Source organism: Streptomyces profundus (assembly GCF_020740535.1).
Lineage (GTDB): Bacteria > Actinomycetota > Actinomycetes > Streptomycetales > Streptomycetaceae > Streptomyces > Streptomyces profundus.
This window is the reverse complement of record NZ_CP082362.1, coordinates 5577501-5635171: the sequence shown is the minus strand read 5'-3', so window position 1 is coordinate 5635171 and position 57671 is coordinate 5577501. Positions and strand designations below refer to the sequence as shown.

39 protein-coding genes, 1 tRNA gene and 2 rRNA genes (2 of these 42 cut by a window edge) are annotated in these 57671 nt (G+C 71.3%); 11 read left to right on the top strand and 31 right to left on the bottom strand.

The genetic code is table 11. From position 1 onward, the window contains the following. On the top strand, window positions 1-120 hold the 3' end of the coding sequence (gene lexA, locus K4G22_RS24835; RefSeq protein WP_228082560.1) for a transcriptional repressor LexA. Its footprint begins 630 nt before the window's first position; only the last 120 of its 750 coding nucleotides appear in the window; its start codon lies beyond the left edge, outside the window; the stop codon is at window positions 118-120. Window positions 121-163: 43 nt separating this feature from the next. Here the strand turns inward: lexA and K4G22_RS24830 are convergent, their stop codons facing one another. The 4 genes from K4G22_RS24830 to K4G22_RS24815 form a co-directional block, all read right to left on the bottom strand. Further along, on the bottom strand, window positions 164-2173 hold the full coding sequence (locus tag K4G22_RS24830) for an ATP-dependent DNA helicase (RefSeq protein WP_228082559.1): 2010 nt from the start codon (window positions 2171-2173) through the stop codon (window positions 164-166). 55 nt (window positions 2174-2228) lie between these two features. Next, entirely contained in the window at window positions 2229-3995 is a 1767-nt protein-coding gene (locus tag K4G22_RS24825; protein ID WP_425336809.1) for an IucA/IucC family protein, read from the bottom strand. Between the two features lie 72 nt (window positions 3996-4067). Then, on the bottom strand, window positions 4068-4841 hold the full coding sequence (locus K4G22_RS24820) for a GNAT family N-acetyltransferase (protein WP_425336808.1): 774 nt from the start codon (window positions 4839-4841) through the stop codon (window positions 4068-4070). After that, window positions 4733-6670 carry an IucA/IucC family protein gene (locus tag K4G22_RS24815; protein WP_228082556.1) on the bottom strand — a complete coding sequence of 646 codons (1938 nt, stop codon included), beginning with the start codon at window positions 6668-6670 and terminating at the stop codon, window positions 4733-4735. Before K4G22_RS24815 ends, K4G22_RS24820 begins: the two co-directional genes overlap by 109 nt. A gap of 355 nt (window positions 6671-7025) precedes the next feature. Here K4G22_RS24815 and K4G22_RS24810 point away from each other — a divergent pair, with 355 nt between their 5' ends. Then, a complete protein-coding gene (locus K4G22_RS24810) occupies window positions 7026-8243 on the top strand; it encodes a trypsin-like serine peptidase (RefSeq protein ID WP_228082555.1) in 1218 nt (405 codons plus the stop codon). Window positions 8244-8331: 88 nt separating this feature from the next. On the opposite strand, the gene panD is transcribed toward K4G22_RS24810, so the two are convergent. The 8 genes from panD to miaB form a co-directional block, all read right to left on the bottom strand. Then, the gene (gene panD, locus K4G22_RS24805; protein ID WP_228082554.1) at window positions 8332-8754 is read right to left on the bottom strand and encodes an aspartate 1-decarboxylase; all 423 of its coding nucleotides are present in this window, start codon (window positions 8752-8754) and stop codon (window positions 8332-8334) included. Window positions 8755-9079: 325 nt separating this feature from the next. Beyond that, window positions 9080-10567 carry a GTPase HflX gene (hflX, locus tag K4G22_RS24800; RefSeq protein ID WP_228082553.1) on the bottom strand — a complete coding sequence of 496 codons (1488 nt, stop codon included), beginning with the start codon at window positions 10565-10567 and terminating at the stop codon, window positions 9080-9082. A 221-nt stretch (window positions 10568-10788) separates the two neighbouring features. Further along, the gene (locus K4G22_RS24795) at window positions 10789-12906 is read right to left on the bottom strand and encodes a RelA/SpoT family protein (protein ID WP_228082552.1); all 2118 of its coding nucleotides are present in this window, start codon (window positions 12904-12906) and stop codon (window positions 10789-10791) included. A gap of 250 nt (window positions 12907-13156) precedes the next feature. Beyond that, window positions 13157-14059, bottom strand: coding sequence for a diaminopimelate epimerase (gene dapF / locus K4G22_RS24790; protein ID WP_228082551.1), 903 nt, complete (start codon window positions 14057-14059; stop codon window positions 13157-13159). Window positions 14060-14079: 20 nt separating this feature from the next. Then, window positions 14080-14610, bottom strand: coding sequence for a hypothetical protein (locus K4G22_RS24785; RefSeq protein WP_228082550.1), 531 nt, complete (start codon window positions 14608-14610; stop codon window positions 14080-14082). A 110-nt stretch (window positions 14611-14720) separates the two neighbouring features. Next, window positions 14721-15668: a tRNA (adenosine(37)-N6)-dimethylallyltransferase MiaA gene (gene miaA, locus K4G22_RS24780; protein WP_228082549.1), complete on the bottom strand. Its 948-nt coding sequence runs from the start codon at window positions 15666-15668 to the stop codon at window positions 14721-14723. Window positions 15669-15714: 46 nt separating this feature from the next. Beyond that, window positions 15715-16422, bottom strand: coding sequence for a class III extradiol dioxygenase subunit B-like domain-containing protein (locus K4G22_RS24775; RefSeq protein WP_228082548.1), 708 nt, complete (start codon window positions 16420-16422; stop codon window positions 15715-15717). Between the two features lie 24 nt (window positions 16423-16446). Then, window positions 16447-17967: a tRNA (N6-isopentenyl adenosine(37)-C2)-methylthiotransferase MiaB gene (gene miaB, locus K4G22_RS24770; RefSeq protein WP_228082547.1), complete on the bottom strand. Its 1521-nt coding sequence runs from the start codon at window positions 17965-17967 to the stop codon at window positions 16447-16449. A 76-nt stretch (window positions 17968-18043) separates the two neighbouring features. Between miaB and K4G22_RS24765 the strand changes: the two genes are divergently transcribed. Together K4G22_RS24765 and K4G22_RS24760 are read left to right on the top strand one after the other, a co-directional pair. Further along, window positions 18044-19063, top strand: a complete 1020-nt coding sequence (locus K4G22_RS24765) for a TAXI family TRAP transporter solute-binding subunit (protein ID WP_322785132.1) — start codon at window positions 18044-18046, stop codon at window positions 19061-19063. Window positions 19064-19226: 163 nt separating this feature from the next. Beyond that, window positions 19227-22271 carry an alpha-mannosidase gene (locus K4G22_RS24760; RefSeq protein WP_228082546.1) on the top strand — a complete coding sequence of 1015 codons (3045 nt, stop codon included), beginning with the start codon at window positions 19227-19229 and terminating at the stop codon, window positions 22269-22271. Here the strand turns inward: K4G22_RS24760 and K4G22_RS24755 are convergent. Both K4G22_RS24755 and K4G22_RS24750 read right to left on the bottom strand, forming a co-directional pair. After that, window positions 22237-23682: a sensor histidine kinase gene (locus K4G22_RS24755; protein WP_228082545.1), complete on the bottom strand. Its 1446-nt coding sequence runs from the start codon at window positions 23680-23682 to the stop codon at window positions 22237-22239. The genes K4G22_RS24760 and K4G22_RS24755 overlap by 35 nt on opposite strands. Window positions 23683-23737: 55 nt before the next feature. Further along, complete coding sequence (locus tag K4G22_RS24750; protein ID WP_228082544.1) at window positions 23738-24436, bottom strand: response regulator transcription factor; 699 nt, start codon at window positions 24434-24436, stop codon at window positions 23738-23740. A 270-nt stretch (window positions 24437-24706) separates the two neighbouring features. Here K4G22_RS24750 and K4G22_RS24745 point away from each other — a divergent pair, with 270 nt between their 5' ends. From K4G22_RS24745 to K4G22_RS24725, 5 genes are all read left to right on the top strand, one after another. Next, a complete protein-coding gene (locus tag K4G22_RS24745; RefSeq protein ID WP_322785131.1) occupies window positions 24707-25492 on the top strand; it encodes an amino acid ABC transporter ATP-binding protein in 786 nt (261 codons plus the stop codon). 69 nt (window positions 25493-25561) lie between these two features. Further along, window positions 25562-26413, top strand: a complete 852-nt coding sequence (locus K4G22_RS24740) for a glutamate ABC transporter substrate-binding protein (protein ID WP_228082543.1) — start codon at window positions 25562-25564, stop codon at window positions 26411-26413. An 87-nt stretch (window positions 26414-26500) separates the two neighbouring features. Further along, a complete protein-coding gene (locus K4G22_RS24735) occupies window positions 26501-27172 on the top strand; it encodes an amino acid ABC transporter permease (RefSeq protein ID WP_228082542.1) in 672 nt (223 codons plus the stop codon). Further along, window positions 27169-28161 carry an amino acid ABC transporter permease gene (locus K4G22_RS24730; protein ID WP_228082541.1) on the top strand — a complete coding sequence of 331 codons (993 nt, stop codon included), beginning with the start codon at window positions 27169-27171 and terminating at the stop codon, window positions 28159-28161. The genes K4G22_RS24735 and K4G22_RS24730 overlap by 4 nt, the downstream gene beginning before the upstream one ends. A 69-nt stretch (window positions 28162-28230) precedes the next feature. Beyond that, the gene (locus K4G22_RS24725) at window positions 28231-29790 is read left to right on the top strand and encodes an FAD-dependent monooxygenase (protein ID WP_228082540.1); all 1560 of its coding nucleotides are present in this window, start codon (window positions 28231-28233) and stop codon (window positions 29788-29790) included. A 194-nt stretch (window positions 29791-29984) separates the two neighbouring features. Here the strand turns inward: K4G22_RS24725 and recX are convergent, their stop codons facing one another. The 6 genes from recX to K4G22_RS24695 form a co-directional block, all read right to left on the bottom strand. After that, the gene (gene recX / locus K4G22_RS24720) at window positions 29985-30572 is read right to left on the bottom strand and encodes a recombination regulator RecX (protein WP_228082539.1); all 588 of its coding nucleotides are present in this window, start codon (window positions 30570-30572) and stop codon (window positions 29985-29987) included. Window positions 30573-30575: 3 nt separating this feature from the next. Continuing rightward, window positions 30576-31712, bottom strand: coding sequence for a recombinase RecA (gene recA, locus K4G22_RS24715; protein WP_228082538.1), 1137 nt, complete (start codon window positions 31710-31712; stop codon window positions 30576-30578). Between the two features lie 208 nt (window positions 31713-31920). Continuing rightward, window positions 31921-32115: a DUF3046 domain-containing protein gene (locus K4G22_RS24710; protein ID WP_228082537.1), complete on the bottom strand. Its 195-nt coding sequence runs from the start codon at window positions 32113-32115 to the stop codon at window positions 31921-31923. A gap of 40 nt (window positions 32116-32155) precedes the next feature. Further along, window positions 32156-32467 (bottom strand): AzlD domain-containing protein, encoded by a 312-nt coding sequence (locus K4G22_RS24705; protein ID WP_228082536.1) that lies wholly within the window; start codon window positions 32465-32467, stop codon window positions 32156-32158. Next, window positions 32464-33213, bottom strand: a complete 750-nt coding sequence (locus tag K4G22_RS24700; RefSeq protein ID WP_228082535.1) for an AzlC family ABC transporter permease — start codon at window positions 33211-33213, stop codon at window positions 32464-32466. The genes K4G22_RS24705 and K4G22_RS24700 overlap by 4 nt, the downstream gene beginning before the upstream one ends. Window positions 33214-33238: 25 nt before the next feature. Beyond that, window positions 33239-34126, bottom strand: coding sequence for a helix-turn-helix transcriptional regulator (locus K4G22_RS24695; RefSeq protein ID WP_228082534.1), 888 nt, complete (start codon window positions 34124-34126; stop codon window positions 33239-33241). Window positions 34127-34173: 47 nt separating this feature from the next. On the opposite strand from K4G22_RS24695, the gene K4G22_RS24690 reads away from it, so the two are divergent. After that, on the top strand, window positions 34174-38871 hold the full coding sequence (locus K4G22_RS24690; RefSeq protein ID WP_228082533.1) for an ATP-dependent helicase: 4698 nt from the start codon (window positions 34174-34176) through the stop codon (window positions 38869-38871). 106 nt (window positions 38872-38977) lie between these two features. Here K4G22_RS24690 and K4G22_RS24685 read toward each other — a convergent pair whose 3' ends face one another. From K4G22_RS24685 to K4G22_RS24650, 8 genes are all read right to left on the bottom strand, one after another. Further along, on the bottom strand, window positions 38978-39355 hold the full coding sequence (locus tag K4G22_RS24685; RefSeq protein ID WP_062218255.1) for a helix-turn-helix domain-containing protein: 378 nt from the start codon (window positions 39353-39355) through the stop codon (window positions 38978-38980). A 95-nt stretch (window positions 39356-39450) separates the two neighbouring features. Continuing rightward, window positions 39451-40011, bottom strand: coding sequence for a CinA family protein (locus K4G22_RS24680; protein ID WP_228082532.1), 561 nt, complete (start codon window positions 40009-40011; stop codon window positions 39451-39453). Continuing rightward, a complete protein-coding gene (gene pgsA / locus K4G22_RS24675; protein WP_228082531.1) occupies window positions 40001-40642 on the bottom strand; it encodes a CDP-diacylglycerol--glycerol-3-phosphate 3-phosphatidyltransferase in 642 nt (213 codons plus the stop codon). The genes K4G22_RS24680 and pgsA overlap by 11 nt, the downstream gene beginning before the upstream one ends. Next, the gene (gene rimO, locus K4G22_RS24670) at window positions 40639-42150 is read right to left on the bottom strand and encodes a 30S ribosomal protein S12 methylthiotransferase RimO (RefSeq protein ID WP_228082530.1); all 1512 of its coding nucleotides are present in this window, start codon (window positions 42148-42150) and stop codon (window positions 40639-40641) included. Before rimO ends, pgsA begins: the two co-directional genes overlap by 4 nt. A 52-nt stretch (window positions 42151-42202) precedes the next feature. Further along, a complete protein-coding gene (locus K4G22_RS24665; protein WP_228082529.1) occupies window positions 42203-43021 on the bottom strand; it encodes a helix-turn-helix domain-containing protein in 819 nt (272 codons plus the stop codon). 120 nt (window positions 43022-43141) lie between these two features. Continuing rightward, window positions 43142-45880 (bottom strand): DNA translocase FtsK, encoded by a 2739-nt coding sequence (locus K4G22_RS24660; protein WP_228082528.1) that lies wholly within the window; start codon window positions 45878-45880, stop codon window positions 43142-43144. Window positions 45881-45979: 99 nt separating this feature from the next. Beyond that, window positions 45980-46657 carry a response regulator gene (locus tag K4G22_RS24655; RefSeq protein ID WP_228082527.1) on the bottom strand — a complete coding sequence of 226 codons (678 nt, stop codon included), beginning with the start codon at window positions 46655-46657 and terminating at the stop codon, window positions 45980-45982. Window positions 46658-47040: 383 nt separating this feature from the next. Then, window positions 47041-52527: a HAMP domain-containing protein gene (locus K4G22_RS24650; RefSeq protein ID WP_425336807.1), complete on the bottom strand. Its 5487-nt coding sequence runs from the start codon at window positions 52525-52527 to the stop codon at window positions 47041-47043. Window positions 52528-52842: 315 nt separating this feature from the next. On the opposite strand from K4G22_RS24650, the gene K4G22_RS24645 reads away from it, so the two are divergent. Continuing rightward, on the top strand, window positions 52843-55452 hold the full coding sequence (locus K4G22_RS24645) for a SpoIIE family protein phosphatase (RefSeq protein WP_228082526.1): 2610 nt from the start codon (window positions 52843-52845) through the stop codon (window positions 55450-55452). Between the two features lie 92 nt (window positions 55453-55544). Here the strand turns inward: K4G22_RS24645 and K4G22_RS24640 are convergent. The 3 genes from K4G22_RS24640 to K4G22_RS24630 all read right to left on the bottom strand — a co-directional run. Continuing rightward, a tRNA-Thr gene (locus tag K4G22_RS24640) sits at window positions 55545-55617 on the bottom strand. Window positions 55618-55622: 5 nt separating this feature from the next. After that, a 5S ribosomal RNA gene (gene rrf, locus K4G22_RS24635) occupies window positions 55623-55739 on the bottom strand. A gap of 55 nt (window positions 55740-55794) precedes the next feature. Then, a 23S ribosomal RNA gene (locus K4G22_RS24630) occupies window positions 55795-57671 on the bottom strand; it runs 1236 nt beyond the window's last position.

Genomic DNA, 57671 nt, shown 5'->3' with positions numbered 1-57671 from the left:
CGTTTCAAGCGCGAGGACGGCCAGATCTGGCTGCTCCCGCACAACGCCGCCTACCAGCCGATCCCGGGCGACGAGGCCACCATCCTCGGCAAGGTGGTCGCCGTGATGCGGCGAGTCTGACGCCCAGGGCCCCCTCTCCCCACCCCGGGTGCCCGGGCCCCGCTCAGGAACCATCCGCCGACGCGGTGGCGTCCCGCGCTGCCGCGTCGATCGCCGCGAGTGAGCGGCGCGCCTGATTGCGATCAGTGGTGTACCAGAAGTCCGGCATCGAGGCCCGCAGGAAGCTTCCATAGCGGGCCCGCTCCAGCCGAGGATCAAGCACCGCGACCACGCCCTTGTCCCCCGTGGAGCGCACCAGCCGGCCCGCGCCCTGCGCCATCAGCAGCGCGGCATGGGTGGCGGCGACCGCCATGAATCCATTGCCCCCGGCCTCCTCCACGGCCTTCTGCCGGGCGCTGACCAGCGGATCGTCCGGACGTGGGAAGGGCACCCGGTCCATCACCACCAACTGGCAGCTGGGCCCCGGCACATCGACACCCTGCCAGAGCGACAGCGTGCCGAAGAGGCAGGTGCGCGGATCGTCGGCGAAGGACTTGATCAGCTCCCCCAGCGTCTCCTCGCCCTGGAGCAGGATCGGCAGGTCCAGCCGCTCCCGCAGCTCCTCGGCCGCCGCCCGGGCGCCCCGCATCGAGGAGAACAGGCCCAGCGTGCGCCCGCCAGCCGCCTCCACCAGTTCGGCCAGCTCGTCCAGCATGTCCGCCCGGCTGCCCTCCCGCCCCGGGGCCGACAGATGCTTGGCGACATAGAGAATGCCCTGCTTGCGGTAGTCGAAGGGCGATCCGACATCGAGCCCCTGCCACGCGGGCAGCTCGTCGCCGCGCTCGCCCTCCGGCGCCAGGCCCAGGGAGGCTCCGACGCCGTTGAAGTCACCGCCCAGCTTGAGCGTCGCGGAGGTGAGGACGACCGACCGGTCCGTGAAGAGCTTCTCCCTGAGCAGGCCGGAGACGGAGAGCGGCGCCACCCGCAGGGAGGCCCCGAACCGATCGTGCCGCTCGCACCAGATCACGTCGAACTCCGAGGCCTGCGTGATCCGTTCGGCGACCGCCTGGACGCTCTCGGCCGAGGCCAGCGCCTGCTTGCGCACCGCGTCCTCGTCCGCCAGCGAGGCGTCCCTGGTGTTGCCAAGCGCCGTGATCACGGCGCGGGAGGCATCCCGCAGCGCCGCCAGGGCATAGCCCAGATCCTCCGGGAGGGTCTCCAGACGGCCGGGCAACGCCAGCTCCATCAGCCGCTCGAAGCTCTCAGCCGCCGTCTGCAACTGATCCGCGACCTTCTCGTCGACCAGCTTGGCCGCCCGGCGGACCACGCGGTTGACCGCGCCGGGGGTCAGCTCGCCCGTGGCCACTCCGGTGACCCGTGAGACCAGCTCGTGCGCCTCGTCCACGATCAGCACCTCGTGGCCCGGGAGCACGGGGGCGCCCTCGATCGCGTCGATCGCCAGCAGCGCGTGGTTGGTGACGATCACCTCGGCCAGCTTGGCCCGCTCCCTGGCGGCCTCGGCGAAGCACTCCATCCCGTAGACGCACTTGCTGGCGCCCAGGCACTCCCGGGAGGAGACCGAGACCTGCGACCAGGCCCGGTCGGACACCCCGGGCGAGAGGTCGTCCCGATCGCCGGACTCCGTGTCGTCCGCCCACTCGCGGAGCCGCAGCAGATCCTTGCCGAGCCGGCTGCTGGGCCCGCCGGCCGCCTGCGCCGCCTCCAGCGGATCGAAGAGCCCCTGCTCGTCGTCCTGGGGAACGCCCTCGTGCAGCCGGTGGAGACAGAGGTAGTTGGAGCGGCCCTTCAGGGTGGCGAACTCGGGGCGGCGGCGCAGCAGCGGATGGAGCGCGGACACCGTGCGCGGCAGATCCCGCTCGACCAGCTGACGTTGCAGCGCCAGCGTCGCCGTGGCGACCACCACGCGATCCCCGCCGGCGATGGCCGGCACCAGATAGCCCAGGGACTTGCCGGTACCGGTGCCGGCCTGGATCAGCAGGTGCTCGCCGCCCTCGATCGCCTGCGCGATCGCCTCGGCCATGGCCACCTGCCCGGCTCGTTCGGCGCCCCCCACGGCGACGACGGCTGCGTGCAACAGATCGGAGAGGGAGGGCTTCCCTGAAGTGGCAGTCATAGGGCTGCACACCCTACGCCGCGCCACTGACAACGCGCCCGCCGCAGGTGTCCCATCAGCCAGGGTTGAGCGGGTTGGCGACGGTGCCGAGAACGGCGGCGTGCGGACGGACCGAGCGGTCGCGATAGCCGTCGAGCTGGAGCCGGTTGCGGTTCAGACAGAGCCGCTTGATCCTCGGGGTGAGGAGGTCGAACGTCTCGAAGCGCCGCTTCAACTCGGGGAAGCGCTGCTGGTAGGCGAGAATCTCCGCCCGGACGAGTGACCAGAAATCGACTTCGGGCACGCCGAGTCGCTCCTCGCAGAGCGGCGCCAGATAGCGGAAGACGCCCACGAACAGGCCCGAGTGGATGAACTGGGTGAGGAAGGCGGGCGGCTCGGTGAGCAGCACCTCACGCACCTCGACCGGCATCACGTCGAACTCGGGCAGCGGCTCGGCGCTGACGTTGACGTCGTCCACGAAGTCCTTGACGGCCAGCCGCACCGGGATGTCGCGCTCGTCGAAGACCACCAGCGCGTTCTCGCCATGGGGCGAGAAGACCGTCCCATAGCGGTAGAGGAAGTGCAGCAGGGGCGGGAGCAGCGCCGCGAAGAGCCGTCGCAGCCACTCCTCCGGGGCCAGCCCCGACCGTCGCACCAGCTCCGCGGTGAACGAGCGGCCCTCCTGATCGGTGCTGAGCAGCGAGGCCAGGGTGCGCGCCCGCTCGTGGGGCTCAAGATAGAACTCGATCGGTTCCCGCCAGATACAGCCGAGCAACTCCCGGTACTGGTACGGAATGGTGGCCAGTTGGTCGAAGAGCGGATGTTCCACGGCGACGGAGGCCGTCTCGCCCAGGAGGACCACCCGGGTCTCCTCGGCGAGGAACGGGTCAGCGTCGCGCAGCCCGTGCATCCACGCGGTCACCGCGGGGGCGGCCAGGGTGCGCTCCGTCGGCAACCCGCGCCAGACCAGGGTGTTGAGGATCGACAGCGGCAGTTTGACGCTGCGCGCCAGCGGCCGGCTCACATTGAGGAAGGTGCGGATGGACTGCTGGGGCAGCCGCAGATCCCCGTCGCTGGGCAGCGGGACGATCTTCTCGGCGGCGATCTGCGGCGCGTAGAGCGGGGCTATCGTCTCGTCCCACTGCCAGGGGTGCACCGGCAGCCACAGATAGGCGGCCGGGTCGAGGCCGCGCTCGACCAGCGTCGCGGCGAACTCCGCCCTGGTCCGCTCGGACAGCTCCTCGGCATAGAGCTGGTCCTCGTGGCGCAGGGCCGGCACCCCCCGGTAGCTGGCCAGCGAGCGGTGCACCGCCAGCCAGGGCAGCGGCCTCGGGGTGCGCGACTCGGGAGCCCAACGGGCCGCGTCCGCCGCGGAGAAGCCGAGCCGCCCCTTGTTGGCCACCAGCCAGGGATGTCCCGTCTGGCGCCCTTCGAGGCTGGCGTGGTCGAGATCCACCAGCCGTTCCACCGGCAGCGGATCGGCGGCCAGCAGGGCGTCCGCGCTGAGGGTGGCGGTCAGCTCGCGGATCAGATGCCCGGTGGTGTCGCCTGAGAGGCTCAGCACCGTGTCGTGCGCCGCGGCCACGAAGGCCAGCGGATCCGCGGTGGGGGTGATGGACGCCGGATCGATTCGCCAGTGCCCGTAGGCGCCCCGGTGGGCCCGGAAGCGGTAGGTCAACTCCTCGCTGACCGGCAGTGTGTAGGCGCCGCGCCGCCCGTGTTCGGCATACGGGGTGATGATCCCCTCGTAGGCGAACTCGGCGAGCAGCTTGGCGAAGAGCGCTCGGGCGGCCCGCTGCCACCGCTCCTGTCCGTCGTTGAACTCGGGGTCAGTGGAGGATATGGACAACGCTTGCTCCTTGGATGGGTCGGTCGACACAAGAGTCGACAAAGGGATATTGCGGCTGGTTCGGGGTCAGCGGCGGCGGACGAGCAGGGCCGCTCGCTTGTCGGGGAGCTCCAGCTCCCCCGTCTTCTCGTAGCCCGCGGCCCGGAAGGCGGCGATGGAGGCGCCGTTGCGCACATCGGGCTCGGCGACCACCCGGGCGCACCGGGGCGTCCGGGCCAGGATCAGCTCCGTGACGGCGCGCAGCAGGGCCGCGCCGACGCCGCGCCCGCGGTCCGCCGCCTCCCCGATCAACAGATGAACGCCCATGTCGTGGGGGCTGGCCGGATAGTGGGAGGCCAACGGATCGAGATCGGCGCGATAGACCTCCCAGTAGCTCATCGGCCGATCGCCCAGCAGCCCGAGGCAGGGGCGGCTGCGCCCATCCCCCAGCAGCTGCCGGCGCAGTTGCTCCTCGGTGCGCTCGACGGGGCCGGCCAGGCCCCAGAAGGCGTCCACCGCCGGATCGTTCATCCAGCCGGCGATCAGCCCCAGATCCCGCTCCGGCCGGACCGGATCCAACCGGAACCGGCCGGCGGGCGTGTCCACCGGGCCCCAGACGGAGATGTCGCCCACCGGGGCGACACACCCCGGCCGGGACGCGCCCCGCGCGGGCGCCGCGCCTGCCGTCACTGTTGCCTCCCTCAACGCCCGAACCGGCCGCGCCGACCGGGCCGATGCTCTCGACTGTCCGCTCAGGCCCTGGCCAGCGGGTTGGCGACGGTGACATAGACGGACTGCCCGTCCACCGGACCGGCCAGCTCGTCCAGACCGTGCAGGCGGGTGAGGAGGTTGGCCTTGCAGCGCAGCGTCTCCGCCTCCAGCAGGTGGCCGACCAAGGGGGAGATCGGGCCCGTCGCCCTGGCCGCCTCCTCCACGAGGAAGGCGCGGAATACCGCCAGCAGCGCGCTCTCGTCGGCGAGCCCCTGCGCGCCCATCGCCCCGATCAGACCGAAGACGTTGTTGATCCCCAGGTAGTAGGCGAACCGCTCGTCGGTGACCTGATCGTCGACGAAGGTGTCCGAATGCCGACCGATCCCGGGCAACCGCCGCTCCAGGGCCTCGCGGTGGGAGGCGCGGAAGTAGTAGCCCTGGTTGTCCCGATACCGACCGCCGGCCGGCCAGCCGTCCTCGTCGAGCAGCACCAGGGTGTTCTGTTGATGAGCCTCAAGGGCGACTCCGGCCTGGGCGTCCAACCACAGAATCGGTCGGACCACCGCCCGCAGATAGCGCGCCAACCACTCGGCGGCGATGGTCCCCCTGGGCCGCCCCGTGCGATCGGCGAGAAGGCTCAGGATCTCAGCGATGCGGGAGGAGAGCGCCCCCTGCCCTCGCCCGGGCCAGGGCCGCAGCGCGGTGAGGGCCGCCAGGCAGAGCACATCGTCCCGCGGTGCGAAGGGGCTCTGCCGCAGCAGCGTGTCCAGACCCGGCACCGGGCGGCCCGCGAGATCGTCCACCGCCAGCCACGCGGGATCGCGGACGATGTCGAAGCCGGCGCCCGAGGCGAAGGCGGCCCGCCAGCGCGCGCCGAGCCCGGCCTCCAGCAGCCGGTGCACCTCGACGCCCCGATGCAGCTCCTTGCGGAGGTTCTCCCGCCGGGAGTTGGTGATCCACAGGCCGAGCGAGAGCTTCAACATGGCGCCGGCGCCCGGACGGTGCACCGTGCGCACCGAGGAGGTGGGATACCAGGGCGGGCCGTGCTCACCGAGATCGTGGAGAAGGCCGGTGGCCAACAACTCCGCGACGGCGGGCCGGTGGACGAGATCCGCCGCCTGCCAGGGATGCAGCGGCAGCGGGACGGTGCCCTTGGGCAGCGAGGGAGGTGGCTCCGCCACCCGCCCGAGCAGCTCCTCGGCGGTCAGCGTGGCGCCGTCCTCCCGCCAGGCGGAGTCGGTGGCCAGGATCGCGCGGTCCACCGCGATCCAGCGCAGCGGGAAGGAGCCGCGCAACTCCGGGGAGCACCGCGCCGCCTCGCGGCCGGCGAGACCTTCGAGACTCTTGGGGTTGGGATGCAGCGGATGCCCGAACAACACGGACTGCTCGGCGTCGAGGAAGGCATGGCCGTGCGCGGCCGGGCCGGGCTCGGCCCTGCGGTGCGCGAGGAACAGCGCGGTGCGGCGCAGCGAGTCGGCGACCCGCCCGGCCAGCACGGCCGTCTCGCCGTCGCGCCGGCCGCCGGACGAGGCGTGTGCGGCCTCACGCCCCAGCAGAGCCGCCAGCGTGACGGCGTCGAGCGGGGGCGCGCCACGGGCGGCCGTCGTCAGCTCGACCGCGCCGAACCGGTGCATCCCCGTGGCCGACCAGTGCCGCACGGAGACACGGAGCGCGCTTCCCGAGGCCGGCAGCGGGAGGTTGAGCATCCGACCGGCTGGCCTGGGCACTCCCGTCTCCCGGACCCAGCAGCGCAGCAGTCCCTCGCTGGCCGCCGCGTCGGCCGCCGCCTCGGGATCGGGCTGCTCCAACGGCTCGGCGTACTCCGTGCGTTGACTCGCCCGGCTCTGGCCCGGCTGGGCCGTGGCCCCGTCGTGCCGGGACTGGCGCGGCACCGTGTGCTCGGCGACGCCGGCCCTGGCGCCCGGCGGCGTCGGCCCCTCCTGCTTCTGGCCTCGGTCGGGACGGGGGCGTGCGTTCATCCGGGTACGGCGCGGTCGGTCGGTGTCCACCGAGCGTGCGCGCCTTCCTCCTTCGTGCGGATTCATGCGGTTCCGTGCGCGTTTCCGCGCATTCCTACCGGATTCGAGCCCCGTCAGGGCGGGCGGCCGGGCGTGGCGGCTTGCCACCATTCGTAGTAACGACCGTCTGGCCCGGGGATCACGGGCAGTCACAAGATTCTTTTCGACGGCTGCCGACCGCATGTCCTGAAGTCGCCCTGGAACCAGGGACCCGGCTCTGACCGTCCAGATGGTCACCGGCATAGTTGGGGGCGCCTGCCCGGCAGGCGACATGCCTAGCCAAGCGAAGAACACCAGTTTCAGGGGGATGGGACCCATGTCATCGATACGCCGACGGAGTTCACGTCGTCGCATCGCGCTCGCCACGACGGGAATGGCCGTGTGTCTGGCCCTGACCGCGAGCGCGTGCAACGACGGCGACTCGGACGACAACGCGCAGCAGCCCACCGAGGAGGCGACGGCCGGCGAGAACCGCGAGCTGCAGGACCTGCTCGACAACCTGCCGTTCGACTTCGACCTGGACGCCTGGCTGGAGGGTGGCTGGGAGAACTGGGACGAGGAGACCTGGCTGCGCGAGATCGGCGACTTCGTCAACCCCATCATCGAGGGGCTGTGGGATGCCGACCGGATGGGGGACGCGCAGGACCCCGACCAGTCGATCGACGACGGCTCCATCGACGAGGACGCCAACGCGCCCGACTCCCAGAACCCGTTGGACGACCGCGGCGTCACCGACCTGGAGCCGATGCCCGTCGAGGCCGAGGCCGTTCCGACGCCCTACACGGACAACGGCGCGCCGATCGGCAAGGTGTTCTTCGACAGCCCCGAGGGGCCGATGGTCTGCTCCGGCACCGTGGTGACCGACCCCAACGCGCCGGGCCAGTCGAACCTGGTGGCCACGGCCGGCCACTGCGTGCACGCGGGCGTGGGCGGCGGCTGGTACCGCAACCTGAGCTTCGTCCCCGCCTACAACAACGAGGGGCTGCCCCCCGAGCAGGCCGAGGACCCGTCGAACGCCGACTCCGTCTACCCGTACGGCATCTACTGGGCCAACTACGTGTCGACCACGCAGTACTGGATCGACAACGGCACCACCACGGGTGGCGAGGGCGCGCACGGCGACTTCGCGATCCTGTCGGTTGAGCCGGAGGACGGCAGCGGTCTCTCCCTGGAGGAGACGGTCGGCTCGGCCGTCGACATCAACTTCGACGCCCCCGCGGTCTCCGGCCTCGGCACCGTCTCGCTCTACGGCTTCCCGGCCGCCGATCCCTACGACGGTGTGCTGATGTACCGCTGCACCGACACCCCGGGCCGGCTGTCCATCGACGCGTCCATGCCCGTCATGTACTGGGCCGGCTGCACGATGACCGGTGGCTCCTCCGGCGGCCCCTGGCTGCGGCAGGGCGACGACGGCCAGGCGGAGCTGATCTCGATCAACTCCATCGGCCCGCTGGAGAGCACCTGGCTCGCCGGCCCCCGGCTGGACGTCGAGGCACAGGACGTCTTCAACCACGTGAGTTCGCAGAACGGCTAGGCACCGCGGCGCACACACACCGGGGCCCGGCATCCGCAGCGGCGGATGCCGGGCCCTCGCGTCGTGTCGACTCCGTCTCGGCCGCCCGTCAGACGCGGGCGGTGGAGAGCGGGCTGCGGCGGGTGGACCCACCCGGCACCGGCTCGGAGGGGTCGGCGCCGAGCGCGACCACGCGGTTGTGCGCGTCGACGTGCACCACGGTCGGCCGGAGCCTCCTGGCCTCGGCGTCGTCGACCTGGGCGTAGCTGATCAGGATCACCAGATCACCGGGCTTGACCAGATGGGCCGCCGCCCCGTTGATCCCGATGACGCCGGAGCCGCGCTCGCCCTCGATCACATAGGTCTCCAGCCGGCTGCCGTTGTCGATGTCCACGATGTGCACCAGCTCGCCCGGCAGCAGATCCGCCGCCTCCATCAGCTCGGCGTCGATGGTCACCGAGCCGACATAGTGCAGATCGGCCTCGGTCACCGTGGCACGGTGGATCTTCGACTTGAACATGGTACGCAACATGGAGACGCTCCAGGATCTGGCTCCCTGCCTGCTTCCCCGCAGGTCAAGGGCGCTCTCTAGGCTCGACGACCCGCCGCACCCGCGAGCGGCTGACACCGGCCCGCGGGGGAGGCGCGCCAACCGCTCGCTCACTTCCCCGAACCCCGCACCAGCCGAGTGCGGAGGTGCCTCATGGCGGCCTTCCACCTCGTCTCGCGCGGACACAACAAGCCTACGCGTTCGCGCGGGACAACCCCAGGGAGGGGCCCGAGGGCCCGCGCACGCGTCGAGCGGGCCGCCCCCCGGGGGAAGCGGCCCGCTCAGCGGTGCTCGGGTGTGCGCGTGGTCAGGGCCGGGTGGCCGGCGCGTAGGGCTCCAGGAGGGCCGCCAACTCGCGGTGGACCCTGGCCTTGAGCAGGGTGCCGTCGCCGGTGTGCTCCTCGGAGAGGACCTCACCCTCGCTGTGCACCCGGGACACCAACGCGCCCTGGGTGTACGGCACCAGCGCCTCCAGCTCCACGGACGGCCTGGGCAGCTCCGCCTCGATCCGCTCCAGCAGCTCGTCGAGCCCGAGGCCGGTGTGGGCCGAGACCGCCACGGCGCGGCGCTCGGAGCGCAGCAGCCGCTGCAACGTCAGCTCGTCGGCCACGTCCGCCTTGTTGATCACGACGATCTCCGGCACCTCCCGGGCGCCCACGTCGTTGATCACCTCGCGGACGGCGGCGAGTTGCTCCTCGGGAACGGGGTGCGAGCCGTCCACCACATGCACGATCAGATCGGCGTCGCCGACCTCCTCCATCGTGGAACGGAACGCCTCCACCAGATGGTGCGGCAGATGGCGCACGAAGCCCACCGTGTCGGCGAGGGTGTAGGCCCGGCCGCCCGGCGTCTCGGCCTTGCGGACCGTGGGGTCGAGCGTGGCGAACAGCGCGTTCTCCACCAGCACGCCGGCGCCGGTGAGCCGGTTGAGCAGGGAGGACTTGCCGGCGTTGGTGTAGCCGGCGATGGCCACCGACGGCACCTCGCGGCGCTGCCGCTCCTGGCGCTTGACGTCCCGCCCGACCTTCATCTGGGCGATCTCCCGACGCATCTTCGCCATTTTCTCGCGAATACGCCGCCGGTCGGTCTCGATCTTGGTCTCACCGGGGCCGCGGGTGGCCATGCCACCGCCACCGCTGGAGCCACCGCCGCCCATCTGCCGGGAGAGCGACTGACCCCAGCCCCGCAGCCGGGGCAGCATGTACTGCATCTGGGCCAGCGCGACCTGGGCCTTGCCCTCACGGGACTTGGCGTGTTGGGCGAAGATGTCCAGGATCAGGGCGGTGCGGTCGACCACCTTGACCTTGACGACATCCTCCAGGTGGATCAGCTGGCCGGGGCTCAACTCACCGTCGCAGACAACGGTGTCGGCCGCCGTCCCGACGACCAGGTCGCGCAGCTCCTGGGCCTTGCCCGAGCCGATGTAGGTGGCCGGATCGGGCCGGTCCCGGCGCTGGATCACGCCGTCGAGCACGAGCGCGCCGGCGGTCTCGGCGAGGGCGGCCAGCTCGGCCAGGGAGTTCTCGGCGTCCTGGGCACTGCCCGACGTCCACACGCCGACCAACACCACCCGCTCCAGACGGAGTTGGCGGTACTCGACCTCGGTGACGTCTTCAAGCTCGGTGGAGAGGCCGGCGACGCGGCGGAGCGCCGCGCGCTCCTCGCGATCGAACTGGTCGCCGTCGCGCTCCTCCGACAGATCGTTCCAGGCAACGTCCTCATCCATCAGGGCGTCGGCCCGGCGGTTCGCCGTCGTGTGGCGCTGGGTGTCCTGAGGAAGGGAAGAAAAGGTCAATGCGATCCTTAGGTCGACTGGATCAGCCGGGCAGCGGAGAGCTGCGCGCGCTGACGAACACGGCTGCGGTGACAACGCCCGAGCCGGTGGGAACATTCCCGACCGCGCCCGAGAAGACGCACCGGAAGCCCTCTGCCAATAGTGGCACGGAGCCCCGGGGCCGTCACCCGGAATTCAACGCGCCTCGCCGAAAGATCCGGCCCCCGCCCCGGCGCCCGCGCTCAGGACTGGAGGCGGGCGGCGCGCGAGACGTCGTAGACGCCCGGCACTCGGCGCATGGCGCGCATCAGCTGGGGCAGCCCCGAGGCGTCGGGCAGCCGCAGCGTGTAGGTGTGTCGGACCCGCTGCTGCCGGGGCGGCTCCACCTCGGCGTGCAGCACGGCGGCGCCGTGCTGGGCCAGCGCCTCGGTCAGCTCCGCCAGCAGCTCCGGCCGCCCCAGCGCCTCCGCGTGCAGCGTGACCCGGCAGCCGACCGAGGAGGAGCGCCAGCGCACCGGAAGCGCCCGACGCCCCGAGGCGACCATGGAGACCGCCGCCGGACAGTCCTCGCGGTGCACCGTGACGGCGCCGCCGCGCACCGCGAACCCGGAGGCCGCGTCCGGTGGCACCGGGGTACAACAGCCGGCCAGCCGCACCTGGGCCTCAGGGGCGCCGGGGACGAGGGCGGCCGTCTCTCCCGCGCGCCCCTGGCCGGCCTGCGCCTCGGCCTCGGCGAGGGGCTCGGGCGCCGGGCGGGTCTCCTCGTCGCCCGGCTCGGTGTCGGTCGGCTCGTGGCGGTTCTCCAGCCAGGAGCGGATCGCCACCCGGGCCACCGGGGTGGTCGCGTACTCAAGCCACTCGGGCGAGGGGCCGAAACCGCCGTCGCCGGCCAGCAGCAGTTGCACGGTGTCGCCGTCGCCGAGGACGGTGCGCAGGCTGGCGAGCCGTCCGTTCACCCGGGCCCCCATGCAGGAGTGCGCGGCCTCTCCGTGACGGGCGTAGGCCGCGTCCACGCAGGTGGCGCCGACCGGGAGCTGGAGCGGGCCGTCCACGGCGCCGCCGGCGAAGACCGTGATCTCCCGGTCCTGGGCCAGCTCGTCGCGCAGCTCGGTCCAGAAGGTGTCCGGGTCGGTGGCCTGCTCCTGCCACTGCAGGAGGCGGGAGAGCCAGCCGGGACGGGTGGGGTCGGCCCGCTCCGCGTCCTCGCCGGCCGTCTCGCCGTCACCGGCGCGGTGCGGATCGCCGAGCGCGATCACCCCGTGCTCCGCGACCCGGTGCATGGCGTGGGTGCGCACCAGCACCTCGGCGACCTCGCCCGAGGGGATGGCGACGGCGGTGTGCAACGACTGGTAGAGGTTGAACTTGGGGGCGGCCACGAAGTCCTTGAACTCGGAGACCACCGGAGTGAAGCAGGTGTGCAGCTCGCCCAACACGGCGTAGCAGTCGGCCTTCTCGGCGACCAGGATCAGCAGCCGGCCGAAGTCCCAGGCGCCCAGCTCGCCGCGTTTGAGCCGGGCGCGGTGGACGGAGAGCAGGTGCCGCGGCCGGATCTGCGTCTCGGCGGCGATCCCCGCCTCCCGCAGCACCCCGCGCACACCGGCGGCGACCTCGGCGAGCGGGTCGGGGTGGCTGCCGTGGGCCAGCACCAGCTGCCTGGCGTGCTGGTGCTCGTCCGGGTGCAGGATCGCGAAGACCAGATCCTCCAGCTCCGTCTTGACGCTCTGCACGCCGAGGCGCTCGGCGAGCGGGATCAGCACATCGCGGGTGACCCGGGCGATCCTGGCCTGTTTCTCCGGGCGCATCACGCCGAGCGTGCGCATGTTGTGCAGCCGGTCGGCCAGCTTGATGGACATCACCCGGACGTCGCTCCCGGTGGCCACCAGCATCTTGCGGAAGGTCTCGGGCTCGGCCGCCGGGCCGTACTCCACCTTCTCCAACTTGGTGACGCCATCGACCAGATGGGCCACCTCGTCACCGAAGTCGGCCCGCACCTGGGCCAGCGTGACCTCGGTGTCCTCGACGGTGTCGTGCAGCAGGGAGGCCGTCAGCGTGGTGGTCTCCGCGCCGAGTTCGGCCAGGATGAGGGTGACGGCCAACGGGTGCGTGATGTACGGCTCGCCGCTCTTGCGGGTCTGGCCGCGGTGCGCCCGCTCGGCGAGTTGGTAGGCCCGGTGCAGCAGCGCCACGTCCGCGCCCTGGTGGTGCCCGCGGTGGGCCTTGACGAGGTGTTCGATGGCGTCGGGGAGCCGGTCACGGACGGCGCCGTAGACGGCGGCTCGGCCGAGCAGACGCAGCCGCATCCCCCGGTGCGCCCGGCGAACGGGGGCAGTGCCGCTCGGGGTGGTCGCCTCTGCCGTCATCGTTGGGGGCACCTCCGCGGTCTCCTGGACCGGACCGCGGCTGACGTCCTGTGGCCCATGTGACCCGTGGTCCCGCAGCGGCGCCGGTGCTTGATGCTACCGAGCCCACCACGCTCCGGAGACCACCCGCCGTCCCGATCGCCTGGGATCACCCATTCAGGTGACGTATGTTCCGGCGAAGCTGGCTGAAACCAGCGGCCGACCGGCCGAGGAGCGACGGCCCCTCAGCCTCCTTCAGCGCGAGCCTCCTTCAGCGCGCGTCGGACCGACGGGTCGGCGGCAGCAGCCCGGGCGCCAGGGTGCCCTCGGCGACGATCACGGCGGGCCCCGTCATGGTGACCGTGCCGTCCGGGGCCTCGGTGATCAGCAGCCGGCCGCCGGGCACATCGACCGTGTAGTCGACCGGCCGGCCGTCGGCGGCCGGGTCGTGTCCGTCGCGGCGGGCGGACGCCACCATCACGGCGCAGGCGCCGGTGCCGCAGGAGCGGGTCTCGCCCGAGCCGCGCTCGTGCACCCGCAGGGCCACATGCCGCTCGCCCCGGTCGACCACGAACTCGACGTTGGTGCCGCGCGGGTAGGCCTCGGCGGGAGCAACGGTGGGCGCCTCGCGCAGCGCCCCCGCGTCGGCGAGGTCGGTGACGAAGGCGACCGCGTGCGGGTTGCCCATGTCGACCTGGTGCGCCGGCCAGGTGTGCCCCGGCACGGTGACGGTGACGGAGGCCGCTGCCCCCGCCGGCAGCCGGGCCCGGCCCATGGTGACCGTGATCTGGTCCGCGCGCTCGCCGAAGGCGGCCCAGCGCAACCCGGCCCTGGTGGCCACGGGCACCCGCTCGTCCCCGGCCAGGCCGGCGTGGCGCAGATAGCGCGCGAACACCCGCAGCCCGTTGCCGCACATCTCGGCGACGCTGCCGTCGGCGTTGCGGTAGTCCATGAACCACTCGGCCTCGTCGGCCAGGGCGCCAGCGGCCGGCTCGGCCGCCGAGCGGACCACCCGCAGCAGGCCGTCGCCCCCGATGCCGGCGCGGCGGTCGCAGAGCCGCGCGACGTCCTCCGGACCCAGCGCGAGCCGGCCGTCCGAGTCGGGGATGATCACGAAGTCGTTCTCCGTGCCGTGCCCCTTGAGGAACGGAACGGACTCTGGTGCGGTACCCACCCGACGATCGTAACGCCGGGTCAGCGCAGTCCGGCGACCCGCCAGACGGCCAGCGTCAGGGCCGCGGCCAGCGCCAGGGCGTAGAGCAGCAGGAGTCGCCAGTCCGGCTTGCGCCCCGAGCCGCGCGGCGGCACCCCAGGCCAGGTGTAGCCCACCCGCCGGGCGGCCATCATGCCCCAGCCGCCGGCGGAGGAACCGATCAGCAGGCCCAGCATCGCGACCACGGCGCCCGCGTCGTCGAAGGCGAAGGCGAGCGGGAAGGCGAACATCAGGGAGCCGAGCAGGCTCAGCACCACGATCGGCGCGAAGAGCGCCAGCCGGAGCCGGCGCGGTGGCCGGAGATCGGCGTAGGACTCGACGCGGTCGGCGTCCCCCTCGGCCGGGTCGAGGGGGTCCTCGTCGTGCGGCAGCGGGTCGTGCGGAAGGGGCGTGTGCGGGAGCGCCGCCTCGCCCAGGACCCGGTCGACGTCGTCGCTCGGGCGAGGCACCGACGGCACCGGATCGGCGGGCCGCTCACCTGTTTCGCTGGTCTCGCGAGGGCTGGCCTCCATCGCCACGCGCCCTCCCAACTCAACGGCTCCACGGTCGTAGCATCGGCTCGATGATGGCACGCTCGAAGCGCGCTCCCGCCCCCTTGGAGCGTCCCGATGCCATCACGTGATCAGGATGTGACCGCCCGTTCGACCAACTCCCAGGCGCGGTCGTCGAGGCTTGTCGGGGCCTCGGCTCCGGCGTCCAACCAGTGGACCCTGGCCTCCCGTCGGAACCAGCTCTCCTGCCTGCGCGCGAAGCGTCTGGTGGCCCTGACGGTCTCGTCGCGGGCGGTCGGCTCGTCGCAGGCGCCGGCCAGGGAGGACAGCACCTGCTGGTAGCCGAGGGCGCGGGAGGCGGTGCGCCCGTCGCGCAGTCCGGCCTTCTCCAGCCGGCGCACCTCGTCCACCAGCCCGGCCGCCCACATGCGGTCCACCCGGGCGGCGATCCTGGCGTCGAGTTCGGGGCGCGGGACGGCCACGCCCAGGTGCAGCGCGGGGTAGAAGGCGCGCTCCTCGTCCGGGCCGGGGAGCTGGGCGGTGAACGGGCGCCCGGTGATCTCGATGACCTCTAGCGCGCGCACGATCCGTCGTCCGTTGCTGGGCAGGATGGCCTCGGCCGCGCCCGGGTCGGCCGCGGCGAGGCGCCGGTGCAGCGCGCCGCTGCCCACCTCGGCCAGCTCGGCCTCCAGCGCGGCGCGCACCGCCGGGTCGGTGCCGGGGAAGCTCAGCGCGTCCAGGGCGCCCCGGACATAGAGCCCGGAGCCGCCGACCAGGACGGGCGTGCGGCCCTCGGCGAGCAGCCGGTCGATGGCGGCGCGCGCCAGGCGTTGGTACTCGGCGACGCTGGCGGTGACGGTGACGTCCCAGACGTCGAGCAGATGGTGCGGCACGCCCTGGCGTTCGGCCGGGGTGAGCTTGGCGGTGCCGACGTCCATGCCCCGGTAGAGCTGCATCGAGTCGGCGTTGACCACCTCGCCGCCCAGCCGCCTGGCCAGGGCGACGGCCAGGTCCGACTTGCCGGCGGCGGTCGGTCCGACCACGGCGACGACCTGGGGCGTCGGCTGTGTGCTGTTCACCACGGCAGTCTCGCAGAGCGCGGCGGCGCCCCCGCGGGCGGCGGGGTCAGGACCAGGAGGCGACCAGATAGCCGACGCCGTAGGGCGCGTCGTCGTGGAGCAGCCGGCCGGCGAGGTCGGCCCGCTCGGCGGCGCCGGCCAGCAGCTGCCAGCCGGCGCGGCCCGCGACATGCAACTGGCGGGCCAGGGCCGGGTCGAGCGCGGCCAGCGCCTGGCCGTCGGCGGCGGCGAGGGCGTTGGCCACGGCGGCGTCGAAGGGCTCGGCCCGCTCGTCCCAGGCGCCGGGCGCCTTGGCGGACCGGCAGGCGCTGCCGTCGCCCAGCACCAGCAGGGCCAACCGTTCGTCGCCCGCGGCCAGTTCGCGGCCCGCGGCGAGGCAGTCGGCCGGCGGGAGGGTGTCGGGCAGCGCGCTGGCGGCGACCGGCGCGGCCTGCCAGCCGGTGCGCTCCAGCAGCCAGGCGCCGACGGTGAGCGAGGGCGGCAGCTCGCGGGGGCCAGGCTCGCCGGCGCCGAGCCGGACGTCGATGGCGACGCCGAAGCCCCGGAAGGAGCCGTGGCTGCCGGCGGGGTAGTCGCCGCTCTCCGCCTCGGGGGCGGTGCCGACCAGCAGCAGCCGGTCCGGCCGCGCGGCGGCCAGCACCGCGACGGCGTCGAAGCAGGCGGCCCGCGCCCGGTCCAGCTCCGGGGCGGCGCCGGCGGCCACCTCGGGGACCAGCAGGGGCGGGCAGGGGCAGACTGCGGCGGCGACGAGCATGATCGAAAGCCTAGGGCAGCGCCCTCAGGAGTGCGCGACCCCACAGCCGCCGGTGGGCTCGGGCAGCGGGGCCGGCACGCCGACCTTGGGCAGGCCGAGGAGCACGCCGCCCCGCGAGTCGGCCGGCGCCTCCTGCCGTCGCTCCCAGGCGTCGCCGGCGCGGCTGCGGCGGACGGCCAGTGGGGCGCCCTCGGCCAGCAGGTGGTGCGGCGCGGCGTAGCTGATCTCCACCGTGACCAGATCCCCCGGCCGGACCGGCTCGTCGGGGCGGGCGAAGTGGACCAGGCGGTTGTCGGGGGCGCGCCCGGAGAGGCGGCGGGTGGCGTCGTCCTTGCGGCCCTCGCCCTCGGCCACCAGCACCTCGACCGTGCGGCCGACCTGGCGCTTGTTCTCCGCCCAGGAGATCTCCTCCTGGAGCGCCACCAGCCGCTCGTAGCGCTCCTGGACGACCGCCTTGGGGATCTGCCCCGGCATCTCGGCGGCCGGGGTGCCGGGGCGCTTGGAGTACTGGAAGGTGAACGCCTGGGCGAACCTGGCCTCGCGCACCACGTGCAGCGTCTCCTGGAAGTCCTCCTCGGTCTCGCCGGGGAAGCCCACGATGATGTCGGTGGTGATCGCGGCGTCCGGGATGGCGCGGCGGACGTTCTCGATGATGCCGAGGTAGCGCTCCTGCCGGTAGGAGCGGCGCATGGCGCGCAGCAGCCGGGAGGAGCCCGACTGGAGCGGCATGTGCAGCTGCGGCATCACGTTGGGGGTGGTGGCCATGGCCTCGATCACGTCGTCCGTGAAGTCCCTGGGGTGCGGGGAGGTGAAGCGGACCCGCTCCAGGCCGTCGATCGAGCCGCAGGCGCGCAGCAGTTGGGAGAACGCCTGGCGGTCGCCGATGTCCGAGCCGTAGGCGTTGACGTTCTGGCCGAGCAGGGTGATCTCGATGACGCCCTCGGCCACCAGGGCCTCGACCTCGGCGAGGATGTCCCCCGGCCTGCGGTCCTTCTCCTTGCCCCGGAGCGCGGGCACGATGCAGAAGGTGCAGGTGTTGTTGCAGCCGACGGAGATCGCCACCCAGGCCGCGTAGGCGCTGTCCCGGCGGGTGGGCAGGGTGGAGGGGAACGCCTCAAGGGATTCGGCGATCTCCACCTGCGCCTCGCGCTCGATCCGCGCGCGCTCCAACAGCACCGGGAGGCTGCCGACGTTGTGGGTGCCGAAGACGACGTCCACCCAGGGGGCGCGGCGGGTGATGGTGTCCCGGTCCTTCTGGGCGAGGCAGCCGCCGACGGCGATCTGCATGCCGGGGCGGGCGGCCTTCTTGGGCGCCAGCTGTCCGAGGTTGCCGTAGAGCCGGTTGTCGGCGTTCTCCCTGACCGCGCAGGTGTTGAAGACCACGATGTCGGCGACCTCGTCGCGCTCGCCGGCCGGCACATAGCCGGCGTCCTCCAGCAACCCGGCCATGCGTTCCGAGTCGTGGACGTTCATCTGGCAGCCGAACGTCCGGACCTGGTACGTGCGGCGGCCCGAGGCGGCGGTGGGCGCGGAAGGAAGGGGCATGGGGAGGACTCAATCCACATCGGTCTGGAAGCAGCTGGCCGTGCCCAAGTCTATGGTCCGCTGATAGCTTGCTCGGGTGGCTTTGGGAGCGCCGGAACAGCGAGGGGTCCGTCCTCGTTCGCCGCGCCGCCGTCGGCTGCTCCTCGGGGTCGTCCTGGCACTGACGGTGCTCGTCGCCGTGTTGCTGCCGCCGGTGGTGCGGGACGACGGGCGGCCCTCGGGCGAGGTGACGCTGAGCACCGGGGTGAGCAGCGGGGTCTACGCCCGGTACGGGCAGTTGCTGCGCGGGCAGCTGGCGCGGGACGCGCCGCAGTTGGCGATGGAGCTGCGGCAGAGCGCCGGTTCGCTGGAGAACATCGAGCGACTGCTGGCCGGGGAGGCGGACTTCGCCATCGCGACGGCCGACTCGCTCGCCTCCTACCAGGCGGAGGGCGGCACCGGCGCGGAGCGGCTGCGGGCCTGCGCGCGGCTCTACGACGACTACATGCACCTGGTGGTGCCGGCCGACTCCCCCGTCCGAAGGACCGCGGATCTGGCCGGGCTGCGGGTCGGGGTCGGCCAGGACCGGTCGGGGGTGCAGTTGGTGACGGGGGAGCTGCTGCGGGCGGCCGGGTTGGACGAGGAGACCGATCTGGAGGCGGTCCGGGTGGGCATCAACAGCATGCCCCGGATGCTGGAGGCCGGCCGGTTGGACGCGTTCTTCTGGTCGGGCGGGCTGCCCACCTCGGCGATCGAGCAGTTGGCCGATCTCAAGGCGATCCGGCTGGTGCCGCTGGGGGATCTGCTGCCGGTGCTCACCGAGTGGGGTGAGAACACGGCGCACTACCGGTCGGCCGTGATGCCTCCTGACGCCTATCCCGAGATCCCCGGCACCGAGGGGATCGACACCCTGGCGGTGGCCAACCTGCTGATCACCACGGACGAGACGGACGACCGGCTGGTGGAGCAGATCACCCGGTCGGTGATCAACGGGCGGGACCGGATCGGCCAGCAGGTGCACGCGGCGCAGCGGGTGGACCTGCGCAGCGCCATCTACACCCAGCCGCTCGCCCTGCACCCGGGCGCCCGCGACTACTACCGCTCGGTCAAGTCCTAGCTCGGGCTCAAGTACCGCGCGCCGGTGGGACGTTCGTTCTTCCTGGCATTTTCCGCGTTCTTTTCCGTTTGCTTCTGTTCTTTCTGGTTCACCTCTTATCGGGAGCGTTATCGGGAACCCCATCGGAAACATCCCGCACACGACGATCAGGGAGTGACGTGTCATGCACGACGATCGTGACCTTGTCGAGCAGCGACTCCGCAGAGTCCTCGACGAGCGGATCCGGCCGGCCGTATACGGTGAGGCGGTGCCGCTCGTCCTGGAGCGCTGGGACGCGCCGGGCGAACCGGTGCCGGCGGCCGAGGCGTTGACCGCCGACTACCGCCCGGCCCGGGTGGGCGAGCGGTGGGGCCCGGCCTGGGGCACCACCTGGTTCCGGCTGACCGGACGGGTGCCCGACGGGTGGGCGGGCCGCGCCGTGGAGGCCCGCGTCGACCTGGGCTTCGACCGGCGCCTCCCCGGCTTCCAGTGCGAGGGCCTGGTGCACCGGCCGGACGGCACCGCCGTCAAGGGCGTGCACCCCTACAACGACTGGGTGCCGGTGGCCGAGGAGGCGGCCGGCGGCGAGGAGGTCTCGTTCCTGGTCGAGGCGGCGGCCAACCCGATCCTCAACGATCCGGTGCCGAGCGATCTTGGCGACCGGCTGACCGCGGGCGACGAGCCGCTGTACCAGCTGCTCAGGGCCGAGTTGGCGATCTTCGAGAGCGAGGTCTGGGAGCTGGTGCGGGACCTGGAGGTGGTCGGCTCGCTGATCGTCGAGCTCTCCCCCGAGGACGCCCGGCGCTTCGCGTTGACGCGCGCCGTGGAGAACGCGCTCGACGCGCTCCGGCTCGACGATGTCGCCGGAACCGCGCCGGCGGCGCGCGCCCAGCTCGCGGACGTGCTGTCCGCGCCGGCGCACGCTTCGGCACACCGGCTGAGCGCCGTGGGCCACGCGCATATCGACTCGGCCTGGCTGTGGCCGCTGCGCGAGACCGTGCGCAAGGTGGCGCGGACCACCGCCAACGTGGTCGGGCTGCTGGACGCCTCCGACGAGTTGGTGTTCGCCATGTCGCAGGCCCAGCAGCTGGCCTGGATCAAGGAGCACCGCCCCGAGCTGTACGAGCGGGTCAAGCGCAAGGTCGCCGACGGCGGCTTCATCCCCGTGGGCGGCATGTGGGTGGAGTCCGACACCAACATGGTCGGCGGCGAGGCGATGGCCCGGCAGTTCGTCCACGGGAAGCGCTTCTTCCTGGACGAGTTCGGGATCGAGACCGAGGAGGTCTGGCTCCCCGACTCCTTCGGCTACACGGCGGCGCTGCCGCAGCTGGTGAAGCTCTCGGGATCCAAGTGGTTCCTGACCCAGAAGATCTCCTGGAGCCGGACCAACGCCTTCCCGCACCACACCTTCTGGTGGGAGGGCATCGACGGCACCCGGGTCTTCACCCACTTCCCGCCCGTCGACACCTACAACTCCGACCTCAGCGGCGGCGAGCTGGCCCATGCCGCGCGCAACTACCGGGAGAAGGGTCGCGGCAGCCGTTCGCTGGTGCCGTTCGGCTTCGGCGACGGGGGTGGCGGCCCCACCCGGGAGATGCTGGGCCGCGCCCGCAGGGTGCGGGATCTGGAGGGCTCGCCCCGGGTCGCGATCGAGCCGCCGGCCGACTTCTTCGCCAAGGCGCACGAGGAGTACCCCGAAGCTCCGGTGTGGGTGGGCGAGCTGTATCTGGAGCTGCACCGGGGCACCTACACCTCGCAGGCCAAGACCAAGCAGGGCAACCGGCACAGCGAGTCGCTGCTGCGCGAGGCCGAGCTGTGGGCGGCCACGGCGGCCGTGCGGGTCCCCGGCTACGCCTACCCGTACGCCGATCTTGACCGGATCTGGAAAACGGTGCTGCTGCACCAGTTCCACGACATCCTGCCCGGCTCCTCCATCGCCTGGGTGCACCGGGAGGCCAGGGACACCTACGCGCGGCTGCGCGAGGAGCTGCTGACGCTGGTCGACACCGCCCAGCGGGCGCTGGCCGGCGACGGCGCGGGCAGCGTCGTCTTCAACGCGGCGCCGCACGAGCGCGGCGGCATCCCGGCCGGCGGCGCGGGGCCGCGCCCGGCGCGCGACGCGGCGCCGGTGCGCTCCACAGCGCGCGCCGGCGGCGGATTCGTCCTGGAGAACGGGCTGCTGCGGATCGAGATCGACGGGCGCGGCCTCGTCGTCTCGGCGGTGGAGCTGGCCGGCGGGCGCGAGACCATCGCCCCTGGCGGCGCGGGCAACCTGCTCCAGCTGCATCCCGACTTCCCCAACGCCTGGGACGCCTGGGACCTGGACGCCTTCTACCGCAACCGGGTCACCGACCTGGTGGACGTCTCGGATCTGGCGCTGACCGAGGCGGACGAGGAGGCGGCGACGGTCCGCGTGGAGCGCGCGTTCGGCGCTTCCCGGGTGGTGCAGCTGCTGACGCTGCGCGCCGGGGCGCGCGTGCTGGACATCGACACCGACATCGACTGGCGGGAGACGGAGAAGGTGCTCAAGGCCGCCTTCCCGCTCGATGTGAAGGCCGACCAGTCCGCCGCCGAGACGCAGTTCGGGCATGTGTTCCGGCCCACCCACACCAACACCTCGTGGGAGGCCGCCAAGTTCGAGATCTGCGCGCACCGCTGGGTGCACGTGGGCGAGCCCGGGTTCGGCGTGGCCGTGGTGAACGACTCCACCTACGGCCACGACGTCACCCGGGATGTGCGTCCTGACGGCGGGCAGACCACCACGGTGCGCCTTTCGCTGCTGCGCGCGCCGCGCTACCCCGACCCGGAGACCGACCAGGGCGGACACCGACTGCGGTACGCCCTCGCGCCCGGCGCCGACCTCGGCGACGCGGTGCGCGAGGGGCACCGGATCAACCTCCCCGAGCGCTCGGTGCCCGGCGGGAACGAGGTGCCGCCGCTGGTCGGGATCGAGGAAGCGCCGGGGGCCGCCAGCCTCACGGTGTCGGCGGTCAAGCTCGCCGACGACGAGAGCGGGGATCTGGTGGTCCGCCTCTACGAGTCGGGCGGGCGGCGGGCGGCCGGCGCGCTGCGCCTGGCGCTGCCGGTGGAGTCGGCGACCGTCACCGATCTGCTGGAGCGCCCGCTGGCGGACGCGCCGGCGCACGAGGTGGTGGACGGGCGTGTGCGGGTGACGTTGCGCCCCTTCGAGATCCTCACCCTCCGCCTGGGCCGGACCGCTCGGGGCTGACCGGGACGAACGTGACGGGCTCCGGCGCGTGCCGGGGCACCGTCACGGTCACCCGCAGGCCGGTCGGCTCGTGGTGCGCGTAGTCGATCCTCGCGCCGCCGGCCGCCAGCAGGGCGCCGACGATGGAGAGGCCGAGCCCCGAGCCCGACACGTTCTGGTGCCGCTGGCTGCGCCAGAAGCGGGAGCCGACCCGCTCCAGCTCGTCGTCGTCGACGCCCGGCCCGGTGTCCGCGATCTCAAGGGCCACCGTGTCCCGGTCAGGGGTGACCGTCACCGTCACCCTGCCCCCCTCGGGGGTGAACTTCAGCGCGTTGTCCACGACCGCGTCCAGCGCGCTGGAGAGCCCCAACGGATCGGCCCAGCCGGTCACGGCGGCGGCGCCTTCCAGGCGCAGCCCCACGCCGCTCCGGTCCGCGAGGGGCAGCCAGGCGGCGACCCGCTCGGCGACCAGCGCCGCCACGTCCACCACCCGGGTGTCGGCCGCGCTGTGCTCGGCCAGCGCCAGCCCGAGCAGCCCGTCCAGCACCTCGGCCAGCCGCTTGCCCTCGGCCCGCACCGAGGCGAACTCCTCGTTGCCCTCCGGCAGCTCCAGGCCGAGCAGATCGATCCGCAGCAGCAGCGCGGCGAGCGGGTTGCGCAGCTGGTGGGAGGCATCGGCGACAAAGGCGCGCTGTTGCTCCAGCACCTCCTCCACGTGGTCGGCCATCTCGTTGAAGGAGACGGCCAGCCGGCGCAGCTCCGGCGGCCCGCCGGCGGGCGCCACCCGAGCGGTCATCCGGCCCGTCGCGATGTGGTGGGTCGCCCGGTCGAGCACCCGCACCGGGCGCAGCACCCAGCGGGTGAGCTGGAAGGCGGCCACCAGCGCGAGCAGCAGCGCGGCGGCCTCCCCGACCAGGATCGGGAGCCAGCTCTGGAGGATGCTGGAGCGCAACGGACCGGTCGGCGACTCCGTCACCACCACGGCGATCACATCGCCGTCCCTGATCACCGGCGAGGCCACCACCAGCGTCCGCTCGTCGTCCCAGGGCCAGACCTGCGCCGGGCCCTGGCTGCGGCGCCCGGCCAACGCCTCGGCGAACTCCCGCCCCTCGGCGCCCCCCGGGGCCTCCCAGCGGCCCGGCGCCACCGCCATCGGCCGCCCGTCCCTGCGGAAGACACCGGCGCTGATCCCGTACACCTCGTGGTAGCGGTTCAGCTCGTCCCGCAGCGTGGCCAGGGGCCTGAGGCCGCCGTCGGCGGGCGACTCGGCGGCGAACTGTGCCAGCGAGGCGAATCGCGCCGTGTCGTCGATCCGGTCCACCACCACCCGCTGCTGCTCGCTGTGCGCCTGGCTGGTGGCCAGCGGGATGCCCAGCGCCAGGAGCACGCCCGTCAACAGGACGATCAGCAGCGGAAGCAGACGCGCGCGCACGGGTTCTAAGGTCCTGTCGTCTAGTGCTGGGTCGGGTCCGGGTGGGCCTTCCCGGTCAGCCCGCCCCGGGGGTCGGCAGCGCCAGCCGGTAGCCGACGCCCCTGACGGTCTCCACCAGCTCCGGGCGGCGCAGCTTGGCGCGGAGCGAGGCGACATGCACCTCCAGGGTGCGCCCGGTGCCCTCCCAACTGGTCTGCCAGACATCGCTGATTATCTGCTCCCGGCGGAAGACCACCCCGGGACGCTGGGCGAGCAGCGCCAGCAGGTCGAACTCCTTGCGGGTGAGCTGCACCCGCTCGCCGTCCACCCGCACACTGCGGGCCGACAGCTCCACCTCCATCGGGCCCAGGACGAGCACCCCGGGCGCCGGCTCCTCGGGCGGGGCGGACTCGTCCGCGCCGGTGCGGCGGCTCACGGCGTGGATGCGGGCCAGCAGCTCAGCGGTGTCATAGGGCTTGACCACGTAGTCGTCGGCACCGAGGTTGAGCCCGTGCACCCGGGACCTGACATCGGCCCGGGCGGTGACCATGATCACCGGCGTGGAGGTGAGGCGCCGGATACGACCGCAGACCTCGAACCCGTCCAGGTCCGGGAGGCCGAGGTCGAGCAGGATCACGCCGAAGCCACCGGCCCGCACCTTCGCCAGCCCCTCCTCGCCGCCGCGTACCCGCACCACGTCGAAGCCGTGCCGGCTGAGCACCGCCACCAGCGCGGCGCCGACATGCTCGTCGTCCTCGACCAGCAGCAGTCGCATACCGCTCCCTTCCATGGATCGACACGTCCGGGTCGGGCTCCGCACGGAACCCTGAAGCATCGCTACAGGAACGATTGAAGCAGGAGCGAACACCACTCGGACGTCACGGAACAATTCCGTAACCCCACGCCGACCGCAGGCCACGGGCGGTTACTGCCCGTAGAGGGGCGCGACCGGATCGTTATGCTCAATTTCCGCTCAGATATGCAGACGCTGCGTTGTACACCTGGCTAGGGTCCCTGCAACCGACGAGGATGGAGCTACTCCACGATGAGCGATGCGCCGCTGACCAAGGACCCCGCGGATGCCGCGCCCCTGGCGGAGGACCTGGTCGTCCTGGACAGCGTGAACAAGCACTTCGGTGCGTTGCACGTCCTCCAGGACATCAACCTGACCATCAAACGCGGCGAGGTCGTCGTCGTGATCGGCCCCTCGGGCTCCGGAAAGTCCACGCTCTGCCGGGCCATCAACCGGCTGGAGACCATCGACGGCGGCTCCATCACGATCGATGAGAAGCCGCTGCCCGCCGAGGGCAGGGAGCTGGCCAGGCTCCGGGCCGATGTCGGCATGGTCTTCCAGGCGTTCAACCTCTTCGCCCACAAGACCGTGCTGCAGAACGTCACGCTGGGGCCGATCAAGGTGCGCGGGGTCGCCAAGGGCGAGGCGGAGACCCGCGCCCGGGCGCTGCTCGACCGGGTGGGCGTGGGCAACCAGGCCGACAAGTACCCGGCACAGCTCTCCGGCGGCCAGCAGCAGCGCGTCGCCATCGCCCGGGCGCTGGCGATGGAACCCAAGGTGATGCTCTTCGACGAGCCCACCTCCGCGCTGGACCCCGAGATGATCAACGAGGTCCTTGAGGTCATGCAGCAGTTGGCCCGGGAGGGGATGACCATGGTCGTGGTCACCCACGAGATGGGCTTCGCCAGGTCCGCGGCGAACCGCGTGGTCTTCATGGCCGACGGGCGGATCGTCGAGGAGGCCGAACCCCACCAGTTCTTCGACAACCCCCGCAGCGACCGGGCCAAGGACTTCCTGTCGAAGATCCTCCAGCACTGACCCCCGCGACGAGCCGCTTGTTTCTGTCAGACCCCCCAGCACTCTCCTCGACATAAGGACATACGCACCATGAGACTTCGTAAGGCCAGCGCCCTCGCCGCCTCCGTCATCGCTCTCTCCCTCGCCGCCACCGCCTGTGGCAGCGACGACGGGGACGGCGACGGCGGTGACGGCGGCAGTGGCAGTGATGGCGGCGGCAGCATCAGCATCGGCATCAAGTACGACCAGCCGGGCCTCGGCCTGAAGACCCCGGACGGCGACTTCGTCGGCTTCGACGTCGACGTGGCCACCTTCATCGCCGGCGAGCTGGGCTACGAGCCCGACCAGATCGACTGGGTCGAGTCCCCCAGCGGTGACCGCGAGACCATGCTGAGCCGTGGCGATGTCGACTTCATCGTGGCCAGCTACTCGATCACCGACGAGCGCAAGGAGCAGGTCGACTTCGCCGGCCCGTACTTCGTGGCCAACCAGGACCTGCTGATCCGCGCCGGCGAGTCGGTGCCGGACGAGGAGGCCATCAACGACCTGACCCTCTGTTCGGTGGGTGGCTCGACCTCGGCGGCCAAGATCAAGGAGAACATCGCCCCCGACGCGCAGCTGAACGAGCTGGGCACCTACTCCGAGTGCCTCACCGGCCTGGAGAACGGCGCCGTCGACGCGCTGACCACCGACGACTCCATCCTGGCCGGCTACGCCGCGCAGGAGCAGAACGTCGGCAAGTTCGAACTGGCCGGCCTGGCGCTCGGCCCGGAGCACTACGGCGTGGGCGTGCCCAAGGGCGAGACCGAGCTGCGGGACGACATCAACGCCGCGATCACCAAGATGGTCGACGACGGCGCCTGGGAGGAAGCGGTCGAGGCCAACTTCGGCCCGGCCAACTACAACGCCGAGCCGGCTCCGGAGATCACCGAGACCAGCTGAGCTCTCCCGGTCTCACTCGACGGCGTGCCGTCCCACCGGCGGCACGCCGCACTCTTCCCTACCCTCTAGGCGAGACTGAGAGATTCCGTGTTCGATTTCCTTGATCTCGACCAGTACGACCTCTTCGGGGCGTTCTGGACCACGGTGCAGCTCACCGTTTTCTCCGCGATCGGCGCCCTCATCTGGGGGACCATCCTGGCCGCGATGCGGGTCAGCCCGGTCCCGGTGATGCGCGCCTTCGGCACCGCCTATGTGAACGTGGTGCGGAACATCCCGCTCACGCTCATCATCGTGGCCTGCTCCCAGGCGCTGTACCTCACGCTCGGCATGCAGATGTGGTCCGACGACACCCAGACCATCGCGTTCCGGCTCGCGGTGCTCGGGTTCGTCGCCTACACCGCGACCTTCGTCTGCGAGGCGCTGCGCGCCGGCATCAACACGGTGCCGGTCGGGCAGGCCGAGGCGGCCAGGGCACTCGGGCTCAACTTCACCCAGGTGCTGCTCCTGGTGGTGCTGCCGCAGGCGTTCCGCGCGGTGGTGCCGCCGCTGGCGAACGTGCTGATCGCCCTGACCAAGAACACCACCGTGGCCGCCACCATCGGCGTGGCCGAGGCCACGCTGTTGATGAAGGACATGATCGAGCGAGAGGCGCAACTGATCCCGATCGCCGCTGTGTTCGCCTTTGGATTCATTGTCCTCACCCTCCCGACCGGGCTGTTCCTCGGCTGGGTGAGCAAGCGTGTGGCGGTGAAGCGATGAGTAAGCCCTCCGTTCTCTACGACGCCCCCGGGCCGCGCGCCAAGGTGCGCAACGCCCTGCTCACCGTGGCGTTCGTCATCGCGCTGGCACTGCCGCTGTGGTGGCTGCTGTCCGTGCTCGACGACAAGAACCAGCTCGACGCGTCGCGCTGGGACCCGTTCGTCACCGACTCCCGGATCTGGACCACCTATCTGCTGCCCGGGCTGCAGGAGACGCTGACCGCCGCCGCGCTGGCGCTGGTCATCGCGCTGCCGCTGGGCGCCGTGCTGGGGATCGGACGCATGTCCGACCACTGGTGGATCAGGCGGCCGGCCGACGTGATCGTGGAGTTCTTCCGCTCCATCCCCGTCCTGATGCTGATGTTGTTCGCCAACCAGGCGTATGCCGAGTGGTCCAACATCGAACGGGACAGCCGCCCGATGTACGCGGTGATCACCGGTCTGGTGCTCTACAACGCCGCCGTGCTCGCCGAGATCGTCCGAGCCGGGGTGCTCTCCCTGCCCCGGGGGCAGACGGACGCGGCGCACGCGATCGGCATGCGCAAGAGCCAGACCATGATCTATGTGCTGCTGCCCCAGGCGGTCACGGCGATGCTGCCGGCGATCGTCAGCCAGTTGGTGGTGATCGTCAAGGACACCGCGTTGGGCGGCGCGCTGCTCGGGTTCGCCGAGCTGCTGAGCGCCACGCGACTGGTGGCGAGCAACTACAGCAACACCATCGCCGCCTACACCGTCGCCGCGATCATCTTCGTCCTCGTCAACTTCCTGCTGACCGGCTTCGCCAGTTGGCTGGAGGGACGCATCAGACGAGGTCGACGCGGCACCGGCGCGGTCGTACCGCACGACATGGCCGAGGAGACCCAGGCCGGCGGCGCCGGCATCGCGGCTCCCGTGCTCGGCACGGGGGCGACGGGTGCCATCGGCGCCACCGGGGATCAGCCGGACCCGGGTGGCACGCCGGACGGGGGCACACCCGACGGGGGCCGCTAGGCCACCGCACAACCGGCGCGTTCCAACGCCGACTTGACGGCTGGGGCGCCGCTGGGTTGCATACGTGCTGTGCTGCCCGTGATCATCGTCGGCGCGGGCCCTACGGGGCTCGCGCTGGCGCTTGCCCTGGCCGGGCACGGCGTCCCGTCCGTCGTCCTCGACGAATCGACCGATCCTCCGACCGCGCGGCTGGCCCGCAGCTGCGTGCTGGCGCCCGACGTCGCCCGCTGGGGCGCGCTCCCGGGGGCCGCCCCCGAGGCGGCCGTCTGGGCGGGCTGGCGCGGCACCCACCGGGGGCGGACCGTCGCGCACCATGTGTTCGAGCCCGCCGCCGCGCCGCTCCACCTCCCGCAGCATGTGCTGGAGGCGGCGCTGCGCGCCGCCGTCGCCCGCCAGGAGCTGGTGCGGATGGCGCGGGGCCACCGGCTCACCGACTTCGAGCAGCGCGGCGACGACGTGCTGGCGCACACCGTGCCGCGGCGGTCCGACGGCGGGCGCGAGGAGAGCGGGGAGTGGCGCGGTCGCTATCTGGTGGGGTGCGACGGCGCGCGCTCCACGGTGCGCAAGCTGCTGGGCGCGCGGTTCCCCGGGCGTACGGCGGTCGAGCGCTACGCGGTGGCCGCCCTGCGGGGCGAACTGCCGCACCGGGGCGAGGCCGTCCTCCACCGGGGGCTCCCGATCGGCGAGGTCACGGCACGGCCGCTGGCCGGTGACCACTGGCGGCTGGACTGGCCGCTGCCGGCGGACGAGGGGCTCGTCACGCCCGAGGCCCTGCTGGAGCGGGTGCACGGCACGCTCGCCACCTGGCACGACGGCGAGGTGCCCGAGCACGAACTGCTGGACACCGGGGTGCACACCTGCCATCAGCGACTGGCCCGCGCCTGGCGGGTGGACCGGGTCTTTCTCGCCGGTGACGCGGCGCACCTGTTGGGGGCCCTGGGGACGCAGCAGGTGACGGAGGGGTTGCGGGACGCGGAGAACCTCGCCTGGAAGCTCGCCGTCGCCTGCCGCGAGGGGGACGCCGAGGAGCTGCTGGACAGCTACCAGACGGAGCGCAGGAGCGCCGTCGGGAGGCGGCTGCGCGCGGTGGACCAGGCGCTTCCGCTGGTGCGGGGGCGCAGCGGGCTGGCCACTCGGCTCGCGGGCCGCGGGCGGGGCAGGCTGGCGCTGCTCGGCGACGCGCACGCGGGGCAGGGCGCGCTGGGCGGGCCGGCCGACTACGGGAACTCCCCGCTCAACGGGGCCGTCACCGCGGCCTCGGCCACCCGGCCAGGCATGCCGGTGGTCGACGTCCCGGTGACCGCGCTCGACGGGACGAGGGCCCGGCTGCGGGATCGGCTGGGTGGGCCGCTGCTCCTGGTGCTGACCGCGCCGGGCGCCCGCGTCTGGGACGCCAGGCACTGGCTGTCGGCCGGCCTGATGCCGGAACTGGCCGCCGTCGCCGAGATCTTGGCGCTGCCGGCCGAGCTGCTGGTCACCGAGGAGTACCCGGGTGCCGGGGCGCACACCCTGCTGGTGGTGCGGCCCGACGGGTATCTGACGGCCAGCCTGCCGGGTGCCGACCAGCGGGCCCTGCGCGAGACCGTGCACCGGCTGCGCGGCGCACCGACCCAGGCGGCGCCACGCTGACGCCCTCGGGGCACCACCCGGGCCACCGTCCGTCCCGGCGGCGGCGCCGGCGACGCCGGCCTTCAGGGGCACTCGGAGGCGTCGGCGTTCAGGGGGCCGAGGCTTCACAGGGCGGCGACGGCGTTCAGAACGCGGCGTTCAGAGTGCGGCGTTCAGAGTGCGGCGTTCAGAACGCGGCGTTCAGAACGCGGCGTTCAGGGGGTATCGGGGGCATAGTCCTCCCAGCTCTCCAGGGAGTCACCCTCGGCCTCCAGGGCCTCGCGCACCAGCCGTAGCGCCAACCCCTCCGCGTATCCCTTGCGGGCGAGCATCCCGACCAACCGGCGCATCCGCTTGGCCGACGGCAGCCCCCGCGTGGCCTGGAGCCTGCGGGCGACCAGCGCCCGCGCGGTCTCCTCCTCCCGCTCGGGATCCAGCTGGTCGACCGCCTGGTCGATCACCGCGGGAGCCACCCCCTTGGTGCGCAGCTCACGGGCCAACGCCCGGCGGGCCAGGCCCCGGCCATGATGCCGGGACTCCACCCACGCCTCGGCGAAGAGCGCGTCGTCGATCAGGCCGACCTCCTCGAACCGGTCGAGGACCTCGGCGATCGCCTCCTCCGGGATCTCCCTGCGTCGGAGCGCGTCGGCCAACTGCCGTCTGGTGCGCGGTGTTCCGGCGAGCAGGCCCAGGCAGATACTCCGGGCCCGCTGCACCGGATCGGCCGGCTCCGCCGGCGGGCCGGCCGCCTGGGCCTGGGCCGGCGCCGGCCCAGGCTCCGGCCAGTCGCTGCGCCGGGTCACGCGTCAGCTCTTGGCCGCGACGGTCTTGGCCGCCCGGGGGGCCTTGGCCGCCGCAGGCGCCTTGGTGGCCTGGGCCGGCGGGGCGGCCAGGGCCTTGGCGGCGTCCTCGGGCGTCTCGCCCTCGGGCGAGGCCTCCGCCGGGGGCTTGGGGCCGATGCCGAGCTTCTCCTTGATCTTCTTCTCGATCTCGTTGGCCAGATCGGGGTTGTCCTTGAGGAAGTTCCGCGAGTTCTCCTTGCCCTGGCCCAACTGGTCGCCGCCGTAGGTGTACCAGGCGCCGGACTTGCGGATGAAGCCGTTCTCGACGCCCATGTCGATCAGCCCGCCCTCGCGGCTGATGCCCGTGCCGTAGAGGATGTCGAACTCGGCCTGCTTGAACGGCGGAGCGACCTTGTTCTTGACGACCTTGACGCGAGTGCGGTTGCCCACCGCGTCGGTGCCGTCCTTGAGGGTCTCGATACGCCGGATGTCCAGCCGCACCGAGGCGTAGAACTTCAGCGCCCGGCCGCCCGTGGTGGTCTCGGGAGAGCCGAACATCACGCCGACCTTCTCCCGGAGCTGGTTGATGAAGATCGCCGTGGTCTTCGACTGGCTGAGCGCACCCGTGATCTTCCGCAGGGCCTGGCTCATCAGCCGGGCCTGGAGGCCGACATGGGAGTCGCCCATCTCGCCCTCGATCTCCGCCCTGGGCACCAGGGCCGCCACCGAGTCGATGACGATCAGGTCGAGCGCGCCGGAGCGGATCAGCATGTCCGTGATCTCCAGCGCCTGTTCACCGTTGTCCGGCTGGGAGAGGATCAGCTGGTCCACGTCCACACCGAGCCGCTTCGCGTATTCGGGGTCGAGGGCGTGCTCCGCGTCCATGAAGGCGACGGTGCCGCCGGCCTTCTGCGCGTTCGCCACCGCGTGCAGGGTGAGTGTCGTCTTGCCCGAGGACTCGGGCCCGAAGACCTCCACCACCCGGCCGCGGGGCAACCCGCCGACGCCCAGAGCCACATCGAGGGCCGTGGATCCGGTCTCGATGATCTCGATCGGCTCGTCCGGCCGCTCGCCCAGCCGCATCACCGCGCCCTTGCCGAACTGCCGTTCAATCTGCGCGAGTGCGGCGTCGAGCGCCTTCTCGCGGTCCGTACCTGCCATGGGTGCCACCCGGTCCGTCTGATTTGATCGCTTCACAACCACGGACGCTAGCGCCCGCCACTGACAATCGGCACGCGCCCGGGGCTCGCGGAGGGCCGGACGCCGTATCCGTACCCCCCATAAGAACTTCCGTTCGATTTACGTGTCAAGCGAGGCGACCGGGTGGGGCACCCTTCTGACAGCCTGACAAATCCGCAGGTCAGAGGCGTCAGCGCAGGTGGTGAGGCACATCGATGGCGGAACACAGCGCGCGCCAGACCTCCTTCGGATCCCAACCGGCGTCCAGCGCCTCACACACCGTGCGCCCGCCCAGTTGGGACATCACATGATCCCTGGCGAAGGAGTCCGCGTAGCCCGCGCCGAACTGCTCCGTCATCCGTTCCCAGAACTCCGTCAACCGCATGGCCCCAGTATCCCCAGCGCGGGCGCGCCCGACAGCCCGCTCATCCGCCGAGCGCCCGCCCACCAGCCGTGACCAGCACCGCGGCCCCGATCACCACCAGGAAGGGGGCACGCAGCAACAGCGCCACCCCGGCCGCGGTGATCCCCGCCACCCTGGCGTCGAGCACCAGCGCCCCGTTGCCGTCGTCCACGGTCTGGAGGGCGGTGAGCGCGGCCAGCAGCGCCACCGGAAGCAGCGCGGCGAGCCGGCGCACCACGGGGCGCTCCAAGGACGCCGGTGGGATCGAGAGGCCGAGCAGCTTGGCCAGATAGCAGCCGGCCGCGGTGAGGCCGATGGCGATCCAGGTGGTCACGGCGCCACCTCCGGCGCCTCGGCCCGCTCGCCGGCCGGTCCTGCGCCCGTCCCGCCGCCCCTTCGGGCCGCGACGACCAGCACCAGCGGAGCGGCGAGCGCGGCCACCAACACCGGCACCCCGGAGGGCAGTACCGGCAGGCAGACCAGGGCAAGCACCACGGCGAGGGCGGCGGTCGCCCGCTCGCCCGCGGTCCGCAGCATGGGGGCCAGCAGTGCCAGGAAGACCGCGGGCGAAGCGGCGTCAAGTCCCCAGGCGTCGGGGTCGCCGATCGAGTCGGCACCGACGGCCCCCAGCAACGTGGTCACGTTCCAGCAGACGAAGAGCGTGACGCCGCTGACGACGAAGCCCAGCCTGGCCAGCCGGGGGCCGGGTTGGGCCAGGGCCACCACCGAGGTCTCGTCGATCACCCAGTGCGCCGCCAGCGGGCGTATCCGACGGGGCAACCGCAGCAGCGAGGAGAGGCGCAGCCCGTAGAAGCAGTTGCGGACCCCGAGGAAGAACGCGCCGGCCGCCGCCGTTACCGGGCTCCCGCCCGCCGCCAACGCGCCGACCAGCGCGAACTGGGACGCGCCGGTGAAGACGAGGAGGCTGAGCACACAGGCCTGAGGCACGCTCAGCCCGTTGGTCGCGGCGGTGATACCGAAGGCGAAGCCGGAGATCCCCACGGCGAGGCCCACGCCGAGGGCGTCCCTGACCGTGGCGCGGCGCTCCTCCACGGTCGGCTGGTCTGTCAGGTTTTCCATCACGGATGAACGTTATGCGCCCGGATCATTCTGTTTCTTGTACGTTCTTGCGCCTCGGGGCCAGGTCCGGACCGGGCACCGTCGCGCGGCGTTCCCGCTGATAGGCCCCGGGCGCCACCCCCACGGTGCGCCGGAAGTGCCGGTGGAGATGGGACTGGTCGGTGAAGCCGACGGCGAGCGCCACATCGGCGGGACGCACCCCGATGTCCAGCAACTCCCTGGCCCGGTGGACTCTGGCGTCCGTCAGCCAGGCGTGCGGCGGCATCCCGTACCGCTCGCGGAAGGCCCGCAGCAGGGCGAAGGGGCTGGTGCCCAGCTCCGTGGCCAACCGCTCCAGCGTGGGCGGCCGGTCCATCCGCTCCAGCAGGCACTCCCGGGCGCGTTTCGCCAGGCGCGCGCCTGCCTGGCGCTTCACCCGCTGAGGGCGCGCGCCACCGGCGGTCAGCAGCAGTCGTGCGACGGTCAGCCGCAGAAGGCTGTCGGCGGCCAGGGCGTTCCCCTCCTCGGTGGCCCGCAGCACCCGCCCGACCAGCCCCACCGCCTCCGGATCGTGCACCACGGGATCGGTGAACCAGGCGGCCCCCCGCAGCCCGACCACCTCGGCCGCGATCGCGTCCACCACCTCGGGCGCGGGGTAGAGGGCGCCGTAGGCCCACCCCTCCGGCACCCCGGCGTGGCCGGTGTGCGGAACACCCGGGTTGATCATCACCAACCCGCCGACCCCGGCGCGCTCCACCGTTCCCCCGTGGTGGAACGCCTCCACGCCCTGGGTGATCCCCGCGATCACAAAGGTGCGGTGGGTGTGCCGGATGAAGGTCCGCCGCACATAGCGGGCCCGCAGGAGGTCAACCCCGGGGAGTTCCGGGGCCAGCCAGTGCCGGGCCGTCTCCCGCCCGGGCTCGGAGGAGGTCATGGCCGCCATTGTGCGTCGCTGTCAGTGGTCGGGTGCACGATGGGCCCATGAACAGACGGAGCACCCCGGGGTCGAGCACCGTGCTCGACGGCTTCTCCCCGGCCACCAGGGCGTGGTTCACACACGCCTTCCACGCGCCCACGGCCGCGCAGGAGGGTGCGTGGCGGGCCATCCGGGAGGATTCCGACGCGCTGGTGGTCGCTCCCACAGGCTCGGGGAAGACCCTCGCCGCCTTCCTCGCCTCGCTCGACCAGCTCGCCGCCACGCCGCCGCCGGCCGAGCCGCACAAGCGCTGCCGGGTGCTCTATGTCTCACCGCTCAAGGCCCTCGCGGTGGATGTGGAGCGCAATCTGCGCAGCCCGCTCACGGGCATCAGGCAGGAGTCGGCCCGGCTCGGCCTCCCCGAGCCGGACATCCGGGTCGGCATCCGCACCGGGGACACCCCGGCGGCGGACCGCCGCTCGCTGGCCAGGCGCCCTCCCGACATCCTGATCACCACGCCCGAGTCGCTCTTCCTGATGCTCACCTCGGCCGCCAGAGAGGCCCTCTCCGGCGTGGAGACGGTCATCCTGGACGAGGTGCACGCCGTCGCCGGCACCAAGCGCGGCGCCCATCTGGCGCTCTCCCTCGAACGGCTGGACGCCCTGCTCCCCCGCCCGGCGCGCCGGATCGGGCTCTCCGCCACGGTCCGCCCGGTCGACGAGGTCGCGCGCTTCCTCTCCCCGCAGCGCAAGGCCACGGTGGTACAGCCGCCCTCCGGCAAGGAGTTCCAGCTGTCGGTCGTCGTGCCGGTCCCCGACCTCGGGGAGCTGGGCGGCTCCCCGGTGCCGGACGCGGCCGGCTCGGACGATCGCCCCTCCATCTGGCCCTCGGTCGAGGAGCGCATCGTCGATCTGGTGCTGGCGCACCGCTCCACGATCGTCTTCGTCAACTCCAGGCGGCTGGCCGAGCGGCTGTGCAACCGAATGAACGAGATCGCCCATGAGCGATCCACCGGGGAAGCGCTGCCCGTCGACCACTCCCCGGCCGAGCTGATGGGCGGTTCGGGCGCCGGCACGGGCGCCCCCGCCGTGCTCGCCCGCGCCCACCACGGCTCGGTGGCCAAGGAGCAGCGGGCCGGCATCGAGGAGGATCTCAAGGCCGGCCGGCTGCCCGCCGTCGTCGCGACCTCCAGCCTGGAGCTGGGCATCGACATGGGCTCGGTCGATCTGGTGGTGCAGGTCGAGTCCCCGCCCTCGGTCGCCTCCGGGCTGCAACGGGTCGGCCGCGCGGGGCACCAGGTGGGCGCGGTCTCGGCCGGCGTGGTCTTCCCCAAGTACCGGGGCGATCTGGTGCAGTCGGCCGTGGTCACGGAGCGCATGCGGGTCGGAGCCATCGAGGCGCTGCGCGTCCCGGCCAACCCGCTGGACGTGCTGGCCCAGCAGATCGTCGCCATCACGGCGATGGATTCCTGGGACGTGGGCGAGCTGTTGGCGCTGGTGCGGCGGGCCGCCCCGTTCGCCGCGCTGCCCGAGTCCGCCTACCACTCGGTGCTGGACATGCTCGCCGGGCGCTATCCATCCGACGCCTTCGCCGAGTTGCGTCCCCGGCTGGTCTGGGATCGGGTGACGGGCACGATCCAGGGCCGGCCAGGCGCCCAGCGGCTCGCCGTCACCTCCGGCGGCACCATCCCCGACCGCGGTCTGTTCGGCGTCTTCCTCGCCGGTTCCGACCCCAGGCGGGGCGGCGGCCGGGTCGGCGAGCTGGACGAGGAGATGGTCTACGAGTCGCGCGTCGGCGACGTGTTCACCCTGGGCACCACCTCCTGGCGGATCGAGGACATCACACGGGATCGGGTCCTGGTCACCCCCGCCCCCGGCGTCCCCGGCCGGCTGCCGTTCTGGAAGGGCGACCAGCTCGGCAGGCCGCTGGAGTTGGGGCGCGCCCTCGGCGCCTTCCTCCGCGAGATCGGCGCCCTCGACGAGCGGGCCGCCCGCGCACGCCTGGCGGAGGCCGGGCTGGACGCGTGGGCGGTGGACAACGTCCTGTCCTATCTCGACGAGCAGCGCGTGGCCTGCGGCCATGTCCCGGACGACCGCACCATCGTGGTGGAGCGGTTCCGCGATGAGCTGGGCGACTGGCGGGTGGTGGTGCACTCCCCCTTCGGCGCCCAGGTGCACGCCCCCTGGGCGCTGGCGCTCGGCGCCCGGCTGAGCGAACGCCACGGCCTGGACGCCCAGGTGCTGCACGCCGACGACGGCATCGTGCTCCGCCTGCCGGACGCCGATCCGCTGTCCGCCGAGGCCGGCTGGGAGGAGGACGCCCCCGCCACCGGCCCGCCGGACGCCGCGTTCGACGACGGCCGCGCGCCGGTCGGCGCGAACGACGTGCTCTTCGAAGCCGCCGAGGTGGACCAGCTGGTCACCGAGCAGGTCGGCGGCTCGGCGCTGTTCGCCGCGCGCTTCCGGGAGTGCGCCGCCCGGGCGCTGCTGCTGCCCAGACGCGACCCGGGGCGCCGCACCCCGCTCTGGCAGCAGCGGCAGCGCGCCTCCCAACTGCTCTCCGTGGCCAGCGAGTTCGGCTCCTTCCCCATCGTTCTTGAGGCGGTCAGGGAGTGTCTGCAGGACGTCTTCGACGTGCCGGGTCTCGCCGAGCTGATGCGGGACATCGAGGCCCGCCGCGTCCGGCTGGTCGAGGTGACCACCCCCGATCCGTCCCCCTTCGCCCGCTCCCTGCTCTTCGGCTATGTCGCCCAGTTCCTCTACGAGGGCGACTCCCCGCTGGCCGAACGCCGCGCCGCGGCCCTGTCGTTGGACTCCCGGCTGCTGGCCGAGCTGCTGGGCCGCGCCGAGCTGCGCGAGCTGCTCGACCCCGAGGTGCTCGCCGAGCTGGAACGCGAGTTGGGCTGGCGCACGGAGGAGCGCCGTGTCTCGGACGCGGAGGGCGTCGCCGATCTGCTGCGGGTGCTCGGCCCGCTCACCGAGGAGGAGTTGGTCGAACGCGGTGCCCGGCGCGAGTGGGCCGAGGAGCTGGCGGCGGCCCGCCGGGCGCTGCCGGTGCGGATCGCCGGCGATCCGCACTGGGCGGCCATCGAGGACGCGGGCCGGCTGCGCGACGCCCTGGGCACCGCCCTGCCCGTCGGGGTCCCCGAGGCGTTCACCGAGCCGGTCGCCGACCCACTGGGCGATCTGCTGGCCCGGCACGCCCGCACCCACGGCCCCTTCACCTCGGCCCAGGCCGCCGCCCGGCTCGGCCTGGGCACGGCCGTCGCCGACGGGGCGCTACATCGGATGGCCGCCGAAGGCCGGCTGGTGCAGGGCGAGTTCCGCCCCGGGGCCAGCGGCCAGGAGTGGTGCGACCCCACGGTCCTCCGCCGGTTGAGACGCCGCTCGCTGGCGGCGCTCCGCCAGGAGGTGGAGCCGGTCGCCCCCGGCGTCCTGGCGGCCTTCCTCCCCACCTGGCAACACGCGGGAGCCGCCGCCGGCCGCGGGGAGCTGCGCGGCGTCGAGGGGCTGTCACGGGCCGTCGAGCAGCTCCAGGGAGCCTCCGTGCCGGCCTCCGCCCTGGAGCGGCTGGTGCTCCCCGCCCGGGTCTCCGGCTACACCCCGCAGATGCTGGATGAGCTGACCGCCTCGGGCGAGGTGGTGTGGGCCGGAGCCGGCGCCCTGCCCGGCAAAGACGGCTGGATCTCGCTGTTCCCGGCCGACACCGCGCCACTGCTGCTCCCCGCCCCGCATCCCCTGGAGTTGACGGAGGAGCACCGCGTGGTGCTGAGCGCGCTCGCCGGCGGATACGGGCTGTTCTTCCGTCAGATCGCCGACCAGGTCCGAGCGTTGGGTCTGGAGGCGTCCGAGGGAGCCCTGGCCGAGCGGGTGTGGGAGTTGGCCTGGTCCGGCCGGCTCACCAACGACACCCTCGGCCCGCTGCGCGCCCTCCTCGGCTCGGGCCGCACCGCCGGGTCCACGGCGCATCGCGCCAGGCGGGCCACCCCGCGTGGCCGCTACGGCGCCCTGGCCGTCGGCGCGGGCGGCGCGATGCGCCCCACCGCCTCGCGCGGCGGCCCCCCCACGGTGGCCGGGCGCTGGTCGCTGCTGCCGGAGCGGGAGGCCGATCCCACACTGCGCGCGCACGCGCTGGCGCGTACCCTGCTCGACCGGCACGGGGTGGTCACGAGGGGCGCGGTGGCCACCGAGGGCGTCGCCGGCGGCTTCTCGGCCGCCTATCGGGTGCTGTCCGTCTTCGAGGAGAACGGCCAGGCCAGACGCGGCTATGTGGTCGAGGGCCTGGGCGCGGCCCAGTTCGCGATGGACGGCGCGGTGGACCGGCTGCGGGCGATCGGCTCCGCCGCCGACCGCTCGACCGGCCAGGCCGCCCCCCGGGCGGTGCTGCTGGCCGCCGCCGATCCGGCGAACGCCTACGGCGCCGCGCTGCCCTGGCCGGAGCCGCCGCAGGGCGCGCGGCACAAGCCCGGGCGCAAGGCCGGCGCCCTGGTGGTGCTGGTGGACGGGGCGCTCACGCTCTATGTGGAGCGCGGCGGGCGCACGCTGCTCGCCTGGTCGGGTGGCGAGGGCCGGCCGGAGGCCGCCGAGGCCACGCTGCGGGCGGCGGCCGAGTCCCTGGCCCAGGCGGTGCGGGCCGGCGCCGTCGGCACCCTCACGGTGGAACGCGTCAACGGACAGCAGGCGCTCACGGACATGTGGTGGGTGGGCCTGCTGGAGAGCACGGGATTCCACGCGACACCGCGCGGTCTGCGGCTGCGCCGCTGAGCGCGGCGGGGCGGGCCGGAGCGGGGTAGGGAGAGCAGGAAACCGCCGGCACCACACACGACAACGGCCGGGGCATGAGCTCCGGCCGAGGCGCGTTGTGTGGTTGTCAGGCGGCGACCACGTCCACGGCCTCGGAAGGGGCCTTGATCGTGACGCGCTCTTCGGGACGGTGGGTGACGCTGGTGACACGCACCGGGTTCAGCATGGGACGCATCGGGGGCACCGTGTCACTCGCGGCGGACTGGGCCAGCTCGGCGAGGGACAGCTCATCGCTGACCTCCCGCATGAGCTCCGACATCCGCAGTTCGAGAGCGTCGCAGATGGCAGCCAGCAGCTCGGAGGAAGCCTCCTTCTGCCCACGCTCCACCTCGGAGAGGTACCCGAGGGACACGCGAGCGGAAGAGGACACTTCGCGCAGGGTGCGGCCCTGACGTTGGCGCTGCCGACGCAGCACGTCACCCAACAGGCGACGGAGCAGGATCATCGGTGGCTCCCTCCTCGGACCGTTGGCCTCGCTTGCTTCATGCCCCACCGTACCGCCTTGGACTCCCCCCGTGCGGGGAGCGATGTCTTGTTCACTCAGGGCTGCAAACATCCATCCTCTCCGTTCTGTTCCGTATCCTGACCCGCTTCGAAGTCCGCATGAATCAGCTCGTTGCGAAGCAGGGCGAGCACGGCCCGAACGCTGCCGGTGCGGATCGCCGCCCGGTCACCACGCAGATTCAACCGTTGAGCCACGACTCCCCCCATACGAGGCGCCGAAACCGCCACATGGACCGTGCCGACCGGCATTCCGTCCTGCTCCTCGGGACCGGCGACCCCGGTCGTCGCCAGCCCCCAGTCGGCGCCCAGCCGCTTCCGGACGCCGACGGCCAGCTGTCGCGCGACCTCCGCGTCCACCGCACCGCGCTCGGCGAGCAGGGTGGCGTCCACCCCCAGCACCTCCCGCTTCACCTCGGTGGCATACGCCGTGACCGAGCCGCGGAAGGCGCGGGACGCCCCGGGGACATCCGTGATCGCCGCCGCCACCAGGCCGCCGGTGAGCGACTCGGCCACGGCGAGCGTCTGCCCGCGCCCGAGCAGCATGCCCAGCACCTGCGCCGCCATCGGCGGCTCGTCGCGCACCCCGCTAGCGCCCATCGGCACGCTCCCTGGCCAGTCCTCGGCGCCGCAGGGTGACCGCCTGGCGCACGTAGTCGAGCCCCGTCGCGACCGTCAACACGACAGCCAACCCCATCACCCACCAGCGCAGGGTGGCCAGCGGGCCCGTGAGGACCAGTATGTACATGCCCACGGCGATGCCCTGGGCGAGCGTCTTGAGCTTGCCGCCCCGGCTGGCCGGGATGACGCCGTGCCTGATCACCCAGAACCGCATCAAGGTGATGCCCAACTCCCGGGCCAGGATGGTGGCGGTGACCCACCAGGGCAGCTCGGAGAGGAGCGAGAGGCAGATCAGCGCCGAGCCCATGATCGCCTTGTCGGCGATCGGGTCGGCGATCTTCCCGAAGTCCGTGACCAGGTTGTGGCGACGGGCCAGCTCCCCGTCGAAGAGGTCGGTGATCATGGCGATGGTGAAGGCCGCCCAGGCCAGCGAGCGCCAGGCCGGGTCATGCCCCCCCTCGGCGAACATCAACAGCACGAAACCCGGCACCAGCAGCAGCCGCACCATGGTCAGGATGTTGGCGATGTTCCACAATCCCGGCCCCGTGGGGGAACACTCCGGGTCCGCCGTCCGGCCGCCCCCCGCGGCCGAGGCCGGCGTGGATGTCACCTCCCCGCCCCCGAGGCACCGCCACCGGCCGCGGGCACGACCTCGGCGATCAGGTCGACGCCCTGCGACCCCACGATCTCGGCTGGCAGCAACTGACCGATCTTCGGCGCCTCTTCGGGCGCGCCGACCAGCAGGATCTGGCCGTCCGTCTCCGGCGCCTGGTGCGCCCCACGCCCGACGGCGAACACCTCGCCCGTGGCCGCGGACACATCCGTCTCGTCGTCCACGCCCAGGGACTCGACCAGCACCAGCGCAGACTCCCCCAGCCGCTCCTCGGCGCGCTGCGCGATCAGCTCGTCGGCGAGCTCCGAGACCCTGGCCAGCCGCTCGGCGACCTCCTCGGCGGGCAGCTTGTCGCTGAACCCCGCCGCCTCGGTACCGTCCTCGTCCGAGTATCCGAAGACGCCTATGGCGTCCAGCCTGGCCTCGGTGAGGAACCGCTCCAGCTCGGCCAGGTCGGCCGGTGACTCGCCGGGGAAGCCCACGATGAAGTTGGAGCGCACGCCGGCCTGCGGCGCCTTGCTCCTGATGGTCGCCAGCAGTTCGAGGAACCGGTCGGTGTCACCGAACCTGCGCATCGCGCGCAGCACGTCGGGCGCGGAGTGCTGGAACGAGAGGTCGAAGTACGGAGCGACCTTCTCGGTGCCGGTGAGCACGTCGATGAGGCCGGGGCGCATCTCGGCCGGCTGGAGGTAGCTGACCCGGATCCGCTCAAGGCCGTCCACCGAGGCCAGCTCGGGCAGCAGCGTCTCCAGCAGCCGGATGTCGCCCAGATCCTTGCCGTAGGAGGTGTTGTTCTCCGAGACCAGCATGATCTCCGAGACGCCCTGCTCCGCCAGCCACCTGGCCTCGTTCAGCACATCCGACGGCCGGCGGGAGATGAACGAGCCACGGAAGGACGGGATGGCGCAGAAGGTGCAGCGCCGGTCGCAGCCCGAGGCCAGCTTGACGGAGGCCACCGGGCTGCTGTCCAGCCGGCGGCGCAGCGGGGCGCGCGGGCCCGAGGCGGGCGCCAGGCCGTCGGGAAGGTCGCTGGGGGCGCCGTGCCCCGGCAGCGCGACCTCGGTGCCCTGCCGCTCGGCCGGGCTGATGGGCAGCAGCTTGCGCCGGTCCCGAGGGGCGTGCGGGGCGTGCGAACCGCCGGCCAGGATCGTGCCGAGGCGCTCGGAGATGTCGGCGTAGTCGTCGAAGCCCAGCACCGCGTCCGCCTCGGGCAGCGCCTCCGCGAGCTCCTTGCCGTAGCGCTCCGCCATGCAGCCGACCGCGACCACGGCCTGGGTGCGCTGCCCGGTGCCCTTCAGCTCGTTGGCCTCCAGCAGGGCGTCGACCGAGTCCTTCTTGGCGGCGTCGACGAAGCCGCAGGTGTTGACGACGGCGACCTCGGCCTCGGCCGCGTCGTCGACCAGGTCCCAGCCGTCAGCGGCCAGCCGGCCCGCCAGCTCTTCGGAATCCACCTCATTACGGGCGCATCCAAGGGTGACCAGGGCAACGGTGCGGCGTTCGGACATGCCCTCAAGCCTACTTCGTTCCCGGCGGCACGACCCGCGCGGGCCACCTGGCTCAGCCCTCCTCGGGATCGCCCAGCGTGTAGCTGAGCCGCTGCACCTGGCCCGACTCGAAAACGTCCTCGATCTCGCTGCCGTTGACATGCAGCTTGACGGCCCCGGCATTGCCGAGAACCAGGTCGATCTGCTCGTCGTCGGTGAAGGTCTCCGAGTCGCCGTCCTCCAGGACCCCCTCGAAGAGAAGCCGGCCGTTGCTGTCCTTGGCCGAGATCCAGCTGCTGCCGCCCTCGACGGAGGCCCGCACGGTGACCTTGTCGGCCGGAACCCCGGCCACCGCGCTCTCCGAGGGGGCCTCGGTCGGCGTGGGCACCTCGGGCCCGTTCTTCTCCGGGCCCTCACCGCCAGGCGAGTCCGCCCCCGGCGTCTCGGTGCGCTCGGCGACCGAGCCACCGCCGCCGTCGTCGTCCCCCTGGCTGAAGAAGGTGAACCCGACGAAGCCGATGACCACCGCTATCGCCGCGACCATCGCCGCCGTCCAGTTGGGGCGGCGCGGCTCGGGGCGGATGCGCTCGGCCTCGAACAACGGCCCCGAGGAGAGCGGCTGCGGATGGGTGTCCTGCTGGTCGTTGTACAGCTCGATCAGCTCGGCCGCGTCCAGGCCGACGGCCCTGGCCAACGTGCGGATATGACCGCGCGCGTAGACATCGCCACCGCAACGGGAGAAATCGTCGTTCTCGATGGCCTGAACGATCGGAATGCGCACACGTGTGGCCGAACTGACCTCGTCCACGGTCAGCTTTGCATCGATGCGCGCCTGCTGGAGGGTACGACCGACAGAAGGCCGGTCCTTGGCTTTGTCGTTGCCGTTGGACACGGGTGCGCCTTTCGAGCGTGAAGCCACCTGCTGTGCTTATAAGTCTAGGGGGGCCGGGAAAGGAACGGGCAACCGGGCGGGCAGCTTTTGTCCGCCAACAGGATGGCGCCCCTGAGGCTGCTACTCCCCCCGAATCAGCGCCAGCACACCATCCAACTCGTCGGGCTTGATCAACACGTCCCTGGCCTTGGACCCCTCGCTCGGCCCGACGACCCCCCGGGACTCCATCAGGTCCATCAGCCGTCCCGCCTTGGCGAAGCCCACCCGCAACTTGCGCTGGAGCATGGACGTGGACCCGAACTGGGTGGAGACCACCAGCTCGGCGGCCTGGCAGAGCAGATCCAGATCGTCGCCGATCTCCTCGTCGACCTGCTTGCGCTGCTTGGTCCCGGTGGTCACGTCCTCCCGGAAGGTCGGCGCCAGCTGCGCCTTGCAGTGCTCGACGGCCAGCGCCACCTCCTCCTCGGTGACAAAGGCGCCCTGCATCCGCACCGGCTTGTTGGCGCCCATCGGCAGGAAGAGCGCGTCGCCCTTGCCGATCAGCTTCTCCGCGCCCTGCTGGTCGAGGATCACGCGGCTGTCCGCCAGCGAGGAGGTGGCGAAGGCCAGCCGCGAGGGAACGTTGGCCTTGATCAGCCCGGTGACCACGTCCACGCTCGGACGCTGCGTCGCCAGGACCAGGTGGATGCCGGCCGCCCTGGCCAGCTGGGTGATTCGGACGATGGAGTCCTCCACGTCACGCGGAGCGACCATCATCAGATCGGCCAACTCGTCCACGATCACCAGGAGGTACGGATAGGGCGACAGCTCACGCTCGCTGCCCTCCGGCACGGACAGCTTGCCGGAGCGCACGGCGGCGTTGAAGTCGTCGATATGGCGATATCCGAACGCGGCGAGATCGTCGTAGCGCAGATCCATCTCCCGCACGACCCATTGGAGGGCCTCCGCCGCCCGTTTGGGATTGGTGATGATCGGCGTGATCAGATGAGGAATGCCCTCATAGGCCGTCAACTCGACCCGTTTGGGGTCCACCAGGACCAGCCGCACCTCCTCCGGCGTCGCCCGCATCATCACCGAGGTGATCAGGCAGTTGACACAGGACGACTTGCCGGAACCGGTGGCACCGGCCACCAGCATGTGCGGCATGCGTGCCAGATCCGCCATCACATAGCCGCCCTCGACGTCCTTGCCGAGAGCCACCAGCAGCGGATGCTCGTTCTCCACCGCGTCGGCCGTGCGCAGCACGTCGCCCAGGTTGACCATCTCCCGGTCGGTGTTGGGGATCTCGATGCCCACCGCCGACTTGCCGGGGATCGGGCTGATGATCCGAACATCGGGACTGGCCACCGCGTAGGCGATGTTCTTGGTGAGCGCCGTGATCTTCTCCACCTTGACGGCGGGCCCGAGCGCCACCTCGTAGCGGGTGACCGTCGGCCCCCGGGTGAAGCCGATCACCCGCGCGTCCACCTTGAACTCGCGGAACACCGTCGTGAGCGACTCCACGACCAGATCGTTGGCGGCGCTGCGGGAACGCCCGGGGCCGCCCCTGGTCAGCAGGTCGAGGGAGGGCAGCGCGTAGCCCACGTTCCCGGCGAGTTGAAGCTGCTCGGCCCGCGGCGGCAGGGCGGGGCTCGGCTCGGGCGCCGGCTTGGTCAGATCGGGCACCGCGCCCGACGAGGACTCCTCCTCCTGCCGAGGCCCAGGGGCGCCCTCCCCGGACTCGCGGGCCGCCTCCGAGGCCACCGAGGCCGATGCCGAGCCTTCCATGGCCCGACGCCGGTCGCTCGCCGAGATCCGGCTGCTGATGTCGGCCACCACGGGCGAGGGATGCACCCCGTGCAGCACGGCGGGATCGAGGGCCGCCGCCGCTGCCGCCGCCACCTCGATCGGATCGCTCCCCGAGCCCCTGGAGGCCCGGCGCTTCCCCCGGCGCCGGTCCGAGCCGCCGCTCAGGCCGCTCGCCGGGGCGCCCTGCCCCACGGCCCAGTCCGACTCCTCGGGCTCGTCGCCCTCGTCCCCGTAACGGTCGTCGGGCGTCGGCCGCGCCGGCACCCGACGACCGCCCCGACTCCGCCGCTCGACCGGGCGGTCGGCGAACGTGCCGTCCCGCTCGTCCTCGTCGCCGGCCCACAGGCCCACCCGGACCAGGCCCTGGCGCAGCCGCCGGTGGATGGCGTTCACGGGGGTCGCGGTGACCACCAGCAGCCCGAAGAGGGTCAACAGCACCAACAGGGCCATCGCCAACGGCTCGCCCATGGCGAGGATCAGGGGCCGGGACGCCGCCCAGCCGATGTGCCCCCCGGTGTCCCGCAACGCCTGCGCGCCCTCACTGCGCCCGGGCGCCCCGGTGAACACGTGCACCAGCCCCAGCACGCCGACCAGCAGCGCCGTCAGGCCGATGACGATCCGCCCGTTGGCCTCCTGCCGCTCCGGGTGGATGAAGAGCCGCACCGCCATGAAGCCCAGCATCAGGGGAAAGATCAGATCCAGCCGGCCAAGCGCCCCCGTGACCACCACCGTGACCAACTCGCCGACGGGACCTTCGGGATTGGACCAGGTACCGGCGAAGACGACCAGCGAGAGGCCGAGCAACAGCAGGGCGAGACCGTCCTTGCGGTGCGCGGGATCGAGCCCCTTGGCGCCACGCCCTATGCCGCGCAGCATCGCCCCGATCGGCCGCGCGATCCCGAGCCAGAGCGCCCTGACGACGCGCAGCGCCGCGTTCCTGGACGGTGGGGGCTTGGGCGGGGCCTTCTTCGCCGAGGGCTTCTTGGCCGCGCTCTTCCTGGCGGGCGCCGACTTCCTGGCTCCGCCGGCACGCGCGCCGGAGGAACCCTTGCCGGACGAGGATGGGGACATGAGGTGAGGCTACCGGGGTCCGCGTGCCTGAGCACGGAACACGTGCCACCGGCGACCCACCACCGCCGACGGGTGACGCCGCGTCACCCGCCCGGCCCGTCAACCCCGACGGGACTCCATGGACTTGGCCTCGCTGGTGCCCGGCTGGAGGGCGTCGAGCGCCCGGCGCAGGCCGGAGAGCTTCCGCTCCAGATGGGCCGCCGTCGAGACCGCGGCGCTGCCGCCCGACTCCGCCAACTCCTTGGAGAGCGCCTCCGCCTGCTCCTCGGCCGCGGCCAACCGGGCGGACAGCTCGGGCAGGAGCCCACCGGCACCGTGCTCGACGTCCGGATGGGCATGGCCGCCGTCCAACTCGCGCCGGAGCAACATGGCCTGCTCACGCAGCTGCACGTTCTTCATGTGCAGATCGACGAAGACGGAGACCTTGGCGCGCAGCACCCAGGGGTCGAACGGCTTGGAGATGTAGTCGACGGCGCCGGCCGCGTAGCCACGGAACGTGTGGTGGGGGCCGTGGTTGATCGCCGTGAGAAAGATGATGGGAATATCCCTGGTGCGCTCGCGACGCTTGATATGCGCCGCGGTCTCGAATCCGTCCATCCCCGGCATCTGCACATCCAGCAGGATGACCGCGAAATCCTCTGTGAGCAGCGCCTTGAGCGCTTCCTCCCCTGACGACGCCCGGACCAGTGTCTGATCGAGCGCTGAGAGGATGGCCTCCAGCGCAAGCAGATTCTCGGGCCGGTCATCGACCAGGAGGATCTTGGCCTTCTGCACCATGGCCCGTCCTCCTCGCCCCTGCGGCGCCGGTGAGCGCCGCCATCGTGGACGGCACCCTCACGCCGCCCGGTCCTTGCCGGACATGTTGACATCACCACGAGCGCTGGTGCCAGCAAGCCCGCCACGTCGCCCCAAACGTGCGACATTTCCGGAGACTCCCGCTGCTCACACGAGAGGCTGACAACGCTTCGGCTGTGCCTTCGACCGTACCGGCATTGCTCGTCCGCCCGTCCAGCAATCAGCAACGCGGGCACCGCGTGACCAGTACATCGCGCTGCGTCACGATAGCATGCACCCGGAAACCCCCGCGAACTGAACTGCACGCACTGCGAAAACGGTTGCTCCCCCCGGATAGTTCCACAGTCCGGGGGCCGGGCAACAGATCATTCCGAGTCGTTCACCCAGTGGCTCATCACGGAAAAGAGTTCGGCGACATCCACCGGCTTCGTCACGTAGGCGGAGGCGCCCGACTCGATCGTCTTGTCCAGATCACCCTTCATCGCCTTGGCCGTCAGGGCGATGATCGGCAGGTCGGCGAACTGCGGCATCCGACGAATGGCCTCCGTGGTCGCATAGCCATCCATCTCGGGCATCATGATGTCCATCAGTACCAACATCACATCCTCGTTGGACTCCAGCACCTCGATGCCCTCCCGCCCGTTCTCGGCGTAGAGCACCCGGACCCCGTTGTGTTCCAGAACACTGGTGAGTGCGAACACATTGCGCACATCGTCATCGACGATCAGCACCTTGCGGTCCTCGAAGTCCCGGTAGAAGTGCGGCAGATCGAAGCCCTCGGACGCGGTCTCCGGCGCGGCGTCGGACGGACCCTCCAGCAGGAAGCCGTTGGTCCCCTCCTGGAAGCGCTCCCGGTCGCGATGCCGCTTGGTGAGCGACTCGGCCGCCCGCTCCGCCGCCGCCGAGGCCCGGCGCCTGGCCCCGTCCTGGTCCTCCGCGACGGGCGGCGGGGCCGGCTGCTCCTCCTCGCCCGGCCGATCGTCCCCCGCCTCCTCGCTCGGCGCCGCCGGCAGCGCGTTGACGTGCTCCTTCGCGGCGGCCGGCAACGCCCGCCTGACGCCGGCGACCGCGCCGGCCCCGGTCGCCAACTGCCCGTAGCCGGGCGGCGGAAGCTCCGCCGGCTGCAACGGCAGGAACAGCGTGAACGTGGACCCCCGCCCGGGCTCGCTCGCCGCGTGGATCTCACCACCGAGCAGCCGGGCGATCTCCCGGCTGATCGACAGGCCGAGCCCCGTCCCGCCGTACTTCCGGCTGGTGGTGCCGTCGGCCTGCTTGAACGCCTCGAAGATCACCAGCATCTTGCTGGCCGCGATGCCGATCCCGGTGTCCGAAACCGCGAAGGCGATCAACGGCGCGTCGGCCGAGAGCACCGAGCCGTTCTCCAGCATCTGTTCCCTGATGACATCCGGCACCTCGCCGCCGGCCGGCCTGATCACCAGCTCAACGGACCCGGTCTCGGTGAACTTCACCGCGTTGGAAAGCAGGTTCCGCAACACCTGCAGAAGTCGCTGCTCATCGGTGTTGAGCGTGGCCGGCAGCTCCGGCGACACCCGCACCGAGAACTCCAGGCTCTTCTCCGCGGTCAACGGACGGAACGACGCCTCGATATAGTCCACCAGCTGCACCAACGCGATCCGGGTGGGGCTGACGTCCATCTTGCCCGCCTCGACCTTCGACAGGTCGAGAATGTCATTGATCAGCTGCAACAGATCCGAGCCGGCGCCATGAATGGTCTCGGCGAACTCCACCTGCTTCGGCGAGAGATTCCCCTCCGCGTTGTCCGCCAACAGCTTGGCCAGGATCAACAGCGAGTTCAACGGAGTACGCAGCTCATGCGACATGTTGGCCAGGAACTCCGACTTGTAGCGCATCGACACGGCCAACTGCTCGGCACGCTCCTGGAGACCCCGCCTGGCCTCCTCGATCTCGGAGTTCTTCACCTCGATATTACGGTTGGTCACGGCCAGCAGATCGGCCTTGTCCTTCAACTCCGCGTTGGACTCCTGAAGCGCCTTGCGCTGCCGCTCCAGCTCCTCCGAACGGTCCTGGAGCTGTTCCGCCAACTCCTGCGACTGCTCCAGCAACATCTCCGTCCGCGTATTGACGCTGATGGTGTTGACGCTGGTCGCGATCATCTCCGCCATCTGGCTGAGGAAGTCCCGCTCGATCTGCGTGAACGGCTTGAAGGACGCCAACTCCAGCACGCCGAGCACCCGATTCTCGAAGAGCACCGGCAACACGATCGCGTTGACCGGCGGCGCCTCCCCCAAACCCGAGGAGATCTTCAGATAACCGGGCGGCGTGGGCCCGACCTCGATAGGACGCCGCTCCTCTGCCGAGGTGCCGATCAACGACTCCCCCGGGCCGAACGACATCGCCTGGCTGCCCGCCGCGTACCCGTAGGACCCGATCATCCGCAGCTCGTAGTCACCGCCCTCGCCCGGACCCGCCACCACGTCCAGATCCCGGTCGGCCGGCACCGCGAGGAAGAACGCCCCGTGCTGTGCCGTGACCGCGGGCGCCAGCTCGCTCATGATCAGCCGCGCGACGTCCTTGAGATCACGCCGCCCCTGCATCAGGGCGGAGATCCGCGCCAGGTTGCTCTTCAGCCAGTCCTGCTCCTTGTTGGCCAGCGTGGCCTCACGCAGGTTGCTGATCATCGTGTTGACGTTCTCCTGCACCACCAGGATCTCGCCGGCCGCGTCCGTGTCGATCCGCACGCTGTGATCGCCCCTGGTCACGAACGTGGCGACCCGGGCGATGCCACGGACCTGACGGGTCAGGTTGCCCGCCATCTCGTTCACCGAGTCCGTGAGGTCCTTCCAGGTGCCGGCCACGCCCGGCACCCGCGCCTGGCCGCCCAACTGCCCCTCGGTACCCACCTCGCGCGCGACCTTGGTGACCTGCTCGGCGAAGAGGGAGAGCTGGTCCACCATCGTGTTGAGGGTGTCCTTCAGCTCCAGGATCTCGCCCCGCGCGTCGATGTCGATCTTCTTGGTCAGATCGCCCTTCGCGATCGCCGTGGTGACCATCGTGATGTTGCGCACCTGACCGGTCAGGTTGGACGCCATCGAGTTCACCGACTCGGTCAGGTCCTTCCAGGTGCCCGAGACCCCCGGCACCTTGGCCTGACCGCCGAGCCGGCCCTCCGTCCCCACCTCACGCGCCACCCGCGTCACCTCGGCCGCGAAGGACGACAGCGTGGTCACCATCCGGTTGACGGTGTCGGCCAGCCGGGCGACCTCGCCGCTCGCCTGCACGGTGACCTTCTTGGTGAGGTCCCCGTTGGCGACCGAGGTCGCGACCTCGGAGATGTCCCGCACCTGGCTGGTGAGGTTGCGGGCCATCAGGTTCACGTTGTCGGTCAGGTCCTTCCAGGTGCCGGAGACCCCCCGCACCTGGGCCTGACCGCCCAACTGCCCCTCGGTACCCACCTCGCGCGCCACCCGCGTCACCTGGTCGGCGAAGAGCGACAGCTGATCGACCATGGTGTTGACCGTGGTCACCAGCTCCAGGATCTCGCCCCGCGCGTCGACCGTGATCTTCTTGGTGAGATCGCCACGGGCGACCGCCGTGGTCACCTCGGCGATGTTCCGCACCTGCGAGGTCAGGTTGTTGGCCATGCTGTTGACGGACTGCGTGAGGTCCTTCCAGGTGCCGGAGACGCCATCCACCCGCGCCTGACCGCCGAGACGACCGTCGGTGCCCACCTCGACGGCGACCCGGGTGACCTGCTCGGCGAAGGAGGACAGCTGGTCCACCATCGTGTTGAGCGTCTCCTTCAACTCCAGGATCTCGCCCTTGGCGTCGACGGTGATCTTCTGCGACAGATCACCACGCGCCACCGCCGTGGCCACCCCGGCGATGTTCCGCACCTGATCGGTCAGATTCGACGCCATGCCATTGACGGAGTGCGTCAGATCCCGCCACACCCCGGCCACACCCGGAACCTGAGCCTGACCGCCGAGACGCCCCTCCGTGCCCACGTCACGCGCCACCCGCGTCACCTGGTCGGCGAACGAGGACAGCTGGTCGACCATCGTGTTCACGGTGTTCTTCAGCTCAAGGATCTCGCCCCGCGCGTCCACGTCGATCTTCTGCGACAGATCACCACGCGCCACCGCCGTCGTCACCTGCGCGATGTTCCGCACCTGATCCGTCAGGTTGTCCGCCATCTGGTTGACCGAGTTCGTCAGGTCCTTCCAGGTGCCCGAGACGCCGTCCACCCGCGCCTGGCCCCCGAGACGGCCCTCGATGCCGACCTCGGTCGAGACCCTGGTCACCTGCTCGGCGAACGACGAGAGCTGGTCCACCATGGTGTTCACGGTGTTCTTCAACTCCAGCATCTCGCCGGAGACATCCACCGTCACCTTCTGCGACAGATCACCCTTGGCCACTGCCGTCGTCACCTGCGCGATGTTCCGCACCTGGCCCGTGAGGTTGCGGAACGCCGTGTTGACGGAGTCCGTGAGGTCCTTCCAGGCCCCCGCCACCCCCAGCACCGACGCCTGACCGCCCAGCGCCCCCTCGTCACCGATCTCCCGCGCCACCCGCGTGACCTGGGACTGGAACGACGACAGCTGGTCCACCATGGTGTTCACGGTGTTCTTCAACTCCAGCATCTCGCCGGAGACATCCACCGTCACCTTCTGCGACAGATCACCGTTCGCCACCGCCGTCGTCACCTGCGCGATATCGCGCACCTGATCGGTGAGATTGCGGAACGCCGTGTTGACGGAGTCGGTCAGCTCCTTCCACCGACCCGAGACGCCCTGCACCCGCGCCTGGCTGCCCAGCGTGCCCTGGGTGCCGATCTCGACGGCCGCCGCCGTCACCTCGTCCGCGAACGCACGCAACGTGCCCGTCATCGCGTTGACCGTGTCCGCCAGCTGCGCCACCTCACCCCGGGCGCTCACCATGATCCGCTGCGAGAGGTCGCCGCCCGCCACCGCCGTGGTGACCCGGGCGATCTCCCGCACCTGGTCCGTGAGGTTGCCGGCCATCAGGTTGACCGAGTCCGTGAGGTCCTTCCACACCCCGGAGACACCGTCCACCCGCGCCTGGCCGCCCAACACACCCTCGGTGCCCACCTCCCTGGCCACCCGGGTCACCTCGGACTGGAACGACGACAGCTGGTCCACCATCGTGTTCACGGTGTTCTTCAGGTCCAGCATCTCGCCGGCCACATGCACCGTGACCTTGCGCCCCAGATCACCGTTGGCCACCGCCTTGGTGACCACGGAGATGTCCCGCACCTGCGCGGTCAGCCGGGAGGCCATCGTGTTGACGGAGTCCGTGAGGTCCTTCCAGGTGCCCGAGACACCCGGCACCCGGGCCTGGCCGCCCAACTTGCCCTCGGTGCCCACCTCGCTCGCGACCCGGGTCACCTCGTCGGTGAACTCCGACAGCTGATCGACCAGCCCGTTGACCGTCCGCCCCACCTTCAGGAACTCGCCCCGCAGCGGACGCCCGACCCCGGAATCCGACTGCGCCCGCAGATCCATCCGCTGCCGCAGATCGCCCTCGGCCACCGCCGTGAGCACCTGGCCCACCTCGGAGACCGGCCGCACCAGGTCCTCGACCAGGTCGTTCGCGTCGTCGATCGCCTTGGCCCAGGCCCCCTCGCAGAGGCCCGTCTCCATCCGCTCGGAGAGCTTGCCCTCCCGACCGACGACCCGCCGCACCCGCGCCAACTGCCCGGTGAGCTGGAGATTGCGCTCGGCGACATCGTTGTACACGGCGGCGATCTCGGCCATCGGCCCGTCGCCCGTCACCGTCAGCCGCTTGCGCAGATTGCCGTCCCGCATCGACTCCAGAGCCGAGAGCAGGCGGTTCAGCGCGGCGGCGTCCACCTCCACGGTGGCACCTCTGCCGGGCCGCGCCGCATGGCTGCGTCGCTGACCACGCGACACTGCTCCGTCAGACACCACTGTGTCCCTCCCACGGGGTCGATCATTTCGCCCGGCCGATCACATCGAGCCCTCCCAGTGTTTCACTCCGGAAGGACCGGGCGATAACAGTTCGGCAGCATCGCATACCACCGATTCCCAGCCGGGGGGAATTCGACGGATGCGGCGTCCGCACCACCGCCGGACGTCAGTAACCTGGGCACCCGAGCAGCCCACCGGGCACCCGCCCGTGCTGAGTACGACCTTTGGGGGAGTGACGTGATCACCGCGCGAGCTGCGGCCACCTTCGAGCCGGTTGGACGCTCGGTCGCGACCGCGCGGGGCTTCGTCCGCGACACCCTCCAGGGCTGGGGGCTCGCCGAACTGATCGAGGACGCCGTCGTCCTCACCAGCGAACTCGTCACCAACGCCGTCGTGCACGCGGGCACTTCCGCCGAGGTCCGTTGTCTCCGTGACAGCCGCGGCATCCGGATCGAGGTCGTCGACCGGCATCCGGAGCGCGAACTGCCCCTCGCCGAGGTCTCCAGGGGCCGCCTGGATCTCAACAGCGAGGGCGGACGCGGCCTCATGCTCTGCGCCGCCCTCGCCACCCGCTGGGGCGTCGACTACACGGCCGCGGACAAGTGCGTCTGGTTCCGCCTCGACCAACAGACCGTCCCCGTCGGCACCCGCGCCGCGGGCCCCGTCCTCCCCCTGGACGCCCTGCCCGTCAGCGACGCCCGGGTGCGGGTCGCCGTCGTCGAGGTCGACCGCGGCGACATGATCTCCCGCTGGAACGACGACGCCCAGCAGCTCTTCGGCTACACCGCGGAGCAGGTCGAGGGAAAGGCCCTGGCCGATCTCGCCGCCTGGCCCCAGACGCCCGGCACCGGCACCGGCATCGCCGAGGCCCTGGTGCTCTCGCGCTGGGAGGGCAGCTACGGTGTACGGGACGTCGAGGGCCGCACCGTGCCGGTCTACGCCTGCCACCTCAGGGTCAGGGACGCCCAGGGCGAGCCGTCCACGGTCTGCCTGATCGTCCGCGACCACGAACGCGCCATCCTGCAGAGCCCCGCCCGGCTGCCCGCCCACGGCAAGTCCACCGAAGGGCTGGATCGCGGCGGCGCCGACTCGCTGGACGCCCTCATCGGCTCCCCGCCCCCCGACGACCTCGACGGCCTCCTACAGCGCACCGTGGAGCGCGCCCGCGACATGCTCGACGGCGACGCGGCCTTCCTGCTGCTGGCCACGGACGACGAGACCGAGCTTGAGGTCCGCGCCACCACGGGCCTGCCCTCGGCGCGACAGCGCTTCGCCCGGGTCCCCGTCGAGACCGGCAGCGGGCGCTACGGCTCCGCGCGGATGCCGTCCGTCCACGAGGACCTCGCCACCTCCCCCGGCGCCGTGCCGCTGCTCTCCGGCACCGGCATGCACGCGGTGGTCATCGTCCCGCTGAAGGTCGAGGGCCGGCTCACCGGCTCGCTGGGCGTGGCCTCGGAGACCTCGGGCCGCTACAGCAACGAGGAGGCCCTGCGGCTGCAGTTCGCCGCCGACCGCATCGCCCTGGCCGTGGAGTCCGCCAGGCTCACCGAGCTGGAGCGGCTGCGCAGGGGATCCCTCGCCTTCCTCGTCGAGGCGTCCGAGCTGCTCGCCGGCACCCTGGACCGCAACCAGACGCTGGCGCTGATGGCCCAGATGACGGTGCCCACCCTCGCGACCTGGTGTGCCGTCTACACCATCCCCGAACCGGGGTCCGAGCCCGTGCTGTCCTATGTGCTGCACGAGGACGAGGACCGCATCGACGGCATCAAGGCCCTGTTGGAGCGCGTCGAGCCCCCCGCGCCGGATCTCACGCTGGGCGTGCGCCCCTGGCACGCGCCCTCCGACGCGGCGCGCAACACCGCGCTACGCACCTCCCTGCGCAGCCTCGCGCTCGGCGGACGCCCCAGCTACCAGACGCCGGGCACCAGCCTGGCCACCGCCTCAGCCGTGGGCGGAGAGACGGTGGTACTGCCGCTGGTCGCCCGCAACCGCGTCATCGGACTGCTGGCCCTGGGCAAGCCCACGGACGAGCGCTTTCGCCAGGACATCCTGGAGCTGGCCGAGGATCTCTCCCGCCGAGCGGCGCTCGCGCTGGACAACGCCAGGCTCTACAGCGAGCGCACCGCCATCAGCCAGTCGCTGCAACGGAGCCTGCTGCCCCCGGAGTTGCCCGATATCGACGGAGTGGACGTGGAGGTCATCTACCGCGCCGCCGGCGAGGGCAACGAGGTGGGCGGCGACTTCTACGACGTCTTCCCGATCCGCGAGGGCGTCTACGGCTTCGCCATCGGGGACGTGTGCGGCACGGGCCCCGAGGCGGCCGCGGTGACCGGCCTCGCCCGGCACGCGCTGCGCCTGCTGGCCCGAGAGGGCCTCGGCGGCCCCGCGGTGCTGGAGCGGCTGAACGCGGCCATCCTGGAGGAAGGCCCTCGGGCACGCTTCCTCACCCTGCTCTACGGGGAGTTGTGGCCGCAGCCCTCCGGCGGCGCCCTGCTCAAGATGGTGTGCGCCGGGCATCCGCTGCCGCTGCGCCTGTCCCCGGACGGCACGGTCGAGTCGGCAGCCAGCCCGCAGCCGCTGCTGGGCGTGATGGACGATCTGGAGCTGTTCGAGCAGACGGCCGCCCTCGACCCGGGTGACGTGCTGTTGTGTGTCACCGACGGAGTGACCGAACGCCGCGAGGGCACCCGCATGTTGGGCGACGACGGCCTGGCCGATGTGTTGAGCAACTGCACGGGGCTGACGGCGGGTGCGGTCGCGGCCCGCGTGCTGCGCGCGGTGGAACGCTTCGCCAGTGACGCTCCCTCGGACGACATGGCCATTCTGACGCTGCGTATCCCGGAGTAGCGGCGGGCGGCCCCCGTCCCGTGGGGCCGCCCGGTGCGCGGAGAACGAGACAACAAAAAACCCCCGCCAGAAGCGAGGGTTGATAATGAATGAGCCCCAAAACGGAATCGAACCGTTGACCTTCTCCTTACCATGGAGACGCTCTGCCGACTGAGCTATTGGGGCGATATGTCCGGCGGCGACCTACTCTCCCACACGGTCCCCCATGCAGTACCATCGGCGCTGAAGAGCTTAGCTTCCGGGTTCGGAATGTAACCGGGCGTTTCCTCTCCGCCATGACCACCGGAACCCTATAAAAAGGCGTGGCCAAACAACGAAAATTTACAGTGGACGCGAGCATCTATGGACAAGCCCTCGGCCTATTAGTACCGGTCAACTCCACCTATCACTAGGCTTCCATCTCCGGCCTATCAACCCTGTGGTCTACAGGGAGCCTTACCCCATCAAGTGGGTGGGAGTCCTCATCTCGAAGCAGGCTTCCCGCTTAGATGCTTTCAGCGGTTATCCCTCCCGAACGTAGCCAACCAGCCATGCCCTTGGCAGAACAACTGGCACACCAGAGGTTCGTCCGTCCCGGTCCTCTCGTACTAGGGACAGCCCTTCTCAAGACTCCAACGCGCGCAGCGGATAGGGACCGAACTGTCTCACGACGTTCTAAACCCAGCTCGCGTACCGCTTTAATGGGCGAACAGCCCAACCCTTGGGACCAACTCCAGCCCCAGGATGCGACGAGCCGACATCGAGGTGCCAAACCATCCCGTCGATACGGACTCTTGGGGAAGATCAGCCTGTTATCCCCGGGGTACCTTTTATCCGTTGAGCGACGGCGCTCCCACAAGCCACCGCCGGATCACTAGTCCCTGCTTTCGCACCTGCTCGACCCGCCAGTCTCACAGTCAAGCTCCCTTGTGCACTTACACTCACCACCTGATAACCAACCAGGCTGAGGGAACCTTTGGGCGCCTCCGTTACTCTTTAGGAGGCAACCGCCCCAGTTAAACTACCCACCAGACACTGTCCCCGATCCGGATCACGGACCCAGGTTAGACATCCAGCACGATCAGAGTGGTATTTCAACAATGACTCCACCCAAGCTGGCGCTTGAGCTTCACAGTCTCCCACCTATCCTACACAAACCGAACCGAACACCAATATCAAGCTATAGTAAAGGTCCCGGGGTCTTTCCGTCCTGCTGCGCGAAACGAGCATCTTTACTCGTAATGCAATTTCACCGGGCCTATGGTTGAGACAGCCGAGAAGTCGTTACGCCATTCGTGCAGGTCGGAACTTACCCGACAAGGAATTTCGCTACCTTAGGATGGTTATAGTTACCACCGCCGTTTACTGGCGCTTAAGTTCCCAGCTTCGCCACACCGAAATGTGACTAACCAGTCCCCTTAACGTTCCAGCACCGGGCAGGCGTCAGTCCGTATACATCGCCTTACAGCTTCGCACGGACCTGTGTTTTTAGTAAACAGTCGCTTCTCGCTGGTCTCTGCGGCCACCCCCAGCTCAGACAGCAAAGTGTCATCACCAGAAGAGGCCCCCCTTCTCCCGAAGTTACGGGGGCAATTTGCCGAGTTCCTTAACCATAGTTCACCCGAACGCCTCGGTATACTCTACCTGACCACCTGAGTCGGTTTAGGGTACGGGCCACCATGAAACATCGCTAGAGGCTTTTCTCGACAGCATAGGATCATCCACTTCACCACAATCGGCTCGGCATCAGGTCTCACCCACAATGTTGCACGGATTTACCTGCACAACGGGCCACACCCTTACCCCGGGACAACCACCGCCCGGGCTGGACTACCTTCCTGCGTCACCCCATCACTCACCTACTACCCCCTCGGGTCACCGGCTCCACCACTCTGGATCACCTCGAAAGGATCACCAGCGGCTTCACGGGCTTAGCATCAGAAGATTCAGCGTTGGCGCTCCATAGCGGGTACCGGAATATCAACCGGTTATCCATCGACTACGCCTGTCGGCCTCGCCTTAGGCCCCGACTTACCCTGGGCAGATCAACTTGACCCAGGAACCCTTAGTCAATCGGCGCACACGTTTCTCACGCATGTATCGCTACTCATGCCTGCATTCTCACTCGTGAACCGTCCACAACACGTTTACACGGCTGCTTCACCCAGCACACGACGCTCCCCTACCCACCACACACAAGTGCAGTGACACGACTTCGGCGGTGTACTTGAGCCCCGCTA

Excerpts from the sequence above, each read along its gene's own strand:
- K4G22_RS24830 (WP_228082559.1), bottom strand. The coding sequence starts at position 2,173 with ATGACTGCCACTTCAGGGAAGCCCTCCCTCTCCGATCTGTTGCACGCA.
- K4G22_RS24815 (WP_228082556.1), bottom strand. The coding sequence starts at position 6,670 with ATGAACGCACGCCCCCGTCCCGACCGAGGCCAGAAGCAGGAGGGGCCG.
- K4G22_RS24810 (WP_228082555.1), top strand. The coding sequence starts at position 7,026 with ATGTCATCGATACGCCGACGGAGTTCACGTCGTCGCATCGCGCTCGCC.
- panD (WP_228082554.1), bottom strand. The coding sequence starts at position 8,754 with ATGTTGCGTACCATGTTCAAGTCGAAGATCCACCGTGCCACGGTGACC.
- K4G22_RS24795 (WP_228082552.1), bottom strand. The coding sequence starts at position 12,906 with ATGACGGCAGAGGCGACCACCCCGAGCGGCACTGCCCCCGTTCGCCGG.
- K4G22_RS24785 (WP_228082550.1), bottom strand. The coding sequence starts at position 14,610 with ATGGAGGCCAGCCCTCGCGAGACCAGCGAAACAGGTGAGCGGCCCGCC.
- K4G22_RS24775 (WP_228082548.1), bottom strand. The coding sequence starts at position 16,422 with ATGCTCGTCGCCGCCGCAGTCTGCCCCTGCCCGCCCCTGCTGGTCCCC.
- miaB (WP_228082547.1), bottom strand. The coding sequence starts at position 17,967 with ATGCCCCTTCCTTCCGCGCCCACCGCCGCCTCGGGCCGCCGCACGTAC.
- K4G22_RS24760 (WP_228082546.1), top strand. The coding sequence starts at position 19,227 with ATGCACGACGATCGTGACCTTGTCGAGCAGCGACTCCGCAGAGTCCTC.
- K4G22_RS24750 (WP_228082544.1), bottom strand. The coding sequence starts at position 24,436 with ATGCGACTGCTGCTGGTCGAGGACGACGAGCATGTCGGCGCCGCGCTG.
- K4G22_RS24745 (WP_322785131.1), top strand. The coding sequence starts at position 24,707 with ATGAGCGATGCGCCGCTGACCAAGGACCCCGCGGATGCCGCGCCCCTG.
- K4G22_RS24740 (WP_228082543.1), top strand. The coding sequence starts at position 25,562 with ATGAGACTTCGTAAGGCCAGCGCCCTCGCCGCCTCCGTCATCGCTCTC.
- K4G22_RS24730 (WP_228082541.1), top strand. The coding sequence starts at position 27,169 with ATGAGTAAGCCCTCCGTTCTCTACGACGCCCCCGGGCCGCGCGCCAAG.
- recA (WP_228082538.1), bottom strand. The coding sequence starts at position 31,712 with ATGGCAGGTACGGACCGCGAGAAGGCGCTCGACGCCGCACTCGCGCAG.
- K4G22_RS24710 (WP_228082537.1), bottom strand. The coding sequence starts at position 32,115 with ATGCGGTTGACGGAGTTCTGGGAACGGATGACGGAGCAGTTCGGCGCG.
- K4G22_RS24700 (WP_228082535.1), bottom strand. The coding sequence starts at position 33,213 with ATGGAAAACCTGACAGACCAGCCGACCGTGGAGGAGCGCCGCGCCACG.
- K4G22_RS24695 (WP_228082534.1), bottom strand. The coding sequence starts at position 34,126 with ATGACCTCCTCCGAGCCCGGGCGGGAGACGGCCCGGCACTGGCTGGCC.
- K4G22_RS24690 (WP_228082533.1), top strand. The coding sequence starts at position 34,174 with ATGAACAGACGGAGCACCCCGGGGTCGAGCACCGTGCTCGACGGCTTC.
- K4G22_RS24685 (WP_062218255.1), bottom strand. The coding sequence starts at position 39,355 with ATGATCCTGCTCCGTCGCCTGTTGGGTGACGTGCTGCGTCGGCAGCGC.
- K4G22_RS24680 (WP_228082532.1), bottom strand. The coding sequence starts at position 40,011 with ATGGGCGCTAGCGGGGTGCGCGACGAGCCGCCGATGGCGGCGCAGGTG.
- rimO (WP_228082530.1), bottom strand. The coding sequence starts at position 42,150 with ATGTCCGAACGCCGCACCGTTGCCCTGGTCACCCTTGGATGCGCCCGT.
- K4G22_RS24660 (WP_228082528.1), bottom strand. The coding sequence starts at position 45,880 with ATGTCCCCATCCTCGTCCGGCAAGGGTTCCTCCGGCGCGCGTGCCGGC.
- K4G22_RS24655 (WP_228082527.1), bottom strand. The coding sequence starts at position 46,657 with ATGGTGCAGAAGGCCAAGATCCTCCTGGTCGATGACCGGCCCGAGAAT.